The sequence below is a fragment of the Aeromonas finlandensis genome, assembly GCF_000764645.1.
Classification (GTDB): Bacteria; Pseudomonadota; Gammaproteobacteria; order Enterobacterales; family Aeromonadaceae; genus Aeromonas; species Aeromonas finlandensis.
This window is the reverse complement of sequence record NZ_JRGK01000051.1, coordinates 1-53,967: the sequence shown is the minus strand read 5'-3', so window position 1 is coordinate 53,967 and position 53,967 is coordinate 1. Positions and strand designations below refer to the sequence as shown.

The 53,967-nt window shown below is 59.0% G+C and carries 39 protein-coding genes and 2 riboswitches; of the genes, 19 read left to right on the top strand and 20 right to left on the bottom strand.

Going from position 1 to position 53,967, the window contains the following annotated elements:
• Window positions 1-773: 773 nt before the first annotated feature.
• The 5 genes from LD28_RS0106820 to LD28_RS0106800 form a co-directional block, all read right to left on the bottom strand.
• Window positions 774-2,696 (bottom strand): glycoside hydrolase family 19 protein, encoded by a 1,923-nt coding sequence (locus LD28_RS0106820; protein WP_033136235.1) that lies wholly within the window; start codon window positions 2,694-2,696, stop codon window positions 774-776.
• A gap of 80 nt (window positions 2,697-2,776) precedes the next feature.
• Window positions 2,777-5,758, bottom strand: coding sequence for a M66 family metalloprotease (locus LD28_RS0106815; protein WP_241462266.1), 2,982 nt, complete (start codon window positions 5,756-5,758; stop codon window positions 2,777-2,779).
• Window positions 5,759-5,831: 73 nt separating this feature from the next.
• Window positions 5,832-8,444: a glycosyl hydrolase family 18 protein gene (locus LD28_RS0106810; protein WP_033136234.1), complete on the bottom strand. Its 2,613-nt coding sequence runs from the start codon at window positions 8,442-8,444 to the stop codon at window positions 5,832-5,834.
• 98 nt (window positions 8,445-8,542) lie between these two features.
• A riboswitch (cyclic di-GMP riboswitch) is annotated at window positions 8,543-8,630 on the bottom strand.
• Window positions 8,631-9,147: 517 nt separating this feature from the next.
• Entirely contained in the window at window positions 9,148-11,742 is a 2,595-nt protein-coding gene (locus tag LD28_RS0106805; RefSeq protein ID WP_033136233.1) for a glycosyl hydrolase family 18 protein, read from the bottom strand.
• Window positions 11,743-11,845: 103 nt separating this feature from the next.
• A riboswitch (cyclic di-GMP riboswitch) is annotated at window positions 11,846-11,932 on the bottom strand.
• 235 nt (window positions 11,933-12,167) lie between these two features.
• Window positions 12,168-15,623 carry a hybrid sensor histidine kinase/response regulator gene (locus LD28_RS0106800; protein ID WP_033136232.1) on the bottom strand — a complete coding sequence of 1,152 codons (3,456 nt, stop codon included), beginning with the start codon at window positions 15,621-15,623 and terminating at the stop codon, window positions 12,168-12,170.
• Between the two features lie 225 nt (window positions 15,624-15,848).
• On the opposite strand from LD28_RS0106800, the gene LD28_RS0106795 reads away from it, so the two are divergent.
• From LD28_RS0106795 to LD28_RS0106785, 3 genes are read left to right on the top strand one after another with little or no spacing between them, the layout of a single operon-like run.
• Complete coding sequence (locus LD28_RS0106795; protein ID WP_033136231.1) at window positions 15,849-16,454, top strand: DUF2975 domain-containing protein; 606 nt, start codon at window positions 15,849-15,851, stop codon at window positions 16,452-16,454.
• A gap of 9 nt (window positions 16,455-16,463) precedes the next feature.
• Window positions 16,464-16,673 (top strand): helix-turn-helix domain-containing protein, encoded by a 210-nt coding sequence (locus LD28_RS0106790; protein WP_033136230.1) that lies wholly within the window; start codon window positions 16,464-16,466, stop codon window positions 16,671-16,673.
• Between the two features lie 6 nt (window positions 16,674-16,679).
• Complete coding sequence (locus LD28_RS0106785; protein ID WP_033136229.1) at window positions 16,680-17,897, top strand: hypothetical protein; 1,218 nt, start codon at window positions 16,680-16,682, stop codon at window positions 17,895-17,897.
• 77 nt (window positions 17,898-17,974) lie between these two features.
• Here the strand turns inward: LD28_RS0106785 and LD28_RS0106780 are convergent, their stop codons facing one another.
• The 7 genes from LD28_RS0106780 to LD28_RS0106755 all read right to left on the bottom strand — a co-directional run bounded on the left by LD28_RS0106780 (window position 17,975) and on the right by LD28_RS0106755 (window position 28,899).
• Window positions 17,975-19,129: a 3-phenylpropionate MFS transporter gene (locus LD28_RS0106780; protein ID WP_033136228.1), complete on the bottom strand. Its 1,155-nt coding sequence runs from the start codon at window positions 19,127-19,129 to the stop codon at window positions 17,975-17,977.
• Window positions 19,130-19,531: 402 nt separating this feature from the next.
• Window positions 19,532-20,065: a hypothetical protein gene (locus tag LD28_RS22880; RefSeq protein WP_156120127.1), complete on the bottom strand. Its 534-nt coding sequence runs from the start codon at window positions 20,063-20,065 to the stop codon at window positions 19,532-19,534.
• 1 nt (window position 20,066) lies between these two features.
• Complete coding sequence (locus LD28_RS23605) at window positions 20,067-22,574, bottom strand: pesticin C-terminus-like muramidase (protein WP_033136227.1); 2,508 nt, start codon at window positions 22,572-22,574, stop codon at window positions 20,067-20,069.
• 9 nt (window positions 22,575-22,583) lie between these two features.
• Window positions 22,584-24,665: a type VI secretion system Vgr family protein gene (locus tag LD28_RS0106770; protein WP_033136226.1), complete on the bottom strand. Its 2,082-nt coding sequence runs from the start codon at window positions 24,663-24,665 to the stop codon at window positions 22,584-22,586.
• Between the two features lie 363 nt (window positions 24,666-25,028).
• Window positions 25,029-25,547 carry a type VI secretion system effector Hcp1 gene (gene hcp1, locus LD28_RS0106765; RefSeq protein ID WP_005332563.1) on the bottom strand — a complete coding sequence of 173 codons (519 nt, stop codon included), beginning with the start codon at window positions 25,545-25,547 and terminating at the stop codon, window positions 25,029-25,031.
• A 227-nt stretch (window positions 25,548-25,774) separates the two neighbouring features.
• The gene (locus tag LD28_RS0106760) at window positions 25,775-26,575 is read right to left on the bottom strand and encodes a LuxR family transcriptional regulator (RefSeq protein ID WP_033136225.1); all 801 of its coding nucleotides are present in this window, start codon (window positions 26,573-26,575) and stop codon (window positions 25,775-25,777) included.
• Between the two features lie 218 nt (window positions 26,576-26,793).
• A complete protein-coding gene (locus LD28_RS0106755) occupies window positions 26,794-28,899 on the bottom strand; it encodes a TonB-dependent hemoglobin/transferrin/lactoferrin family receptor (RefSeq protein ID WP_033136224.1) in 2,106 nt (701 codons plus the stop codon).
• A 188-nt stretch (window positions 28,900-29,087) separates the two neighbouring features.
• Between LD28_RS0106755 and LD28_RS0106750 the strand changes: the two genes are divergently transcribed.
• From LD28_RS0106750 to LD28_RS0106740, 3 genes are read left to right on the top strand one after another with little or no spacing between them, the layout of a single operon-like run.
• Window positions 29,088-30,059 (top strand): ChaN family lipoprotein, encoded by a 972-nt coding sequence (locus LD28_RS0106750; RefSeq protein ID WP_033136223.1) that lies wholly within the window; start codon window positions 29,088-29,090, stop codon window positions 30,057-30,059.
• A 25-nt stretch (window positions 30,060-30,084) separates the two neighbouring features.
• Window positions 30,085-30,639: a cysteine hydrolase family protein gene (locus tag LD28_RS0106745; RefSeq protein WP_033136222.1), complete on the top strand. Its 555-nt coding sequence runs from the start codon at window positions 30,085-30,087 to the stop codon at window positions 30,637-30,639.
• A gap of 37 nt (window positions 30,640-30,676) precedes the next feature.
• Window positions 30,677-31,060 carry a hypothetical protein gene (locus LD28_RS0106740; RefSeq protein WP_033136221.1) on the top strand — a complete coding sequence of 128 codons (384 nt, stop codon included), beginning with the start codon at window positions 30,677-30,679 and terminating at the stop codon, window positions 31,058-31,060.
• Between the two features lie 87 nt (window positions 31,061-31,147).
• Here the strand turns inward: LD28_RS0106740 and hutZ are convergent, their stop codons facing one another.
• Together hutZ and hutX are read right to left on the bottom strand one after the other, a co-directional pair.
• Window positions 31,148-31,705, bottom strand: a complete 558-nt coding sequence (hutZ, locus tag LD28_RS0106735) for a heme utilization protein HutZ (RefSeq protein WP_005335257.1) — start codon at window positions 31,703-31,705, stop codon at window positions 31,148-31,150.
• Window positions 31,702-32,214, bottom strand: coding sequence for a heme utilization cystosolic carrier protein HutX (gene hutX, locus LD28_RS0106730; RefSeq protein WP_005362516.1), 513 nt, complete (start codon window positions 32,212-32,214; stop codon window positions 31,702-31,704). The genes hutZ and hutX overlap by 4 nt, the downstream gene beginning before the upstream one ends.
• 170 nt (window positions 32,215-32,384) lie before the next feature.
• Between hutX and LD28_RS0106725 the strand changes: the two genes are divergently transcribed.
• The 8 genes from LD28_RS0106725 (at window position 32,385) to pepE (ending at window position 42,373) form a co-directional block, all read left to right on the top strand.
• Entirely contained in the window at window positions 32,385-33,236 is an 852-nt protein-coding gene (locus tag LD28_RS0106725) for a heme/hemin ABC transporter substrate-binding protein (RefSeq protein ID WP_033136220.1), read from the top strand.
• A complete protein-coding gene (locus LD28_RS0106720; RefSeq protein WP_033136219.1) occupies window positions 33,233-34,276 on the top strand; it encodes a FecCD family ABC transporter permease in 1,044 nt (347 codons plus the stop codon). The genes LD28_RS0106725 and LD28_RS0106720 overlap by 4 nt, the downstream gene beginning before the upstream one ends.
• A gap of 11 nt (window positions 34,277-34,287) precedes the next feature.
• Window positions 34,288-35,100, top strand: a complete 813-nt coding sequence (locus LD28_RS0106715; RefSeq protein WP_033136218.1) for a heme ABC transporter ATP-binding protein — start codon at window positions 34,288-34,290, stop codon at window positions 35,098-35,100.
• Between the two features lie 225 nt (window positions 35,101-35,325).
• Window positions 35,326-36,690: an endonuclease/exonuclease/phosphatase family protein gene (locus LD28_RS0106710; protein WP_033136217.1), complete on the top strand. Its 1,365-nt coding sequence runs from the start codon at window positions 35,326-35,328 to the stop codon at window positions 36,688-36,690.
• A gap of 257 nt (window positions 36,691-36,947) precedes the next feature.
• Window positions 36,948-38,642 (top strand): sensor histidine kinase, encoded by a 1,695-nt coding sequence (locus LD28_RS0106705; protein WP_033136216.1) that lies wholly within the window; start codon window positions 36,948-36,950, stop codon window positions 38,640-38,642.
• Window positions 38,636-39,373 carry a two-component system response regulator BtsR gene (gene btsR, locus LD28_RS0106700; RefSeq protein WP_033136215.1) on the top strand — a complete coding sequence of 246 codons (738 nt, stop codon included), beginning with the start codon at window positions 38,636-38,638 and terminating at the stop codon, window positions 39,371-39,373. The genes LD28_RS0106705 and btsR overlap by 7 nt, the downstream gene beginning before the upstream one ends.
• A gap of 215 nt (window positions 39,374-39,588) precedes the next feature.
• Entirely contained in the window at window positions 39,589-41,397 is a 1,809-nt protein-coding gene (locus LD28_RS0106695) for a carbon starvation CstA family protein (protein ID WP_033114626.1), read from the top strand.
• Between the two features lie 250 nt (window positions 41,398-41,647).
• Entirely contained in the window at window positions 41,648-42,373 is a 726-nt protein-coding gene (pepE, locus tag LD28_RS0106690; RefSeq protein ID WP_033136214.1) for a dipeptidase PepE, read from the top strand.
• 37 nt (window positions 42,374-42,410) lie between these two features.
• Here pepE and LD28_RS0106685 read toward each other — a convergent pair whose 3' ends face one another.
• The 3 genes from LD28_RS0106685 to dnaB all read right to left on the bottom strand — a co-directional run bounded on the left by LD28_RS0106685 (window position 42,411) and on the right by dnaB (window position 45,578).
• On the bottom strand, window positions 42,411-42,914 hold the full coding sequence (locus LD28_RS0106685) for a secondary thiamine-phosphate synthase enzyme YjbQ (protein ID WP_241462265.1): 504 nt from the start codon (window positions 42,912-42,914) through the stop codon (window positions 42,411-42,413).
• Entirely contained in the window at window positions 42,914-43,987 is a 1,074-nt protein-coding gene (gene alr, locus LD28_RS0106680) for an alanine racemase (protein WP_033136213.1), read from the bottom strand. Before alr ends, LD28_RS0106685 begins: the two co-directional genes overlap by 1 nt.
• A gap of 196 nt (window positions 43,988-44,183) precedes the next feature.
• Window positions 44,184-45,578: a replicative DNA helicase gene (dnaB, locus tag LD28_RS0106675; RefSeq protein ID WP_033136212.1), complete on the bottom strand. Its 1,395-nt coding sequence runs from the start codon at window positions 45,576-45,578 to the stop codon at window positions 44,184-44,186.
• A 364-nt stretch (window positions 45,579-45,942) separates the two neighbouring features.
• Between dnaB and LD28_RS0106670 the strand changes: the two genes are divergently transcribed.
• Window positions 45,943-46,803, top strand: coding sequence for a Tim44 domain-containing protein (locus tag LD28_RS0106670; RefSeq protein ID WP_033136211.1), 861 nt, complete (start codon window positions 45,943-45,945; stop codon window positions 46,801-46,803).
• Window positions 46,804-46,937: 134 nt separating this feature from the next.
• On the opposite strand, the gene ushA is transcribed toward LD28_RS0106670, so the two are convergent.
• Window positions 46,938-48,710, bottom strand: coding sequence for a bifunctional UDP-sugar hydrolase/5'-nucleotidase UshA (gene ushA / locus LD28_RS0106665; RefSeq protein ID WP_081959444.1), 1,773 nt, complete (start codon window positions 48,708-48,710; stop codon window positions 46,938-46,940).
• Window positions 48,711-49,125: 415 nt separating this feature from the next.
• Here ushA and LD28_RS0106660 point away from each other — a divergent pair, with 415 nt between their 5' ends.
• The 3 genes from LD28_RS0106660 (at window position 49,126) to LD28_RS0106650 (ending at window position 50,911) form a co-directional block, all read left to right on the top strand.
• A complete protein-coding gene (locus tag LD28_RS0106660; RefSeq protein WP_033136210.1) occupies window positions 49,126-49,470 on the top strand; it encodes a DUF2956 domain-containing protein in 345 nt (114 codons plus the stop codon).
• A 144-nt stretch (window positions 49,471-49,614) separates the two neighbouring features.
• Window positions 49,615-49,950, top strand: a complete 336-nt coding sequence (locus LD28_RS0106655) for a hypothetical protein (RefSeq protein WP_033136209.1) — start codon at window positions 49,615-49,617, stop codon at window positions 49,948-49,950.
• Window positions 49,951-50,044: 94 nt separating this feature from the next.
• Window positions 50,045-50,911 (top strand): tetratricopeptide repeat protein, encoded by an 867-nt coding sequence (locus LD28_RS0106650; RefSeq protein ID WP_033136208.1) that lies wholly within the window; start codon window positions 50,045-50,047, stop codon window positions 50,909-50,911.
• A 57-nt stretch (window positions 50,912-50,968) separates the two neighbouring features.
• Here the strand turns inward: LD28_RS0106650 and LD28_RS0106645 are convergent, their stop codons facing one another.
• Window positions 50,969-52,375, bottom strand: a complete 1,407-nt coding sequence (locus LD28_RS0106645) for a sigma-54-dependent transcriptional regulator (protein WP_033136207.1) — start codon at window positions 52,373-52,375, stop codon at window positions 50,969-50,971.
• 152 nt (window positions 52,376-52,527) lie between these two features.
• Entirely contained in the window at window positions 52,528-53,331 is an 804-nt protein-coding gene (fkpA, locus tag LD28_RS0106640; protein WP_033136206.1) for an FKBP-type peptidyl-prolyl cis-trans isomerase, read from the bottom strand.
• A gap of 118 nt (window positions 53,332-53,449) precedes the next feature.
• On the opposite strand from fkpA, the gene LD28_RS0106635 reads away from it, so the two are divergent.
• A partial coding sequence (locus LD28_RS0106635) for a vegetatible incompatibility protein HET-E-1 (protein WP_033136236.1) occupies window positions 53,450-53,967 on the top strand: 518 nt, incomplete at its 3' end.

The window sequence follows — 53,967 nt, the reverse complement described above, 5'->3', positions numbered from 1 at the left end:
AGCTGAGCTATAACCCCAACTCACCTCGGCGCTGACGAAGTTATCTCCGGCAACGGAGGCGCATGATAGGCATCACCCGCTTTGCTGTCAACCCTAAAATAACCGCGATTGATTCGTTTAGTCAAAATTGCAGCAGTTCGCTGTTTTTACCAGCAAGGAGCATGCTATCTCTCTGTTTTATGTCACAAATCGGCCCAGGCTCCGATATTCAAGCCCCGATAAATGAGAGGCCGTGAAGCAAGCCCCTTCCCTATGTAATGCTCCCGCTCACGGGCCTCTTTGCTGGCTGATCATCAGCGTCTTCCCCGTCACCTCGGGAAAGCCTTTCCATAAAGAGCATTGCATTTGAAAACCCTTTCCATGATTTTCGTAAATTTACAACACAAAAAGTTGATCTGGCTCACAGATGACCATAGGATAAAACCGTGACCCAGGTCACACACCATAACCATAAATGACAGAGCGATGAGGTAAACCATGTTTGAGAATCTGGCAGTCCTGTTCCGCCTCAAGGGCGCAACCACCAAGAGCGGCATTGTAGAGAAAGATGCCTATGCACCGTCCACCCGTGAATACTACTTCCGCTACGGCAAGTGAGCCGTGAAAGTATTTCACCAATTATAGTAATAAAATTACATCACACACATCCTATCGCAGCGCCATCAGGTGCTGTCCTGTCCCGGCCAGAGCGATACCTCGGCCAAACCTGAACTCCACCAAACAAGAATGGGGCCCGCAGGCCCCATCTTTTATTGCATCGGCTTATAGCCGGGTCACAGCTTGATCCAGGCATCGCTCCATGCGGTCCCCTTGCCGGGCTCATAGGCCCAGGCAGCACCGGCACACCAGCCGGTGTAGGGATGCGGTTTGCACTCGTAGCTGGCACCGCCATTGCTGACCCGCTCGCCCGCTTTGTAGGGAGTACCCGCCTTGTAGGCCGGGTAGTCGCCATCCGGCGGTGTCACGCCCCCCTCTTCCCCTTTCACCAGCAGCACGTGGCTGGTGCTGCGGCTCAGGTTCCCTTCATCGGTCACCGTCAGCTTGATATCCAGCTTGGTATCTCTGGCCGGCTTGGGCAGGGTCAGCTCCAGCGTGACCTGATCCAGTGCCGGGGCAGAGGCACCTGCCGGAATAGTCCAGCCATACGCCAGCGGCTTGCCTTCCGGATCGCTGGAGTGCTGGGCCGAGAGGGTCACTTTGCTGCCGCCTTCTGCCTGCGCCGGGCCGGTGATCGTGGCCACTGGCGGCAGGTTGGTACCGCCGCCGTTATCCTCGATCACCACCTCGGGATAGAAGTGCTGGACACAGCGGCTGTAATCCCCCTCCTTGAAGGCGCTGAAGCGGGTCTGGTAACCCACCAGCTTGCACTCATAGCTCTTGCCGCCATTGGGATTGCCAGCCACATAGCTCCAGTCCTGCTCCCAGTAGATGGGCAGGGCACCGGCGCCTTTCTCGTCAAAGTACTTCATCCCTTTGCAACCGAGCACTTCGTCAGCGGGTACCCGCACGCCGAGGTAGTTGGCAAACTCGCGGTAGTAGTTGATGCGGTTCTGGGACTGGGCATGCTCGGCGCTGCCGCCACACTCCACCCCACCGTTGATGATCTGGGTAGTGACCCCGAAACCGGGGATCAGACCATTCTGCTTGTCATGGTCGTTCGGCTGCCAGGTGCCGTCGATGACATGGAGCATGGAGGGCTTGGGCGGCTGCGGGTAGGTGTAGAAGAACACCGCGCTGGCGAGGTTGAGCCAGCTGTCGGCCACCAGCTCCGGCTTGTCGAGCAGGGTGCGCACCGTGCCGAACATCGCCTCGGAGAAGGGGCCGTAGTTGTAGTTATAAGAGAGCTGCTTGGCGCCGCGGCCGAAGTAGCTCTTGAACTCGCCATTGTCGAAGGTGCCGCATGGCCACTGCTGACCCTGCCACACATCGGGACGACACTCGGCGTTGTAGCCGCCGCGCATCGCTTCGGTCCAGCCCATCTCGCGCACATAGACCAGCGCCTGACGCCACTCGGCCTCTGGCCGCCAACTCTCGTGGCCGCCGGTCTCCTGAGCGAAGTGGGCAAACATGGTCGCCAGCGTCTTGCGGCAGATGGCGTCGGCATCGCGGCCATCGCTGTAGTCGCTGCACAGGGCCGGGAACTTGGCCGCTGCCTGCAGCAGACCGCGATAGGTGTACTCGGGGGCGCGCAGCGGGAACAAGTAGTTGAACTGGCTCTCGCTCAGCAACCCTTCGACCCGTTTAACGTTGTCCGGATTGTCGACTCGGCCCGGTTGCACCGCCTCGACCACCAGATTGTCACGGGTGGCAATGGAGGCCTTGACCGCTGCCATCGCCGGGAAGTCGGTCAGCGCCTGCTCTTTGGCATCCAGCTCGGCCTGGCTCATGTAAACAGGGGTAGTACTGCCATCCGGCGGGGTGGGCGTCGGCGGGTTTGGCTTGTCATCGCCGCCGGTGTCCGGCGGGGTCACTTCCCCTTCGCCGATCAGCTTCCACGGGGTATCCCACTCGTTGGCGGCCGCCATGCCGGGCGTCTGCCCCGGATTGACCCACCACTTGGCCTCGAAAACCTGGCCGTTGTAATTGACCTGGCTGCCGCCCGGATAGGATTTGTTGATGTCGTATGCCTCGGCCGCCCACAGGTGGCCGCTCAGCATCAAGCCGGCAAGCAGAAGGGTGATGCGATTTTTTTTCATTATTGTTGCTCTCTATGGTTTTGTAGCAAAAAAGCGGAGCCCGCCTGAACAGGCTCCACCATCTTCATCATGGACTCAATCTAGGGGCAGCTTGCCGCCCCGACATCCAGCCAGACATCGTGCTTGCCCGGCTCATTGCCTTGAGTCCACCACTTGGCCTTCCACTGACGGCCGTTGTGGTTGGTGAGATCCCCGCCGTTGTAGGCAACAGCGGGACTCCACCCCAGATCAACCTGACTCACCAGCGCCCACTGATCGGCGGCGCGGCTCGGCTCATTACCCTGAGTCCAGTACTTGGCACGCCATACCAGCTGGTTGTGGCTCACCTTGTCGCCGCCGTTGTAGACCTTGCTGGCCTGCCATGCGGGAACGTTGGCCGCTTCCGGGTCGGTGGTGTTGCAAGAGCCGTCGACCACGGGCGCCAGCGTCAGCACGATGCGCCCTTCGCTCTGATGTACCCCGTCCGAGACGCTCACACTCAGCTCATGCTGCTCGCTGGTAGTGACTGCCGGCGGTAGCAGACGCAGGTTGGCGCTGGTCTCGCCTTCCGCCTGCCAGCCCGCTGGAAAGTGCCAGCGGTAGCTCAGCGCATCGCCCTCGGGATCCCTCGCCTCGGCGGTGACGGTCAGCCACTCACCGCCGATGCCGCCGAGCTGTGCCGGTACGGTCACCACCGGAGGCTGGTTCTCAACCACGCCCTGCTCTAACGGCCGCCCGTTGACGGTAAAGGAGAGTGACTGCTGTGGTGGCAACAAGCTCTGCTGCACCAGGCTCTGGCCACGGCACTGGATGGTGGCGCGGCCGGGCTCGCTGGCGGTGGGCAGGTTGATGTGGAACTTGTTCATGACGCTGCTAGCCGCTCTGTGATTGGCCAGCCTGAAGCGCTGCAGACCATCGCGGGTCTCCACCTGCAACTGGCAGTCACTGCCGGACAGGGTGTTGCTGTCATCCGGGTAGGTGAAGCCGTAGGCGCCGTGCAGCGCCGGATAGATGTAACTGGGCAAGCTCCCCTGCGGGTCGTAATAGCCCACCAGGGTGGTCACCGGCACTCCGAATTGCTCGGGCTTGCGTGCAACCTTGGTATCGATGGGGGAGACCTCCACCCAGCTCTGGCCATCCGAGGTGAAGCTCTTCTTGAAGCCCCGGTTCACCACAATCTCCTTGCCGTTGATAAAGAGGCGACTGTTGTAACCGGCCCCGTGATCGATGGTCAGACTGCGCCCCCGGTTGTCCGCAGAGGCAACCGGCACCCGGATATCACGAGTCCAGCGTCCATCCCACATGGCAACCCTGACCAAGCCGTAATCCGCCAGCAGGGCACTCAGTCCGGCCTCGCTCAGGGCATCCATGGGTGCATCGACCTTCTCGATCCCCTCGATTGTGTGCTGATAGGGCTCCATCCTGGCCGTCGCACTGTTCCACTTGCTAAAGCCGGTGGCCGAGTTGGCATCGAACACCGCCTTGCTCTCCAGGAAGCGCTGGATGATGGCGGCCGAATTGGGGGTATAGAGGGTGAAACGGTTGGCGCCAGAGAGGGGGCTGCCGCCCGCCATCGCATCGTAGCCAAACTTGCGGCCATCGAACGGAGGCTGGCACTGGCCATCCAGACAGGCATCCTCATTGGTGCGGGTCGGCGAGAAGTTGGGGATGAAACGGTGTTTGTCACTGTCCCAGCCCCAGCTGGAGTTGAGCTGATCGGCACGGCGATGAACCGAGCCACGGAAACCATCCACATAGTGGCCAAGGCCGAAGTTGTGGCCCACTTCGTGGCTGAACTCGTTGCCCAGCGAATCATCCAGCGTGACGATGCCACCGCCACCTGACCCACCGTGCACCTGAACCCCATTGGCATACTTGCCGCGACTGTTGTGCGCCGTCAGCTGTGCCGCCACAAAGGGATGGCTTCCCTCCCCTTCACCGGCACTGCTGTTGATGCCGTAGTTGGCATTGTCGATGCCGTGGGAGATAAGCTCCTTGCCGATGCGCTGACGCATGGTGCCGCCATGCCAGCCCCCTTCGCTCGGGTCAAAATCGGTCAGCAGGGTGCCGTTGGGCAGCATCACCTCAGGCAGGGAGAGCGGCGCATACTGACTGACAATCAACCGACTGGCAGGAATGGTCTGGAAGTATTCGCGATGGGCCTCCTTGTCATTGGCAAAGGCAAAGCGATCCCGTGGCGTGGTGAGCATGCCGATGTCGATGGTGTGCAGCAACAGCTCGCCGGGGGCGCCGACTTTGATATCACGCAATTCACCACTGAGATTGCCCTGACGAACGGAGAGGTTCAGTCCGGGCTGGATCCACTCGGCAGGCAGCTCGCCGCTCCAGGTATCCGCTGCATAGGTGATGCGGTTGTTCTCCAGCGCCCCCTCGCGGAACCACTGCCCCTTGGCAAACTTGAACTGCAGGGTCTGGCCACGGGAGACGGTCACCTGTCGCTCGCCATAGAAGGCCGTCGAGTTATAACCGGCGCTGGAGCGGATCCGCACCATCTGGCCCTCCAGCTCCGGGCTCACGGGCAGGTAGATATCCCGAACCCAGCGGCCGTCAGCGGTCTGGATCTCCACCAGCGCTCGACCAGTCAGCCGCTCCTTGAGGAAGGCGCCGCTCTTGTCGTTCAGTTTGGCCAAATCAGCACTGCTGCTGATGACGGCAGTGGTGCCGCTCTCCGGGATGAAACTTACTCCGCCTTCGGGAACCCCCGCGAGGTGGTAGACCGTCTCGGGCAGCGCTGATGGCGGCGACAAGGTCAGGGTGCCAAGCAGCTTGCCGCTGCCGTCACGAGCCTCCACCGTCATGGGGGTCACCCCGTCGGCCTGGAGCGGTTGCACCAGCAGCAGGCTCTTGCGCAGGCTGGTCAGGATAGGTTGGCGATCCCCCTCCTTGGGATGGGACGGCAGGATCTGGCTCTGGGCAAACTGCACGCTGGCGGCCAAACTGCCCGCCAGATCGCTTTGCGGTGTCGTGTCATTGAATATCAGGGGCGAGGTGGCGGCAGACAGGGGGCCTACCGCCAGGGTTGCCATGATGAGGGCAGCGATTCGGGTCACATGTGTAGTCATTGTCGGGTTCTCGTTCATATTGCTACCGGGAATGAGGGGCATGTCGCCATGCCCCGTCATCGGTGAGGAGGCCTCAGTTACAGCTTGCTGCCCCGATATCCAGCCAGACATCGTGCTTGCCCGGCTCATTGCCCCGAGTCCACCACTTGGCCTGCCACTGACGGCCGTTGTGGTTGGTGAGATCCCCGCCGTTGTAGGCAACGGCCGCGTTCCAACCCAGATCAACCTGACTCACCAGCGCCCACTGATCGGCACTGCGGCTCGGTTCATTGCCCTGAGTCCAGTACTTGGCACGCCATACCAGCTGGTTGTGGCTCACCTTGTCACCGCCGTTGTAGACCTTGTTGGCCTGCCATGCCGGGACGTTGGCCGCTTCCGGGTCGGTGGTGTTGCAAGAGCCCCCTTCACCGCCTTCGTTGATTGGCGTGACGGTGAGACGAGTTGCCGCGTTGGCGTCGAGCGCGCCATCGGAGACGGTCACAGAGAGGTCATAACCGGTTTCGACATCCACCGCCGGGCCAGTGATCACCAGAATGGCGCTGTTCTGACCGGTCGCAGTGATACCGGCAGGCACTTGCCACTGGTAGATCAGCTCATCGCCATTGGGGTCGGATGCCTTGGCGGTGATGCTCACCTGCTTGCCCTCCTCTACCTTGACGCTGGCAGGCAAAGTCACCACCGGAGGCAAGTTGGGTTGCGGCGCCTTGTTGGTCACCACCACCTGATCCTTGGCACTCAATTGATGGTCATCGGTTACCGTCAGCTCGAATACCAGCGCGGTATCGGCACTGACGGCATTCAGATCGACTCGCACCTTGGCCTGCGTGGTATCACCCAGCACAGCTTGCGGACCGGAGAGCTGCTTCCAGCTGTAGGTCAGGGAGCCTTTTTCCGGATCGTGGGAGGCTGAGCCATCCAGCAGCAGGGTAGCCGGGCCGGTCACCGCAACATCGCTGCCCGCATTGGCGACCGGCGGCTTGTTGGCTGGCGGAGTGACCCCTTCACCGTGGCCGAGACCTTCGTGCATGGCGTTGAGGATGTCGCCGTTGTCGGCATCGATCTCCCAGGAGAAGAGACCGCCCAGCTTGTTGGCCAGCACATATTGGCCTTTCGCCTTGACCGAGCGCTCGTCGTCATAGGTGATCAGCTCGCCGGTGGAGGGCTTGAACAGGGTGGCCGCTTCGGCAGTCTCGTCGTAGTTGTACTCCCAGCCAGCGCCCATATGGCTGTTGACGATGTGGCGATAATCCAGCACCCCATCTTCCCAGGTGCCCTTGATCTTGCCGGTGGCGGTGCCGGTGAAGGGGTCGTTGCCCTGATAACCGCTCACCCCTTTCCAGCCACGACCGTAGGCGGCGGCACCGATCACCAGCTTCTCGGAGTCGACCCCCTGCGCCAGCAGCTGCTGCACCGCCGCATCGGTGTTGTAGCGCTTGTTGGCCGAGCCGTTGGTGGCCTGATAGAGGTTGGCCTGATGACCCAGCTGGGTATTGCTCCAGCCACCGTTGTAGTCGTAACTCATCACGAAGAGGTGGTCCATGTACTGCTGGGCAGCCTTGTAATCCACATCCTCAATCTTGTCGTAACCGGCACCGATGGCGGAGGTGAGCTGATAGGTACGACCGGTCTCGGCCTCCAGCTCGTCGAGCATGGCGCGCAGATCCTTCATGATCAGCACATAGGTTTCACCATCTTTGCTCTTGTCTCCCAGATTGGGGTTGGCGCCGTCCCCGCCCGGGAACTCATAGTCGATATCGACACCGTCGAAGAACTTCCAGGTCTGCAGGAACTCTTTGACCGAGGCGACGAACACGTCACGCTTGGCTTTGTCATGCATGAAGAAGAAGGGATCGGAGAGGGTCCAGCCACCGACGGAGGGGAGGATCTTCAGGTCCGGATAGGCCTGTTTGAGGGCCATCAGGTTGCCGAAGTTGCCCTTGTAGGGCTCATCCCAGGCGACCAGTGACCCCTGCCCTTTTTGCAGCGCCGCCCAGGGATCGTGAATGGCGACCTGGAAATCCTTGCGCCCGGCGCAGGCACGTTGCAACGCCTGGAAGCTGCCAGAAATCTCTTTGAGGCTGTCGTTGAGGCCATCACCGCCACAGATCGGGGTGAAGCCATAGAGGATATGGGTCAAGTTCTGGGCCGGCAGCTTGTCCACGGTGAAGTTGCGATCGTAGACCCCCCACTCCACATAGTAGGTGCCGACCACCTTGCCGGATTTGTTGACGTAAGGCTTGTTGTGCTCCTGCAGGGCTGGCTTGAGCGGTGCGAGGTGGCTGCCATCGGTATCGGCAACCACGATCTCTTTGGCATCAGACAGGGTGCAGCCATCGCCGTTGCACAGCGCGACCTGCATCTGATAGCGGCCCCCCTTGTGCACCTTGAAGGTGGCGGTACCAGCGGCGGAAGAGGGACCGGACCAGACTTCCTTGCCATCCAGCAGCACCTTGGCACTCTGGCCTATATCGCCGTTCCAGAGATTCCAGGTGACGGTCACATCGGCACCATCCTTCACCTTGACCAGCTCGTTATAAGCGGTCGCGGACTGGCTGACTTCGACGATGGCAAACTTGGTGGGGCCCCAACCGATGGCGGGTTTGCCCGGAGCAGCCGCATAAGCGGCGGAGGTGGCGAGCAGGGTACCGACCATCATGGCCAGCAGTGCGGGTTTTGGACTTAGCATATTGCTTTCCTTTTCGTTATGGAAAAACGAAAGGGCTACGCAACACGACAGGTAACACAAAAACGGCCACCCCTTGGCAAAGGCAGCCTGCATACCACTGTGGTGGCCCCGCTATCCTAGGTCGTCTTGACCCTTAGACCGGAAGCTTTGCGTCCCGACTTTTCAATCGGTTTGCCCTTTCACAACTTTATTCTTGGTGATAAATAATCACCGATTAACTGTAGGGTAATTCAGATCACTAAACAAATCCGACCATTGCCGGCCGCCCGTCCAAGAATCGCCACTCTCGTTTTACTTTTGTTGAAAAACGGATTAAAAACATACACATACAGAAGATGGCTTGTTTACAACAACTGACATCATGGCGATGACCGACGGCAAGAAATAAAATAAATCGATAAAAATCAATAATTAACAAAACAAGGCACATTGTGGAGTACGGCCATGAAAATGAATTGATAGTCATTTTCTCCCCGAACCCTTGTCATAAACGCAATATGGGCCCCTTCTCGACTAACCATCCGGATACGACAAAATTGTTCGTCTGACTCGCCATCCCGAGTGAAAGCCCTGCAGGCCAACCTCCGACGCAGCAACACCAGCCGTTGCCGCTTGGCTCACCTTGCTTGAAAGAGGCTTACCAGCTAGCTGCAAAACCGACAACAGCGGGGCATGAGTGGCATGCCCCGCGTCCACTCAAGCGTTATTTACAGCTTGCCGCCCCGACATCCAGCCAGACATCGTGCTTGCCCGGCTCGTTGCCCTGAGTCCACCACTTGGCCTTCCACTGACGGCCGTTGTGGGTGGTGAGCTCGCCACCGTTGTAGGCCACATTGGCATCCCAACCCAGTTGCACCTTGCTCACCAGCAGCCACTGATCCGCGGTGCGGCTCGGCTCGTTGCCCTGGGTCCAGTACTTGGCCTGCCACACCAGCTGGTTATGGCTCACCTTGTCGCCACCGTTGTAGACCTTGCTCGCCTGCCAGGCAGGCCAGTTGGCCGCATCCGGATCGGTCGCTGTGCAACCACCGCCGCTGCTGGCCGGTTTGACCGTCAGACGGGTTGCCGCGCTGGCATCCAGCCCGCCGTCAGAGACGGTGATGCTCAAGTCATAGCCAGTGTCGCTGGTGACGCTCGGGCCGGTGACTACCAGAGTGGCGCTGTTCTGGCCCGTTGCGGTGATGCCTGCCGGCACGCTCCACTGATAGGTCAACGGATCACCGTTCGGATCAGAGGCGGTCGCCTTGATGGTCACCTGCTTGCCCGCCTCCACAGAGGCCGTGGCAGGTACACTCACCACCGGCGCCAGGTTGGCCTGCGGCGCCTTGTTGGTCACCACCACCTGATCGCGGGCGGTGAGGTTGTGGTCATCAGTCACGGCCAGCTCGAACACCAGATTGATGTCGGCGGACACGGCGTCCAGCACTACACGGGCCTTGGCCTGAGTGGCATCGAGCAGGCCAGCCTGCGGCCCGGAGATCTGCTTCCAGCTGTAGCTGAGAGCGCTGTTCTCCGGATCGTGGGAGGCCGAGCCATCCAGCGTCACCTCGGTCGGGCCGGTGACCTTGAGGTCACTGCCCGCATTGGCCAATGGCGGCTTGTTGACTGGCGGCGTGATGCCACTGCCGTGGCCCAGCCCTTCGTGCATGGCGTTGAGGATGTCGCCGTTGTCAGCGTCGATCTCCCAGGAGAAGAGGCCACCGAGCTTGTTGGCCAGCACATACTGCCCCTTGGCCTTGACCGAACGCTCGTTGTCATAGGTGATAAGATCGCCGGTCGCCGCCTTGAACAGATAGGGGGCCTCGGCCGCCTCGTCATAGCTCTGCTCCCAGCCAGCCCCCATCCGGTTGTTGACGATGTCGCGGTAATCGACCACGCCATCCTCCCAGGTGCCTTTCACCTTGCCGGTCGCCTTGCCAGTGAAGGGGTTATTGCCCTGATAACCGCTCACCCCGGTCCAGCCACGGCCATACATGGCGGCCCCGACCACCAGCTTGCCCGGTTCAACCCCCTGCGCCAGCAGCTGATTCACCGCCTTGTCGGTGGTGTACTTGGTATCGGGATCCCAGCTCGCCGCATAGAGGTTGGTCTGGTGGCCCAGCTCGGTGTTGCTCCATGCGCCGTTGTAGTCGTAGGTCATCATGAAGATGTGGTCCATGTAGGGCTGGGCCGCCTTGTAGTCTACATCCTGGATCTTGTCCCCCCCCGCCCCGATGGCCGAGGTGAGCTCATACTGGCGACCGGTCTCGGCCTCCAGCTCGTCGAGCATGGCCCGCAGCTCCTTCATCAGGGCCACATAAGTGGCACCATCACTCGGGCTGCCCAGTTTCGGGTTGGCGCCCTGACCCCCCGGATACTCCCAGTCAATATCCACGCCATCGAAGAACTTCCAGGTCTGCAGGAACTCTTTCACCGAGCCGACGAACACATCGCGCTTGGTTTTATCACCGAGGAAGTAGAAGGGGTCGGAGAGGGTCCAGCCGCCGACCGAGGGGAGGATCTTGAGATTCGGATAGGCCTGCTTGAGCGCCATCAGGGCGCCAAAGTTGCCCTTGTAGGGCTCGTCATGAGCAGTGAGGTTGCCTTGCGGCATCTGGATGGCGGCCCAGGGATCGTGCATCGCCACCTTGAAGTCGGCCCGGCCGGCGCACGCCCGTTGCAGCGCCTGGAAGCTCCCTTCGATCTCCTTGAGGCTGTCGTTGAGGCCATCCCCGCCGCAGATGGGGGTGAAACCATAGAGGATATGGGTCAGGTTCTGGGCCGGGATCTTGTCAACCGTAAACTTGCGGCCATAGACCCCCCACTCCACGTAGTAAGTACCGACCACCTTGCCGGACTTGTTGGCGTAGGGCTTGTTGTTCTCCTGCAGCGGCGCCTTGAGCGGTGCCAGATGGCTACCATCGGTATCGGCGACCACGATCTCCTTGGCATCAGAGAGGGTGCAGCCATCGGCGTTGCACAGCGCCACCTGCATCTGATAGCGCCCCCCTTTCTTCACCTTGAATTTGGCGCTGCCCGCAGCGGCGGAGGGACCGGACCACACCTCCTGACCATTGAGCAGCACCTTGGCACTCTGGCCCAGATCACCGCTCCAGAGGTTCCAGTTCACCTCCACATCGGCGGCATCCTTCACCTTGACCAGATTGTTGTAGGCAGTGGCCGCCTGATCGACTTCGACGATGGAAAACTTGGTGGGGCCCCATCCGATGGTCGGCTTGCCGGGCGCCGCAGCATAAGCGGACGAGGCGCAGCACAGACCGACCGCGAGGGCCAGCATGGTAGGCTTTGGACTTAGCATTTTTTATATTTCCCTATTTCGTTATGTTGGCAACGAAAAGGGCTACGCCCTGACAGGTAACGCAGACAGCAGTGCGGCCTCTTGGCAAAGGTGCACAACAACCTGTGGTGGCCCCGCTATCTCAGTACGGCTCATCCCTGGACCGGAAGCTTTGCGTCCCGACCTCGCGATCGGTTTGCCCTTCAGCTACTTCATTCGCGATAAAAACAATCGCATCCCGACTATAGAGTGAGCAGATCAGGCGCGCTACTGCCGACTTTACAGAGCCAGTGGCTTACCAGAATGGCCATCGGTCGTTATCACACGGAATAGTGAAGGGATCATCGCCAATCCGAAGCCATGTATGGCGTCTCATCAAGGCGATGGCCGCCCCGATATTTGCGCGGTTTTGTGAGCCGGTTCACGGCTTGCCGCCCTGGGCGCCGCTACCGCAGCAGCAGGCTGTTCATCAGGGCCCGCAGTTTGAGCGGTTTGACCGGCTTGCTGATGTAGCCATACCCCCCCTCACGGATCTGCACCTGCAACTCACTCTTGCGATCGGCGCTGATGATGATGCCCCCCAGCTCGTCACCACACACCTGCTGCAGCGCAGCGAGCGCCTCCAGCCCGGTCTTGCCGTCATCGAGGTGGTAGTCGGAGAGCACCAGTCTCGGCACAAACCCCTCCGCCACCAGCGCCTCGGCTTCGGCCAGATCGACGGCACAGCGTACCTCGCAGCCCCAACGGCTGAGCAGGGTGCTCATGGCGGTCAGAATGTCCCGCTCGTTGTCGATGCAGAGCACGGCTACCCCCTCCAGCTGGCTGTCGCGCACCACCGGCGCCGCCAGCTGATGAGCCGTGACCGGCCGGGTCGCCAGATTGAGGGTCACCGCAAAGACCGACCCCTTGCCCGGCCAGCTCTGCAAGGTGAGCTGATGACCGAGCACCTGCGAGATGCCGCGGGCGATGGCGAGCCCCAGACCCAGCCCCTGCTCCTTGGCGGTGCGGGAGTGATCGAGGCGGGAGAACTCGTCGAAGATCGCCTCCTGCTTGTCCTGCGGGATGCCGGGGCCGTTATCCCACACTTCGATGCGGATCTTATCTCCCATCCGGCGACAACCGAGCAGCACCCGGCCACCGGGGTTGTAGCGAAACGCATTGGTGAGGAAGTTCTGCAGCACCCGGCGCAGCAGCCGCACATCGCTGTGCACCGCATGCTTGCTCTCCACCACCGAGAAGTGGATCCCTCCCGCCTGCGCCAGCACGCCAAACTCCGCCTTGAGGTTGTCGAGCAGATCGCGCAGGGCAAAATCGAGCTTCTTGGCCTTGAACTTGCCTGCTTCAAGCCGCGAGATATCGAGCAGATCAGTGATGAGATCCTCGGTCGCTCCCAGCGCATCGTCGATATGGCGGGCGATGCGGGCCTGTTCGCCAGCATCGGGCAGCATCTCCAGCAGGGAGGAGGTAAACAGCTTGGCCGCATTGAGGGGCTGGGTCAGATCGTGGCTGACCGCCGCCAGAAAACGGCTCTTGGAGTGGTTGGCCCGCTCCACCTGCTGGTTCACCAGCAGCAGCTGGCGGTTGAGTTCGGAGAGCTCGTGGGTGCGCTCGGCCACCCGCGCCTCCAGATGTTCGTTCGCTTCGCGCAGCACCCGCTCGGCATCGCGAAACGGGGTGATGTCGGTAAAGGTCATGACGAAACCACCGGCGGGCATGGGATTGCCCTGCATCTCGATCACCCGCCCGTCCGGGCGCTCCCGCGCCGAGATATGGGCGCTGCCCCGCTTCATAAAGGCGACCCGCCGTGCCACGTGATCCTCGATATCACCGGTGCCACAGAGCCCCTGCTGGGCGTTGTAGCGGATGATCTCTTCAATAGGACGCCCCGCCTGAATAAGCCCCGGCGGGTAGTGGAACAGCTCGATGTAACGGCGGTTCCACGCCACCAACCGGAGCTCCCGATCCACTACCGAGATCCCCTGCCCGATATGCTCGATCGCCCCCTGCAACAGGCCGCGGTTGAAGCGAAACACGTCGGAGGCCTCATCGACGATGGTGGCGATCTCCTCGAGCTGCATGTTGCGCCCCTGCAGGGCAGAGGCGAGCACCAGCCGTGCCGACGAGGTGCCAAATACCCCCGCCAGCAGCCGCTCGGTGTGGGCGATCAATTCGGCCGAGGCCTGCATCTGCGGCGCCAGGGTGCCGCCCCGCTCACCGGCGAAACGACCAAAGGCGCGCTTGACCCGGCTCGAACCGACGAAGCGGGCCGCCAGCATCTCCAGCTCCTTGACCGAGACCCGCGCCTGATAGAGGGCGGCGGTATCGCGGCTCGTCTTGCCGACGAAGTTGGCCGCCTGCAACCGCTCGCTCACCGCCGGGCGGGAGAGCAGGGAACCCGCCACATAGCCGAGCAGGTTGAAGAGCAGACTCAGGAAGATGCACCAGGCCCCGAGACTCAGCTCGCGAAAGGCAGGCCAGTCCGGCGGCGCCAGCAGCTCGGCCAGCGGTGAACCGGCCAGCAGCCCGCTCTCCACCAGCAGGGTCACGAACCAGAGACTCACCCCGAGGAAGAGACCAAGATAGACCCCCTTGCGATTGCCGTGGCGCCAGTAGAGGCCGAGCAGCAGGGCCGGTGCAAACTGGGCCACCGCGCCAAAGGAGAGATAGCCGATGCGCGACAGACTGGTGAGATCGCCAAGCCAGAGGTAGAGCCCCCAGGCCGCCAGCAAGATCAGCAGGATGGCGCCGCGACGCACCTGCAACAGCAGCCGCACCAGCCGCTCGTCGCGCCCCTGCCGCCAGAAGCGGCGCAGCAGCACCGGCAGCACCAGATCGTTGCTCACCATGATCGCCAGCGCGATGGTGCAGACGATCACCATGCCGGTGGCCGCCGAGGTACCGCCGAGGAACGCCAGCATCGCCATGCCATCGAACCCGAGAGCCATCGGCAGGCTGATCACATAGGTGTCGGAGGCCATGTCGGCCCCTACCCACTGCTTGCCCGCCAGCGCCAGTGGCCAGATAAAGAGCCCCATCACGAACAGGTAGAGCGGGAAGATCCAGCGTGCCCAGTGGAGATCCTGCCCCTGATTGTTCTCCACCACTGTCACATGAAACTGGCGCGGCAGACAGATAACGGCGCACATCGCCAGCACCGTATAGATGGCAAGCTCCAGCAGATTGCCGGGGCTCACCGCCACCACCTGCGCAAAGAAGTCGCGGGTCACCTGCTCGTGGGCTTCGCCGGGTTTGCTCAGGATCAGCCAGAGGGCGAAGCCCCCCACCGCGATAAAGGCCAACAGCTTCACCAACGACTCGAAGGCGATAGCCACCACCATCCCTCTGTGGTGCTCGGTGGCATCGAGGTGGCGGGTGCCGAACAATATGCTGAACAGCGCCAGCAGCAGGGTGACCCCGAGCGCCAGCTCGCTGGTGTTGCTGGTCGGGCTGATGCCACCGCTATTGGCCATCAGCAGATCCAGCCCGGTGACGATGGCTTTGAGCTGCAATACCAGATAGGGGAGGATCCCCATGATGGCGATGAGGGAGATCACCATGGCGAGCCGCTGGGATTTGCCGTAACGGGCGGCGATAAAGTCGGCGATGGAGGTGATGTGCTCGCGCTTGGCCACCAGAATGAGGCGGGCCAGCAGCCGCCAGCCAAACAGAAAGACCAGCATGGGGCCAAGGTAGATGGGCACCGGCGACCAGGGGGATTCACTCGCCTGCCCCACGGTGCCAAAGAAGGTCCAGGAGGTGCAATAGACCGCCAGCGACAGACTGTAGAGCAGCGGCTGCCCCTTGAGACGTTGCCGTTTGTACTTGTCTGCCACGAAGGCGATCAGAAACAGCAGCCCCAGATAGGTGAGCGACAATCCGATCAGCAGCCATCCCTGGTGCATCGATAACTCCTTGTCCATGTTGAGTTTTTGTATACAACCTCGCCAGTCTAGAGAGGCAGCAGCCAAAAGTCATCCCCCAACAAGCACATTAAAATTATCGTTTTTCGATAAGTTTCGTCTTGACTGAATATCGTAAAACGATAAACATTCGCCTATCTACATATTGATAAACAATAAACTTCAAGCCATTTCGCCAGCGGAATGGCACCCACCATGAGGTTCATGATGAGAACAACCAAACTCGAACGCCTGAGCGTTCTGATCGAGTGGCTGCTGCTGTTTGCCCTGCTCGCCACCCCCACCATTACCCTGATGGAGACCTGGTCCCACCTGTTGGGTGGCAATGATCTGCTGCAAGATGAGCTCAACCAGATCATCCACAGCAGCGGCTCTCACATTCTCAACGGCGTGCCGCTGGCCAATGGTGATGCGTCCCCCCCCTTGCCACCAGCTGTCGACTATCCACTACACAACGCCAACCGGCTGCTCGGCACCTTGGTGCAGTTGATGCCGGATCTGGTCTTCATGCTGATGCTGTGGCAACTGCGCCAGCTGTTTCGCGGCTACCGCCACGGCCTGCTGTTCACCTTCGAGCAGATCCGCCGCTACCGACAGATCGGAGTGCTGCTCTGCGTCTCCTTCCTGGTCGAGCTGATCCAGACCCCCTTGCTGGATACCGTCCTCACCATGAGTGGCCCCGAGATACATGGCTCAGTCTCCATCAGCTCATCCGATTTCCGGCTGCTGCTGGCGGGCCTCATCGTGCTGGCGCTGGCACTGGTGATGCGCGAGGCCAAAGTGCTGGCCGACGAACAGCAGCTGACGGTGTAAGGGGAGCCTATGTCCATCATCATCCGGCTCGATGCCCTGCTGGCCGAACGCAAGATGACCGCCCGCGAGCTGGCACAGCGCATCGACATCACCGAGGCCAACCTCTCGATCCTCAAAAATGGCCACGCCAAGGCGGTGCGCTTCTCCACCCTGGAGGCCATCTGCCGTGAACTCAAATGCCAGCCCGGCGATCTGCTGGGCTACGAGCAGGAGCGCTAACTCCTTATGAGTCGTCATCTCACCCTGTTTGCCCTGTGGCTGCTGCCGCTGTGGGCCTTCGCCACCGATAACGCGAGCGGCCCCCGCTACCTTATCGAGCAGGGCGCCAGCGCCAATCTGTTGCAAATTCACCTCACCATGCAGGGTGATCCCCCCTTTACCCTGCTCCCCGCCCGCCAGTTGCCGGGCAGTGCCGCGCCGGTTTCCCCCGCGCTGGTCTGCCTTGAAGACAGCCAGCCGGTTGCCCTCAACCAGCCCTTCTCCTGCAAAGAGATCGGCTGGCAGATCACTCTCACACCGGCGCCAGCGCTGGGGGCGGATGCCTCTGCCCAACAGTCACTGCTGTTTGCCCCGAGCCAATGGCTACTGACCGAGTGGGGCAATCTGGTGCGCCAACAGGGGAGCCGCCGAGGGGAGATCTGTCTGCCGGATGGCAGTTGCCAACCGCTGCCGGATGTCAACCAGCCGCCGCTGATCCTGCCATTTGGTCTGGACACTGTGCCCGTCACCCAGCCGGACCCAAGGCTGGTGCTGAGCCATGACGAGACCGCCAATCAGCTCGATCTGCCCGCTCTGCAACAGCAACTGGGCGACATCATCGACTATCTGGCCTTCCAGCTCGATGTGGCCCCGCCGACCCGCCTGTGGCAACTGGTGTGGCTGGGGCGGGATGTGGCGACTCGCTCCCTTGGCGGCGCAGCCGGAGATCAGGTGTTTATCGCCAACTACCCCACCGAGGCTGGCAAACCGACGCCACAGGCCCCCTTGCGCCTGCTGCGCACCTCGGCCCACGAGGCGGTGCACATCCTCAGCGATCGCCGCACCGCCCCCCAGCCTACCTGGGTCAACGAGAGCCTCGCCGAGTACCTCGCCATCAAGGCGCTGCGCCGCTTTCGGCTGCATCAGGTCACGGCGGTCAACGAGCTGGCCGAGCGGGGCAAACTGCTACCCCATAGCGAGAGCGGCCTCTATCGGGCCGCTCGCGAGGTGCTGGCGGGCGATCGATCCTACTACCCGCTCTTTTACGTCAAGGGGAGCGCCTTTTGGGAAGCGCTGGAGCGAGAGCTGCAACACAATGACGCCACCCTGGCCCGATTGCTACCCCAGCTGGGCTGGCTGCCGGATGGCCGCTTTGATGAGGCATCCTGCGAGCTGTTGGCGGGCGCCATCGGCTCGGACACCTGGCGCCGCCTCAGCCGCCACTATCTTGGCGAGCAGCAGTAACGCCGCAAACCGCAGCAACGAAAAAGGGAGAGCCATGGCTCTCCCTGTTACTAGGTGATGATTCAGATAGACCGGTATCAGGCCGGAGCACTCTCCTGCGCAGACGGCCCAAAGGAGCGCAGCCGCAGGAAGAACACCGGCAAGACCACCAGCACCATCAGGAAGAAGATACCGCCACCAAGGGGCTCGAACAGCACACCGCAGACAGCCATCAGGGCGGCCACCGTCATGCCGAGGCCAAGGGCCGCATAGAGCGCCTGGGTCGGGATCAACTGCTCGGCGGGCAGCTGGCGAGTCATGAAACGCACCGCCCCGAGATGACTCATGCCGAACGTGACCGAGTGGAGCAGTTGCCCCAACACCAGCACCCACAGCTCGGTCGAGGCCCCCAGCAATACCCAGCGCACCACACAACCTATGGCACCGGCGATAAAGAGGCTCTGGGCGCCAAAGCGCTGCAAGAAGCGCTTGTCGGCAGCAAACATGCAGATCTCCGCCACCACCCCGAGCGCCCACAAATAGCCGATGATGGTGCCGCTATACCCTTGCGCCTTCCAGTAGATGGCACTGAAACCGTAATAGGCGGCATGGCTCCCCTGCAACAAGGCCGTCAGCAGCAGGAAGCGGCGCACCGGCGCGCTGCGCAGGGTCGCCAGCAAAGAGGCCTTGGCCCGCTCGCCCTGACTATCCTGTGGCGCCGGATAGAGCGGCAGCCAGCTGAGCAGCAGCATCAGCACCAGCCCCGCCACCATGGTGTGCAAAATCCACTCGCTGCCGAAGTTGCCCACCAGCGCCCCCACCAGCGTCGAGGCGACGATAAAGGCGAACGAGCCGCACAGGCGCACCTTGCCGTAATCGAGGTGCGCCTGCACCACCATGCGGGTCGCCAGCGCCTCACCCACCGGCATCAGGGTCGGATAGATAAAGTTCGCCAGTAGGGTCAAGCCCACCAGCCACCAGAGGTTATGACTGAGGTAGAAACAGAGAAACGCCAGCAGACTGAGCAGGGAGAGTAATCGGGTAACCGGCAGCAGATGGCCCGCCCCCTTGATCTGCCCCATCACCATCAGGTTGCCGGCAAAGCGGATCGCCATCCCCGCCCCCAGCAGCAGACCTATCATCTCGGCGCTGACGCCCACCCCCTCCAGCCAGAGCGACCAGAACGGCAGATAGGCGCCGTAGACGAAATAGAAGGCGCCGAAAAAGAGCGCTAACCAGGAGAACGCGGGCATATGATCCTCTGCAACCGGATGACGGGAGCAGAATGATAACCCATCCGCCCCCACAGATCCCGATGGGGGCCCCGCAGAAAAATCGAAAAAACCTCAATAAAATTGAACTATTAGCGAAGGAGCAGGGTCTACTTGGTAACACCTCCTCCTGGTTAGTGTTGCAATCCTTCCACCCGCCCATGGCGGGTTTCTTTTTTGTCCCCTAATCACTTTTTTCATTACCTGGATCTGCAGAACGCATTCAAACTTAAATCCATCTTCACAACGAAAAATCATCTGGATACAACAAATCTTCGAGCTATCCTGCAACTCAAGATAAAAATACACCGGCGTTAAGCCGGTGTCAGGTGATAACTAGAACGGTACAAATCGAGCTTACGAGCTCTATGAACCTTCCTTTATTTATGCACCATACTTATCAACAAGATAATTTTTAATTTTTTTGGCATTGTCTAATGCATAATTTTGCATTTTACCATTTTTTATAATCTGATAACCAGAAAGAGCATCATCAGTTTCTGAACTTAAATTTAGTTCATACTTTCCTTCTTTACCTTTTCGATATGTTTTAATTTCATAAAAATAAGGATATTCTATACCATTATTTTCATAATTTACATTCCAGCGAAGAAGTATAGCAACATTCCTCTCTTTATTTACAGGAACAAAAAAAACAGACATTAATTCCACTGGTGCATCTGAATGATAAAAAGTATCAATCAAATGATTTTGCGTTCCCTTAGGTGACTCATACCCAAGATAAAACTCTATATCTTTTTTATCTGAAGTGCTTTGAAAGCAGATATATCCTTCATTGAAGGATATATCTCTGAAAGGGCCCTGAATAATTGCATTGTTGTTATTACCACACGCATGTGCATATGTTGAAAACAAAAAAATAAAAATGAACAGCAACCTACTTAAAATACTAGTCATATCATTCTCCCCCTGCCAATTCTTCTTCAATAAATTTAGCTTCACCTTCACGGCGGTCTCTTAGGCCCCGCTGGTTAGCCCATAACCTTTTCATACTCCTTAGTCTGGCAGGTATGTTTTTAATATTCCCTTTAGAAAAATCATCGCCTATTTCTCTCATTTCACGACGACTATCTATTGGATCCCCTATTTTCGGTTTTTTTAATGATGGACCTCTGTTATAAACCAATGACAATATGGCACCAGCACTATCTGGAGGTAGGTTAATAGCTTGTGGGTAAGTGTTGACAACAACTTGACAGTATCGTTCCTTTAAACGCATTGCCATATCTAGTGCTCGTTCTTTATCAATCGAAATGTCAGATAATTCATGAACAATAGCTCTTGCATTATCCCCTTTTTTACCAATTGCGGTTAACAAACGCTCCACCTGTGGAGCCGTATAATAATCACTCAACATAGTCCGTGCTGATGAGATTTCTTGTTGTCCTAAATCGTACCCATACCCAATAGTAACGCCACTTGACTGATCTCCTTTGGGGACATATGGTTTGGGCATGTATGCTTCCCAAGACAATATAAATTCCGCAGATTTTTTAGAAATTCTATAAATCCCAAGAGTGGTATTAAAATCGATTGTATCCCCGCTTGGGTGCTGCTCTGTTATTAATGCCATTATTCCTATTGGTGAAAAATGCCAAACCTCTTTCTCCAGCTTTAACTTGGTCGCACTCTGCATCCACTCCAGCTTATCGATACGCTGCTTTTCATGATCAACCAGTAAATCAAAGTTTGGCAGGCCAATCTTGGTCATAAGCTTATCCAGCCATTGATAACTGCTGGCTGAAGACTTTTCATACCACTCGCTGAGATGTTTGACAATGAGCTTGTGCAACTGCTCACTGTTTTTCGGATTGCTCAAAGCGGCATGAATTTCGCCGCTGCTCAGCTTGCCATCCTTATTCTTATCAAAGCTTTTCACCAAATCAGTAAAAAGGGAAGGCGGCGCATCGGGATCCAGATAACCGTCGGAGCCACTACCATCAACCTTTTTAAAACCGATCTTCAACCAGTCATGCTGACTCAATAACTCAACTTGCTCATTATTGACATATTTATCTGATGAGACACAAATCCACTCCTGCTTGGCAGCATCCTTTTCCAGCTTGGGTGATTCAACCAGCGCTTCCTTGCTTTTATCCTTGGTTGCCACCCACTTGGATTTGCCTGCCTCACTCTTCTTCTCATGGAGGATCAAATCGGCAGGCACTTTGGCATAGATTGCACCACCTTGCGTTCCCGCCTTGTTGGCCAGAACATCGTCCAGACGGGGATCTTGAGTAAACACCTCAAGATGAACCTGATGCTTGCTCTGTTTGCCCCCAATCAGGGACCCCGGTGTTTCCACCAAGCCGAGATAGCCTATGGTTTCACCCGCAGCAATTACCACGGGAGATGGCAGCACATATAGCTCGTCGAGATGGGAAGGGGGAAGCCTTTTAGCTTTGATAAATTCATCTTCAACGCACACCCAGGCGAGACCACAATTCCCCTGAGCGTCACTCCCACTCGGCATGACATATTTGCATCTGGCCATCTTGCGCGCTTTATCACCAATCCAATGGAATTCGAGTTGGTGGGCATCATACTGCAACTTGGTGCCAGCTGGCAGTGAGACATTGCCACCGCCAGCCATCAAGCGACCACTTTTATCATCCAAGACAGGATCTGCACGCCCAGCCATGTCCTTCAATAGCTCTGCATCTATCTGATCGAATAGCCAGGTTGGCACATTGGGCTTGATAAAGGTCACGGCATCCGGGCTATTGGCGATCCAGACTGAACTCCCTTCACTGACCAATACACCCGCCTTTTCAGCCTCTTTTATCTGGGCATTGGACAGCTTACTCTTGATCTTTACCTTGATAAAATCATACTCCTTGCCCCCAACACTTCCCTTTTTTTGGGGAGTGCTGCTATCCATCTCCAGTTCAGTATCCTTAGGCAAAGTGAAACGGGGCAAGGCAGCATCGGCACGCTGCTGCTCTGCATCAGGATTCGCATGGGGAACAGAATTGCGAGCATTCCAACCCTTTTTCAACACCAGCTTCTCGGTACTTTGGTACTTATCCCAAGGCAACAGGTGCATATAGAGCGAATAAAAGGTGAACTCGTTTTTAGCTTTTGTTTCTGCATTGATTTCACAATATTCGTGTTGGACTAGACAGAAGCAGTTGGAATAACGCAGTGACTCCCCCTGAAATTCAGAGGTCAGATAATCCTTCATCATCCGAAAAGCCACGACTTTGCCGTCAGCAATGGCTCGGACAGGATATTTATCCTTGCACCAGGGGGCGCTCTGGTCGCTGATATGAATACCACCGTGCCATTTGTTGTGATTGCCAAGGAGATAATGACCGGATTTTTCGCCATTAATAAGTGCAGTCAGCGCTTTGACATCCTTGAATTCTTCACCTTTGGCAGTGAGGATGGGAAATGCAAACTTCATGCTTTCTCCTTATTCAGAAAAGAGATAGAACGCAGCGGGCTTCTCTTCTTTCAAGAGCGCCTCCATCGCCTTCTCGGTAGGAATGGCCTGGACCAGTTCAACCAGTTCCGGGGCTTTGACCACCTCAACCCCTTTGGGAGTAACGGGAGCCTGACCAGCCCAGCCAGAGCCTGCTCCCGGGCTGCCGCCGGCATTGAGTTTGATGGCGGGGCCGACCAGCTTGATGCCACTCGGGTCAACTTTCACAAAACTACCGCCGCCCTTGAGAGTGATCTCGGAGCCCGCCTCCAGCACCAGCTTGTCACCCACCTTGATATGCACCTCTTCACCCGCTTCCACCAAGAGAGATTGGCCTAGCTTCTGATGCAGGGAGGCATCCACCGTCAGCGAATAGTCCGCCTTGATGTGGTCGCGTTTTTCACCTTCAACTGTCAGGTGGTCATTGCCGAGGCTGGGCGGAGCGCCATCCTTGCCCGGCACCTTTCTGATGCGGGTGACCCGATCAAAGTCGATATCCCGATGCTCGTCATGCTTGATGTGCCAAGCGGCGTCGTTCTCTATCAGCACATTCAGGTCTTTCTGACCGTGGATATAAATCTCTTCCTGCCCCGCCTGGTCTTCAAAACGCAGCTCGTTGAAACCCTCGCCCTTGTGAGTTTCGGTGCGTAGCACGGTGCGAGTCTTGTTGGCCGGTAAGTCGTAAGGTGGCCGGTTGGTGGCATGGAAGGTGCGACCGGTCACGATGGGCTGGTCGGGGTCACCTTCGAGGAAAGAGACGATAACCTCATGACCGATGCGCGGAATCGCCATCATGCCATATTGGCCACCGGCCCAGCCCTGGCTTACTCGCACCCAGCAGGAGCTCTGGTCGTTACTTGAGCCGTAGCGGTCCCACGGGAATTGCAGCTTCACCCGGCCATGCTCGTCGCAGTAAATCTCCTCCCCCTCGGGGCCGACCACTATCGCGATTTGCGGGCCATCCACCATCGGCTTGTAGGGCGCCTCGGGGCTGCCAATGCGGGCGCGCCAGGTGGTGCTCGCTTTCACTACGCCAAATTCGTTGTAATAGACTGTCGGGCCGCTGCCGCCCTCCTCTTCCAGGGCCTGGGGTTGTTCGCCGGTATGGCGGATATGAACGATTTGCCAATCGGTGTTGAGACTGCCGTTGGGGTGTTCGGTCAATGAAAAGTGCTGACCCGGTAGCAGAGCTGCGCTGTTGGACTTGCCGCTGCCCGCCACCGCGTCGTTGCGCAGGGCATCGAGCCGATGCTGGGCAAACGCCTTGCCGCTCGGGTCCACTTTGTAGCGACCCGGGTAGTCGAAGTGCTGGTAGGTGTCGCGCTGATGCTCAAGCTCTGCGCCCTGCTTTTTGTGGGAGAGGCCATAAGCCGGGGTCTTGAAGCTGTAGTCTTTGAGTTCTACATCCGAGGGGCGCACCGCCTCGCGGTAGTGGAACTGGCGCACGTAAGGGCCTTGTTCCAGCGAGCGGTTGCCGAGGTTGAAAAAGAGCTCGGGGCCGGCGGTCAGGGCAGCCGCATCGTCGGCAAAGACGATGCGGTGTTTGCCTGCTTCAAACTCGTGGAAGTAGAACAAGCCCTCTTCGGCGGCCAGGCGATTCACAAAATCGAGGTCGGTCTCGCGATACTGGACGCAATACTCCCGTTGGGCGTGCTCGCTTTTCAGGGCAAAGGCGTAATCGGTAATGCCGTGCTCTTGCAGCAAGATGCTGAGGATTTCGTCAGGCTTCTGGGCCTGAAAGATACGGGAGTTCTGACGCAGGCCCAGTCGCCACAGCGCTGGTTTGACTTGCAGCTGATAGCGGGTTCGGCGAAAGCCACTGTCCCCTTGGGCAAACTCGCTCACTACCCCGCAGACCCGGCGTTGCAGCTCGCCGTTGTACCACACCATCAGCTCGCATGGCTGGTCCAGCACGGCGCCAAAGTCGACATCAGGCTGACTACTTGCCAACTCCAGCTGCAGGTTGAACGGCCGGTTCAGCCCCTCATCCAGCTGGAAACTGGCCACCACGAAGGTGCTCTCGGGCAGCGCCCCCACCTTGACGGTAAATTGCAATCCGGTTTGATTAGCCATGGCTCTCCCCTCTTGTCACGGCCAAGCTGTGCCTGAGCCCTTGCCAACTCTTGCGCCCACACACACCCTCGCCGCGCAGCCACGCTACCGCCCTCTCCGGTGCCGCAAGGGCCACCAAAGATAAGGGGGTTATCAGGTTACGAGCGGTTCGGGTCTGCATCACAGGACACCCTTTAGTGCTTTGCCATCCCTCCGCGCTCACCGGCTGGGCATCAAACCCCGGCAGGGGGATGGCAAAACAGAAAAGCTCCAGCCAACCCGTTGGCCAGGCTGGAGAAAATGCACAGTACAAGAAGCCGGTTGAACAACCGGCTCAAAGACACATAACTACTTACAAGGAATACCAAAGTACCGAAGCAAGGCTTACGCCTCGATGGGGGCGCGCCAGTCGTCCGCACCGGAAGTACCGGCAACGGTGTGCTCCCAGTCAATCTTGCGGTAAGCCATGGAGACCTGGATAAGTTGAGTGAAGTCAGACTTCGCCGGGTCCTGGCAGTGGGGCATCTGGCAGTCGATGTCAACGATGGTGGCATCGGTCAGCACGGTAGAGAAGAAGTGCTCCTGCTTGCCCTCAACAGAGGTGCGGTACCACTTCAAGGTCACTTTCGGCAGCATCTCGCCGGAGGCCAGGGAGTTGTACATCAGCGGTACGGCTTTGTTCAGCGCAACAGTGAACTTGAACGGCTTGTGGACACGCTGACCGGCAGGCTGGCCGGATTGCGGGTCGGTCGGGACAGTGACAACGTGTTGGAACTCTTGCACCAGCATCTCGTCTTCGTGACCTTGTACGAAGATGTTGCCGACGGAATCGGAGGTGAAGGCACCGGCGGTGATATTGCCCTGGGTTTTACCTTCGATGCTGATATAACATGGAGTTGGCATGGGTATGCTCCTAAATAGATTGGTTAAACGAGATAGCACTCGACCAAACCTTTAGCAGCGACCATGCCACTTTTTTACTCCTTATTTATCAGTGAATTACACTCAACCAGTTCTCGCTCGGCGCACATAAATGCAATAAGTTGCGCAATGTCATCACACTCACTGGCAAAACTGACCTTTTCAGTAATTTCATCTGCGTAATGAGCAAGCTTTTGCGTTAGGCAGCATCATGCACTGTCATCATCCACATTTTCGATCTGGGCCGTGTCAATGTTCAGTCTGACAACCCCCTGCATCAGCGCCCAGGATATCGCCTGATTTTTGCTGCTTGCCCCCAGCTTCTCCGCGATCCGCTCAAGATGGAAAGTGACGGTTCTGGGCTTGATCCCCAGGATCTGGGCAATATCGCTCACTTGCTTGCCTTCGGCGGCCCACTGGCACACCTCCTGCTCCCGTAACGTCAGCTCTTCCTGAGGCTGCTTCACACAAAGACATATACGGGCCACCGCCTCAAAGACATGCACAGCCAGCCAGCTTAAAAAAGGAGTGGCAGTCAGCCACTGATGTTCGGTTCGGGGCGTGCGAGTGATCAATGACAACAAGCCAACATGGCCATTTGCCCCGCGCCAGGGAATCGTGATCCCGTCGCGCAGCCCCATCTCTTGTGCCTGCAGCATCACCTCCAGCCCCGCAATATCCTGCTGCTCGCAACACTCGGTGATGAGGTTGGCCCAAAGGATTGGGGTGCTCTGGTTCATTCCTTTGCGCACAACAGGATCTACCGTAAAGAAACGCTGTTTGTCATAGGTCTGCACCCACTCGGTAGGGCAGCCGTTGAAAATCCTCACGTCAGGACGCTGAATCGAACTGGGAAAGATGAATCCCAGCCGGAAGTGGTCAAATCCCATCTGCTGGCTCAGGGTGCGCAGCAGAGTCACTATGGTCTGCTCGTCAGAGGCCTCATTGAAGCGGGCTATCAGCTCAAGGGCGTCGGCAATGTCGAGAAAATAGTTCGATGTCGAAGTCAAAAGCGAGGCACACCCATTGTAAAGAATTACTAAATGTCATTAACAATGAATCAAATAGCATAATATCTCGCCAACACAAAGAAAAAGGCGAAGCCAATGAATAACATAGCGTGGCTGGGTCACATCACGCCTGGCTACATGTATAAAAAATCCCCGCCTGTCAGGGCGGGGATCCGGTGCGGGCAACAGCCCTCGATCACTGCGTGTATTGTCTCTCTTTAGAATACGTATTTGACCCGTGCACTCAGGTTGCGGCCCGCTTCGGTCATCAGGCTGTTATCGGAGCCCTCGGCACGGCCGGCGATGCGCTCGTAGCTGGTGTACTCCTTGTCAAACAGGTTGAAGACCCCGACGTTGAGTTGCAGATCGGTCATCGGGTTGAACTGGGCATACATATCCACCACGCCCCAACCGGCCGCCTTCTCATACTCCTTGCCATTCGCATCCTTGCGCACCTTGTCCATGTCATCGGCAAAGCGCAGCGCTGTGTTGAAGTTCCACTGGGCCTGCTCCAGACGCACACCGACCGAGCCGTTGAGCGGGCTCAGGCTGTTGATGTAGTTGCCATCGCCATCCTTGCCGTCGATGTAGGCGAGGTTGCCCCAGACATTGACGATATCATTGAGCCAGTAATCCGCCTTGGCTTCGACCCCTTTGGTGGTCGCCTTGCTCAGGTTCTGATACTGGTAGACGGCGGTGCGCCCCTCTTTGCCCACTTCGACCATCTCGATGAAATCATCGAACTTGTTGTAGAAGCTGGCCACTTCGTAGCTGAAGCCGTTGTGGCTGCCACGCACACCGAGATCGATCCCGTCACTGCTCTCCGGGTTGAGATTCGGGTTGGGCTCGATGCGATAGCCGTAGGCCTGATGGTTCAGGGTGGAGAAGGCGCTGTCATACATGGGCGCCTTGAAGCCGTGGCTGTACTGGGCGAACAGGTTGGCCGCCTCGTGTGCCTTGAATACCAGCCCCAGCTTGGGCGAAAGCTCCCCTTCCGAGAATTTGTGCAGTTGATCGCCGGTGTAGGCGGGATCGTTGTCCGGCGTCATCCGGTAGTAGTCATAGCGGGCGCCCGGGGTCAGCACCCAGCGCTCGCCAAACTTCATCTCGTCGAAGACCCACAATGCACCACGCTCGCTGGTGGTGGCCGGGAAGCTCAGCTCGCTGTAGCCGACAAAATCGTTCGGTTTGGTCGGCCCTTTGTAACGGGTACGTTCATTGTCGGTGTGCTCGTACTCGGCCCCCCAGGCCAGACGATGGTTAGCCACCGCCTTGTGGAACTGCAACTGGGCCCCGAGGTTCTTCTGATCAAACACGTTGTGATCCAGCGAGTTCTTGGTCACATAGGGGTTGCCTGGCATCACCGGGTATTTGGACGAGGCGTACTGATCCATCGTCTGCTTGGTGCGTCCGAAGTAGAGCTTGGTATCCATCCGGTCGGCCCAACCCTGATTCAGTGCGATGCCGTGATCCAGCACCAGCGAGAGGTTGTCGGTCTGCTTGTCGGTGATGGGCTGATCGAAAACCTGCGCCATCCTGCTACCGACCTTGTTCAACTTGATCGCATCCGGCTCCTCGCCATCGGTCAGGTAGTCGACAGTCAGCTTGAGGAACTGCTCATCGGAGAGATTCCACTTGCTCTTGAGCAGCAGGGCGTGGGTACCAATATCGAAGTCGTTCTTGGTGGAGTCGTAATTCTGGGTCACCCCGCCATCGCGCCAGGTGTAGCGAAGCAGGTTCTCCACCTCGCCGGTACGCAGGGCGCCGGTAAAGCCGGCCATCTTCTGGTGGCTGCTGGAGGCGTAACCGCTGGTCACATCCAGATAGCTATCCTTGCCCTTGAGGAAATCGCTGGCATCCTTGGTGGTGATGGCAATCACGCCACCCAGCGCATCGGAGCCATAGGCAGCAGAAGCAGGCCCCTTAGCCACTTCCACCTGCTTGATCATGTCGGTATCAAAGTAGTTCTGGCCGACCCCGCCCTTGCTGTAGGCATCGTTCTGGCGCACGCCGTCACGCACCACCTTGACCCGGTTTTCACCCATGCCGCGGATGACGAAGGTCTGGGCATCCCCCTGACCACCGAGCACGGTCACACCGGGCTCGTAGCGGAACAGATCGGCGACATTGGTGACGACCTGCTCTTCAATCTGCTTGGCGGTGATCACCGAGATGGGACCGGAGACATCTTCCAGTTTTTGCTCCATCCGTGAGCCGCTGACAACCACGACTTCATCCGCCTTCTGGGTGGCAGCAAAGACTTGGGAGGAGAGACCGGCCGCCACGGCGAGGGCAACCAGAGAGAGTGCGTTATGATGGGTCACAGCGAATCCTTATTGAGAACGATTATCAAACAGGCCGCATCTTACTTGCCCCTCGCCAAAGATCAATAAAAAGAATCATTATCATTTAAAAAATGAAAGGTTGGTTTTAAACTGCCTGCCATTGCGATTCCAACCCTGTTTTCTACCCAGCGATGCTGCGCATCCTGGCCTATCTGCCGTGAGATCCCATGATGAAACGACTTCCCCTGCTTGCCCTGCCGTTGTTACTGGCAGCCTGTGCCACCCCCAACCAGCCGACCGTTTCATCACAACTACAGACGCTCTATGACTACCAGCTGAGCAGTGATGGAGCCGCAGACCTGACGCTGGCGCAGGCGCTCGCTCGCATTGCCGACGCCGACATCATTCTGGTGGGCGAGTTGCACACCCATCCCGCCGTGCATCTGCTGCAATCGCGTCTGCTGAGCGGGCTCTACACCGCCGGTCAGCAACACGGGCGGCCGCTGGCCCTCTCCATGGAGCAGTTCAGCCGCGCCGATCAGAAGACGCTGGATGCCTATCTGGCGAACCAGATTGGTGAAGCGGCGTTGATCCGCGAAGGCAACGCTTGGCCCAACTATCCGAGCGACTACCGCCCGCTGGTGGAGTTTGCCAAGGCGCACCGGATGCCGGTGATCGCCGCCAACGCGCCCAAGCCGCTGGTGAGCTGTATCGGTCAGGAGGGGCCTGAATGGCTCGACAAACTGCCCACCGCACGCCGCAGCCAGCTGGCCCGCGAACTGACTCTGGGGGATGATCCCTATCGCCAGAAGTTTATGGCCTCCATGCACCACGGCGATGCCGACAGCAACGCCCGTCGCTTCGCTGCCCAGACCAGCTGGGACGACACCATGGCCGAGAGCATGGTGGATTATCTGGCCAAGCACCCGGGCCAGCAGATCATGCACATCGCCGGCAATTTCCACGTCGAGGGGGGGCTTGGGCTCGCCAGTCGCATCGCCAGTCGCAATCCGGCACTCAAGGTGGCACTGGTTGTACCCCGGATAAATGAGACCCCCGTTGCAGGTCGAGCAGCCGATGTGCTGGTAACCGTCATGCCGCTGCCGAAGCGCTGGCAAAGCAGTACCGAGATGAAGCAAGATATGGACGCGCTGCATCAATCCCGCAGCCGTGACTGCAGCCAGTGGCTGCAACCCTAATCTTCAAGGAAACGGCGGGTCGAATATGGATGTATTACTGATCATCGATGTGCAGCAAGGGGTCATGAAAGCGACCCACTACCAGCAACAACAAGTGCTGGCCAATATCAACCGGGCTGCGGCCCACATCCGGCAGCACCATGGCCGGGTCATCTATATCCAGCATGACGATCTGCCGGGTGGCGAGCTGGAACCCGGCACCTCGGGCTGGCTGCTCCACAGTGCGCTACAACCCGCCAAGGGGGATAGCCGGGTACGCAAGGAGGCATGTGACAGCTTCCTCGACACCGAGCTCGCCTTCCTGCTGGCCGAGCAGCCCGTCGATCGGCTGATCCTCTGTGGTAGTAATACCGATTTTTGCGTCGACACCACAGTGCGCAGTGCCACCGCCCATGGCTTCGAGGTGCTGGTGCTGAGCGATGGCCACACCACGGCCGATCGGCCCCATCTGAACGCTGCGCAAATTATCGAGCACCATAACTGGATGTGGCAGCACCTCACTTTGCCGCAGGGACGCTCGGTCACCTTGCTCACCACTGACGAGCTGCTGGCAGTAACACCTGCCCTGCAGCCATGTTAATCTGCGAGCCCCGCTTCGTTTCTCACTGGAGTCTGTCGTGCGACTGTTGTCTGCCACCCTGTTGTTGATTGTTCCCCTGCTGTCGGCCTGCTCCAGCTTGCCCGGCCAGAAGTATGATGGGCCGGAACCCCTGTTTCTGACCCACATCAACGGGGAGGGGAGCAAGCGGTTTACCTTTGAAGCCGCGCCCAACGACACCTTGCCGCGCGGCCTCTCGGCAGCTCAGAGCCAGCGGCTGCTGGAGCAGCGGGAGGCGTTGCAGGAGAACCTGCTGACCGAGACGTTGGCGACGAAAAAGTACTGCCGGGAAGGGTACATCGTGCTGAGCCAGACCTCCTGGAAGGTGCGGGGAGAGTGCAACGAGACGGCCACCGACGCCGATCGCCGCGCCTTTCCCAACAAGGCCTCCTGGCAGGATTGAACAAGCCGGATGAGATAACGCAATAAAAACGGGCAGCCCAGTGGCTGCCCGTTTTGTTATGACTGCTGTCGTGACCGACAGGGATCGTCAGACCGGCGCATCGGCCGGGCTGGTGAGCTCGGCACCGTTGTCGATACGCTTGTGCCCTTCCACCAGATGGACGAAATCCACCAGCTCGTCACCGGAGACGGCGAACGCCTGGCCGAAGCCCTTGACGAACAGCCCCTGCTCCGGCTTGAGGCGGAACAGTTTGAAATCCTTGAGGTTGGAGAGACCCTTGATGATCTCGCCAAAACGCCCTTCCAGTGCCGCCACCGCCTTGCTCCAGCGGGCGTCGTCACGGGCGACCACTTCGGCTACCGCATCGAAGGTCAAGCGCTTGCGGGCAAACAGCTCGCGGGCACCGCTCTCATCCTCGATCAGCATCAGGGATACCCGGGGCACCTGTTGCAGGTTGCGGGCGTGGCGGGCGATCTCGGAGATCAGCACATAGTAGCCATCCTCCTGTAGCACGAACGGGGCATAGCTGGCGTTGGGATTGCCTTCGCCATCGACGGTGGCGAGCTGCAGGGTACGGCAACTGTCGCGAAACTCGCGGATTTCCGGTTGCAGGCGGTTCTGCAGACGCTCCTGACGTTCACTCATGCTTTGACTTCCTCTTGAGAGTTGTGGCGCAGCGCCATAAAACGGGTGACCTGATCGGCCAGCAGCTGACGTTTCTCGTCGCGACCCAGATAGACCTTGAAGATGCAGCGGCCGGAGTGACCGAAGAACTGGAAGGAGTGCCCCTCCTTGCCCATGAACAGCTTGCTGACCAGCGCAATCCCCGCCACGTTGTCGAGTTTGAGGTGACCATGCAGCTCACCGTCGCGGCCCATCAGGTTGTAGTAACCACGCGCATCTTTACCCTTCGGGAAAGGCGCCTTCACTTCGAAAATGGAACCTTCGGATTCAACGATGGTGGTCACCGGGCCCCAGTCGGCCAGATCTTCCAGCAGACCTTGTGCGCGATCGGCAGGCAACAGGGTCACCAGCTCGGCGGGCAGATGGCGAACCACCTCCCATTCGCTGATGGCAAGCTGGGCCGCCAGGGTGGACGGATGAGCGCCGGGATCCTGCTCCAGCAGCGCGTGAATGCGTTGTGCAATGCTCATGTTTTCTCCCTCTGCGAGACCATGTCGTCCCGCTGTTTATCATGGCGGCTACTCTAATAAAGCACCGGGACCAATGCAATTGATAATTGCTATCATTATCAGTGCAATTTATTCAAAGCCTTGATATTCTCCGCGGCACACCCGTTTCATCCACCCCTTTGGAGGTTAGCATGGGCCGTCGTCTTGCCCTCGCCATCACCCTGCTCTGCAGTTCACTGCCCCCCTTCTCTGCCGTTGCCACCGACGGACAGCAAGAGCGTATCGTCAGTATCGGTCCGGCCACCACAGAACTCATTCTGGCACTTGGCGGTGAATCGAGCCTGATCGCCACCGATGTCAGCAGTCCCTTGCCAAAAGGGTTGCCCAAGGTGGGCTATCACCGGGCGCTGGCCGCCGAAGGTATCCTGAGCCTCTCCCCCACCCGACTGGTGGGCAGCGACGAGATGGGCCCGGCCCCAACCCTGGATCAGCTGCGCCGTGCCGGGGTCAAGGTGGAGGTGCTGGATACCGCGCCGACTCTCGCCAACCTCAACCAGCGCATCGACACCCTCTCCAGCCTGCTGGGCGATAAAGCAGCTGGCGATCGCCTGAAGGCAGAGATCCAGGCTCAGACCGATCAGCTGGCGGCGCAAGCCAAACAGAACAAACCGCTCAAGGTCGCCTTCCTGCTGCTGCACAAGGGGCAACCCACCAGCATCGCCGGGGGTGACACCACCGCCAGCGCGCTGATCTCGCTGGCAGGCGGCATCAATCCGGTCGCCGAGTTGCGCAACTACAAGCCGGTATCCGCCGAATCCCTCATCGAGATGCAGCCCGATCTGGTGCTGGTCAGCGGTCGTGACTGGCAGCAATATGCCGATCCGGCCAAGGTGCTGGCAGAAGTGCCGGCACTGGCCGCTACCCCGGCTGGCAAGCGCAACGCCATTCACGCCATCGACGGCCACGCCCTGCAAGGGGGGCTGAGCCTCAACTCCCTGCAACAGGCGAACCAGATCGCCCAGTGGATCAAGCAGGGGTCATGATGCGGTTGTCCCTCTCCTGGCTGCTGCTCTTCACCACGGCCGCACTGGCGCTGCTGCTGCTCGGTTCGCTGGCAACCGGCCCCATGACCCTCACCTTGGGCGAGAGTCTGCGGGCGCTGTTTGCCGGGCAGGAGAGCGGAATTGAAACGCACAAGCTGTTGATCGTACAAGGGATCCGCCTGCCGCGTACCCTGCTCTGCATCGCGGTTGGCGGGATCCTCGGACTCTGTGGCGCCGTGATGCAGGGGCTGTTTCGCAACCCCCTGGCTGACCCCGGCATCATCGGGGTCTCCGGCGGTGCAGCGCTCGGTGCTGCGCTCGCCATCGTGCTGCTGGCCCCTCTTGCACCACAATATGGCCAGCAGTTGCAAGCCACCATCGGGGTTGGCCTGCTGCCGCTGCTCGCCTTTCTCGGCGGTGCGCTCACCACCACCTTGGTCTATCTGCTCGGCACCCGTGAAGGGGGCACCTCGGTCACTGTCATGCTGTTGGCCGGGGTAGCCATCACAGCGCTCTCCGGCGCGGTGATCGGCCTGCTCACCTATCTGGCGGACGATCAGATGCTGCGCAACCTGAGCCTGTGGCAAATGGGAACGCTGGCGGCAGGCAAACCGGCCGATGTGACGCTGGCCCTGCTCACACTGGCGGCGCTGCTGTGGCTCTTTATGCGCGATGCCAATCCCCTTAACGCCTTGCTGCTGGGTGAAGGAGAGGCCCGTCATCTGGGGGTCAATGTGCAGTCCCTCAAGCGCCGCCTTATTCTGCTTACCGCGGCGGGTGTCGGGGTGGCGGTGGCGGTATCGGGGATGATCGGCTTCGTCGGGCTGGTGGTGCCCCATCTGGTGCGCCTGCTGGCAGGCCCCAATCATGTCAGGTTGCTGCCACTCTCGGCCCTGCTGGGCGCCGCCCTGCTGCTTGCTGCCGATATGCTGGCCCGCACCCTGCTGGCCCCGGCCGAACTGCCGGTGGGCATCATCACCGCCCTGCTCGGCGCCCCCTTCTTCATCTGGCTGCTGGTAACAGGCCGCCGCGCCCTTTGATACGGACTGTTATGCAACCACTCTCATCCTCACTCTCCTCCCCCCTGTTGACCTGCTCCCGGCTCAGCCTGCGCCGTGGCCAGCGCCAGATCCTGGATGGGCTCGATCTCAACCTCGAGAACGGCACCCTCACCGCCCTGCTCGGCCCCAACGGGGCGGGCAAGAGTTCGCTGCTCAAGTGCCTGACCGGCGAGCTGGAATATGAGGGCGCCATCACCCTGTTTGGCGCGGATCGCCAGCAGTGGGACAGCAGCCAGCTGGCCCACCGGCTCGGGGTATTGCCGCAAAGTTCGTCCCTCAACTTCCCCTTCCTATGCGAAGAGGTTGTTGCCATGGGGCGCTTGCCCCACAGTGAACCGGCGGCGCGGCGCGACGAGATAGTGGCGGCGGCCATGACCCATGCCGGGGTCGAACATCTGGCCAAGCGGCTCTATCCGGGACTCTCCGGCGGTGAGCGGCAGCGGGTGCAGTTTGCCCGGGTGCTGGCGCAGATCTGGCAAGCCCCCTCCCCGACCGATCAGGCCGAGCAACCCCGCTTGCTGCTGCTCGACGAGCCCACCTCGGCGCTGGATCTGAAATACCAGCATCAGCTGCTCACCATGGCGCGCGCTCTGGCCAGCCGCAATACTGCAGTGCTGGTGGTACTGCACGATCTCAATCTGGCGGCACGCTATGCCGATCGACTGGTGATGCTGGAGCGGGGCAAACTGATGGCCGATGGCACGCCAGCCGAGGTGCTCACCCCTGATCTTATCGCCCGCCTCTATGACTACCCGGCACAGGTGATCCACCATCCCGAGAGCGGCCTGCCGATGGTGGTGTGACAGGGCCCCCACAAGCCCGGAGATCTGGCTGACGGGGAGAGATAAAAAACGATTTCATTTAATGCCGCCAAAGGCCGTAAACTGCATTGAAATTCATCACAGCTAAATAAGTGGTGTGAAAACCCTCACACTTTGCTCAGGTAAAATCCCCGCAGCATCTTCGTCTCCTTATAATGAGGCCGCCTCACAGAAGGCATAACTCATTGATGCTACGGAAGAATTACAATGAAAAATATCAACAAGACCCTACTGGCTGCCGCCATCTCCCTCGGGATGCTGGCTGGCTGCAACAGCGACGACGATTCAAAGGCAGCTGATCCCATGGTTCGTTTTGCCACCTTCAACCTCTCTTTTGACCGCACTGCTGCCGGTATGCTGACCGGCGAGCTGGCGCTGACCCGCACCGCGCAGGATGCCCTGCTGGCGCGTCTTGCCGAAGGTAGCCTGAAAGGTACGGAAAAAGAGAAAGCCGAACATGTACAGCAGATCCGCAATGTCGCTGAGATCATCCAGCGCAATCGCCCGGATGTGTTCCTGCTCAACGAATTCGACAACGATGGCAAGGGTGAAAACACCACCGATCTGAAAGCCTTCAACGACAACTATCTGGCCCACGCCCAGCACCCTGAAGTGACCGCTATCAGCTATCCGGTGCTGCAGAACTTCGCCACCAATACCGGCCTGCAGAGCGGCTATGACCTCAATCTGGACAACCAGATTACCGCTGATGATGGCTGGGGCTTTGGCAACTACCACGGCCAGTACGCTTTTGCCGTGATGTCCAAGTACCCGATCGATACCAAGCAGATCCGCACCTTCCAGAACTTCAAGTGGAAGGATATGCCGAACGAGAAGAACCCTGTTATCGACGACTGCAACAACGCCAAGGCACCGATCCCGGCCAGCCGTGTTTGTGGTGGTAGCTGGTATGCCAGTGAGGTTTGGGATAAATATCCCCTCTCTTCCAAAAACCACGCTGATGTGCCGGTACGGATCAAGACCGACAAGGGTGAAGAGGTCATTCACTTCCTGATCTCCCACCCGACTCCGCCGATTTTTGCCAACGCGGCTGGCCACACTATCAAGCACAACCGTGCCGAGATCGCCTTCTGGAACGACTACGTCCAGGGTCTCAACTACATGACCGATGACAAGGGCACCAAAGGTGGCCTGGCCAAAAACGCCAAGTTCGTTATCGCAGGCGATCTCAACGCCGACCCGCAAATCGGCGACGGCGATCTGAGCGCCATTCAGGATCTGCTCAACAATCCGCTGATGAATCAGGCCATTACCAACGGCACCCTGATCCCCGTCAGCGAAGGGGGACCCGAGTGTGTGGCAAGCAAAGACACGTGCACACGCTACCCTAATCGTCCCACCCCGGAGCGCATCACCAACTCCAGCGGGCTGCAGCTGGATCACGTCATCCCCTCTGCCAACCTCAATGCGGTCAAGAGCGGCGTCTTCTGGCCTGCCAGCTTCGAGGCCGGTTACCATCTGGTGTACAGCGTTATCGATGGCAAACCCAATATCGCCAAGGGTGTCAGCTCGGATCACCGTATGGTATGGGTCGATCTCAAACTCGATTGAACCACACTCTGATAGCCAATTCGGGGGCCTCTGGCCCCCTTCTTGTTGCTGCTATTGTTGCTGCAATATGGCCAGCACGACCGCTGTCTCGGCTGCCATCCTGAACAACCAGAGAGTGACGACCTGTTTGCCTGCCAACCGGCTCAACAGATCGTGCGCTACCCCACCATTCTGATAACCCTGCCTTGCAAGGGGGTATGGGGTTTGCTAATACTCCGCGTCCAGTAAATGCCCCCTTTTTATCTGGACAGTGAGCCATGGCCTTTGAACAATTCACTCTGGTGATCTCGCTGTTCCAGCAGCTCTGCGTCTATCTGGTGATCGCCTGGCTGCTCTCCAAGACGCCGCTGTTCATGCCGCTCACTCAGGTGACCCTGAGCTGGCCCCACAAGATCCTCTGCTACCTCATCTTCTCCGGCTTCTGCGTCATGGGTACCTACTTTGGTCTGAGGGTAGAGGACTCCATCGCCAATACCCGTGCCATCGGCGCCGTTCTGGGGGGCATTGTCGGCGGCCCGGTGGTGGGGCTGCTGGTGGGGCTAACCGGCGGCATCCACCGCTACTCGCTGGGGGGCTTCACCGCGCTGGCCTGCACCTTCTCCACCATCGCCGAGGGGCTGCTCGGCGGACTGGTGCACCGCCACTTCGTCGCCCGCCACCGGCTCGATCTGCTGTTCAGCCCCTGGGTGGTGGGGTCGGTGGCCCTGGTCGCCGAGCTGATGCAGATGGGGATCATCCTGCTGGTGGCCCGCCCCCTCGATGATGCCATCCACCTTATCGAGAACATCATCGCCCCCATGCTGGTGGCCAATACCCTGGGGGCCGCCATGTTCATGCGGATGATCCTCGATCACCGCGCCATGCTGGAGAAGTACTCGGTCGCCTTCTCCGCCCGCGCCCTCAAGATCGCCGAGCGGGCGATGCGGGTGCTGGACAAGGGGTTCACTCAGGAGGCGTGCCAGCAGATGGCGCGCATTCTCTACGAGGAGACAGGAGTCGGCGCCGTAGCCATCACCGATCGGGAGAAGCTGCTCGCCTTTATCGGCATCGGCGAGGATCACCACCTGCCGGGCACCGCCATCAACTCCCAGCACACCTTCAAGGCGATCCAGCACAACGAGGTGGTCTATGCCGACGGCAACCTCATCCCCTACAGCTGCACCCTCCACCCCGGCTGCAAGCTCGGCTCCTCGCTGGTCATTCCGCTGCGGGGGGAAGAGGGGTCCGTGGTGGGCACCATCAAGCTCTACGAACCCAAGCGCAAGTTCTTCTCCTCCATCAACCGCACCCTGGGAGAGGGGATTGCCCGGCTGCTCTCCGGCCAGATCCTGGCGGGCAAATACAACGAGCAGAAGCGGCTGTTGGCCCAGTCGGAGATCAAGCTGTTGCAGGCGCAGATCAACCCGCACTTTCTGTTCAACGCCCTCAATACCCTGTCGGCGGTGATCCGGCGCGATCCCGAGAGCGCCCGCACCCTGGTGCACAACCTCTCCACCTTCTTTCGCAAGAACCTCAAGCGGCAAGGGGACGAGGTGACCCTGGCCGACGAGCTGGAGCATGTGAACGCCTACCTGCACATCGAGCAGGCCCGTTTCGCCGAGCACCTGAGCGTGCAGATCGACATTCCCGAGTCGCTACTGGAGTACCGGCTGCCCACCTTCTCCCTGCAACCCATCGTCGAGAACGCGGTCAAGCACGGCATCTCCCAGATGTTCGAACCCGGCCTGCTGACCCTGACCGCCCGGGTTGAGGCCCAGCGGGTGGTGCTGGAGGTGTGCGACAACGCCGGGCTCTACCAGATGAAACAGGAGGGGAGCGGCCTTGGCATGCACATAGTGGATCGGCGCATCAAGGCCCGTTACGGCGCCGAGTACGGGGTCGCCATCGACTGCATTCCCCATCAATCAACCCGGGTGAGGATCACCCTTCCCCTGCAGGAGAGCCCATGCTGACCGCCCTGATCGTTGACGATGAACCCCTCGCCCGCGAGGAGCTGCGCCTGCTGCTGGAGCAGGCGGGCAATATCCGTCTGCTGGGAGAGTGCGCCCACGCCATGGAGGCGCTGCCCGCCATCCATCGCCTTAAACCTGACCTGCTGTTTCTCGACATCCAGATGCCGCGCATCAACGGGCTGGAGCTGGTGAGCATGCTGGATCCTGACTTGCGCCCCCACATCGTTTTCATCACTGCCTACGACGAGTTTGCCCTGCGCGCCTTCGAGGAGAACGCCCTCGACTACCTGCTCAAACCGGTCACCAGTGAGCGGATGAACCGGGCGCTGGAGCGCATCAAGCGGCTGCTCTCGCCAAAAGGTGAGCTGGCAGGTCAGCCGCTGCCGGATCCGTCCCGCATCGCCCAGCCCCTGCGCAGCATCCCCTGCACCGGCCACAACCGCATTCTGCTGCTGCCCCTTGGCGAGGTGGAGTTCATCCACAGCGATCTCACCGGCAACCGGGTGATCAGCGGCCAGCAGCAGGGCACCACCGAACTGACCCTGCGCACGCTGGAGGAGAAGACCGGCTTCGTGCGCTGTCACCGCCAGTACCTGCTCAACCCCGGCCAGATCCGCGAGATCCTGCTGCTCGACGGCGGGCTGGCAGAGGTGGTGACCCAGGGCGGGCACAAGGTGCCGGTGAGTCGTCGCTACCTCAAGCCCCTCAAGGAGCTGCTCGATATTCCCTGAGGGGCGGGCCACTCACCCCGCTCCTGCCCTGCCAGCGACCACTCACCCGCTGACCACGGCCGTCGGCACACCCGCCAAACCACTCGGGGTCGCTTTTCTGCCACTCGCGGGCAGAACCCGGCCACTGACCTTTTCTTCGCTCCCCTTTCCCCACCGCATGAGTAGAGTGCAGCCTGAGCCCGGCCAGACTGGCCACAGGAAAAGGAAACTCCCCCATGCAACACGCAATCACTTTTGTCATTGCGGCCCTCTGCATCCTCGCCATCGCATATCGCCTCTACGGCGTGTTCTTTGTGCGCAAGGTGCTGCAGGCTGACGACAAGCTAGTCACCCCCTCCCACCAGCTGGAAGATGGCAAGAACTATGTGCCGACCAACAAGTGGGTCAACTTCGGTCAGCACTTTGCCGCCATCGCTGCTGCCGGTCCGCTGGTGGGCCCGGTGCTGGCCGCCCAGTACGGCTACCTGCCAAGCTTTCTCTGGCTGCTGATCGGCTGCGTTATCGGCGGCGCGGTGCACGACACCGTGGTGCTGTTTGCCTCCATGAAGCATCAGGGCAAGTCTCTCTCCGAGGTGGCCAAGGCCGAACTCGGCCCCATCGCTGGCTGGTGTACGGGTCTGGCGATGCTGTTCATCATCACCATCACCATGGCGGGTCTCTCCATGGTGGTGGTACACGCGCTGGAGCGTAACGCCTGGGGCGTGTTCGCGGTGTTTATGACCATCCCCATCTCCATGGTGGTGGGTATTTGGCACAAGCTGACCGGCAACCTGCAAGCCGCCTCCTGGGTCGGATTTGCCGCCGTGCTGGCCTGCGTCTTCTTCGGCCCCTACGTGCAGGAGAGCGCCTTCGGTGCCTGGCTGACCCTGCGGGCCGAGACCATCAGTCTGGCGCTGCCTATCTACGCCTTCTTCGCCACCGCGCTGCCGGTCTGGCTGCTGCTCACCCCGCGCGGCTACATCTCCAGCTTTATGAAGATCGGTGTATTCGGCGCTTTGGTGATCGGCGTTATCTGCATCAACCCGGAGATCCAGTTCCCCGCCATGACCCAGTTCGTCCACGGCGGTGGCCCGGTACTGGGTGGCCCGGTCTGGCCCTTTATCTCCATCACCATCGCCTGTGGCGCCATCTCCGGCTTCCACGCCTTTATCGGCTCAGGCACCACCCCGAAACTGGTGGACAAGTGGAACGACATCCTGCCGGTCGCCTTCGGTGCCATGCTGGCCGAGTGCGTGGTGGGCGTGATGGCGCTGATCGCCGCCACTGCCCTGCACCCGGCTGACTACTTCGCCATCAACGCCACCCCGGAGGCCTTCGCCAAACTGGGGATGCAGGTGGTGGATCTGCCGTTCCTCTCCCAAGAGATCGGCATGGATCTGAACGGCCGCACCGGCGGCGCCGTCACCCTGGCGGTGGGCATGTCCTACATCTTCACCAAGGTGCCCTGGTTCAGTAACCTCGCCTCCTACTTCTTCCAGTTCGTGGTGATGTTTGAAGCGGTCTTTATCCTGACGGCTGTCGACTCCGGCACCCGGGTCTCACGCTACCTCATTCAGGACTTCTTCGGCGAGTTCTACCCGCCCCTCAAGCGCATCGACTGGATGCCGGGCGCCATCGGGGCCAGCGTGCTCGCCTGCGTGATGTGGGGATATCTGCTGATGTCCGGCGATATCGGATCTGTGTGGGCGCTGTTCGGGGTATCAAACCAGCTGATGGCCTCGGTGGGCCTTATCATCGGTGCCACCATCATCTTGCGACTGGCCAGCAAGCGCCGCTACATGCTGACCTGCCTCATCCCGCTGGCCTACCTGTTCGTCACCGTCAACTACGCCGGTTACTGGATGATGAGCAACGTCTACTTCAACGCCGCGGCCAAGGGCTACAACCCGATGAACGGCATCATCTCACTCATCATGCTGGTGCTCGGAATGCTGATCCTGCTCTCCGCCCTGCGCAAATGGAGCGAGCTGTGGAAGCTGCGTCAGCAGCCCTCCTACAAGGTGGTTGAAGCGACCGCCTCCTGATGGGCGAGTGGCTTTCCCCCTGACATGACCCCGCTGCGGCGGGGTCTTTTATTGGCGAGGGGTGGCGCATTGACCACCGCTCATTAATCCACCGCTTGGCATAGCATCACCCATCCATAGCGGTTGAATGGACCCCCCGATCACAGAACCGCCGCGCCAATGGTGGTAGCATGCCCGCTCTTGCCATCCGGCCGCACGGCGGATCTGGTGGCCCTCCCTCCTCCGCTTTCACTTTTTGAGGAACGATTTGATGGAACTGCTTCTGCTAAGCAATGGTAAAGCCAACGAATTTCCGGGTCTGCTCGGCTGGGCCCGCGACCGGGTTCAGAGCCTGCTGGCCCGCAAACCGGTCAAACGCATTCTGCTCATCCCCTACGCGGTGATCCGCAGCGACTGGGATGCCCGCGCCAATGATCTCACCGAGAGCCTCGGGATCGAGACCATCAGCATTCACCACTTCGATGATCCGGTCGATGCCGTCAATCAGGCCGACGCCATCTTTATCAGCGGCGGCAACACCTGGCGCCTCAACCAGCTGCTGCATGAAAATGGCCTGATCGTGCCGATCCAGCGTGCCGTGCGCGAACGTGGCGTCCCCTATGTGGGCTGGAGCGCCGGTTGCAACGTGGCGACCCCGAGCATCCGCACCACCAACGACATGCCGGTCTGCAACGCCGCCGTGCTGCCAGCGCTGGGCCTGTTTCCGCTGCAGATCAACCCCCACTATCTGGACGCCAGCATCAGCGGCCACATGGGCGAGACCCGCGACGAGCGTCTGGCGGAATTCTGCGCCATCAACCAGAGCGAATATGTGGTGGCCCTGCGCGAAGCGAGCCTGCTGCAGATCAGTGGTGACACCATCGAGTACTGGAGCGCCCGCGATCAGGACTTCAAGATCTTCAAACACGGCCAGGAGCCACAAGCCTTTATGGACGCGAGCCCCTTGGCCGAGCTGACCCCCTTCAAGGTCAGCTGAGCCACGCAGAGCGCCGTGCCACTGGCAAGCGGATAGCTCACCAAACCGTAAAAACAAAAGAGGGATGGCTCGGCGCCATCCCTCTTTTTATCTTGTTCTTTTGACTCAATACCGACCTGACTACTCCCCCCTGCAGAGTCACCAGCACCTTGCGGGCACCGCCATCGACACGATGCTCGCCAAGCCAGATCCCCTGCCAGGTGCCGAGCGCCAGCTGACCATCGCGGATCGGCAGCAGCAGGCTCACCCCGAGCAGGGAGGATTTGATATGGGCGGGCATGTCATCCGGCCCCTCATAGGTGTGGCGATAGTAGGGGGCATCTTCCGGCGCCAGCCGATGCAGATGGGCCTCCATATCGCTGCGCACGCTGGGATCGCAATTCTCGTTGAGGGTGAGCGAGGCGGAGGTGTGTTGCAGCAGCAGGTGCGCCATGCCGATCCGGTAATCCGCCAGCATCGGCAGCTTGGCCACCAGCTCGTCCGTCACCAGATGAAAGCCCCGCGAACGGGGCTTCAGGGTCAACAGGCACTGCTGCCACATCAGACGTATTCCATAAAGACGCGGGAGGTGAGCTTGGTGATGAGCTCGTAGGGGATGGTGCCAATCTCGTCGGCCACCCGCTCCACCGGCAGCCCCTCGCCCCACAACACCGCCTCGTCACCCGCTTTGTCGGTAGCGCAGGGCCCAAGATCGACTGTGCTCATATCCATGGAGACACGTCCGACTAACGGCACGATGCGGCCGTTGATCAGCACAGAAGTGCCGTTGGGCGCCATGCGCGGATAACCGTCGCCGTAGCCGATGGCGATCACCCCGAGCCGGGTATCACGATCCGACACCCAGTTGGCGCCGTAGCCCACCGGCTCGCCCGCCTTGTGATCCCTCACTGCAATCAGTTGTGTCTTGAGGGTCATCACCGGCTGCAGGTCGTAATCGGCCGCCACCGTGTTGGGGAAGGGTGACACGCCGTAGAGGATGACGCCGGGGCGAACCCAATCACAGTGGGAGTCCGGCCAGGCCAGAATGCCCGCCGAGTTGGCCATGGCCCGCTCGCCCGTCAGCGGTGCGGTCAACTTGCTGAACAGATCAATCTGCTCGCGGGTGGTGGGCTGCTCCAGCTCATCGGAGCGGCTGAAGTGGGTCATGATGTTGAACGGCTGCACCACGTTCTTGCACTTGCCGAGTCGTTCGATAAAGGCGGGCATCTCGTCGGCGCGCACCCCGAGGCGGTGCATACCGGTGTCGAGCTTGAGCCAGGCCACTACGGGGGCTGGCAACTCGACCTGCTCCAGCGCTTCGAGCTGCTCCCAGGTGTGAACCGCCGTCTGCAGGTTGTTGGCCGCCAACACCGGCAGATCGTCGGCGGAGAAGAAGCCCTCCAGCAGCACGATGGGCTTGACCACGGCGCAGGAGCGCAGCATCAGCGCCTCTTCGATCCGGGCCACTGCGTAGGCATCCGCATCCACCAGGGTGCGGGCGACCGGCAGCAGTCCGTGGCCATAGGCGTTGGCCTTGACCACAGCGATGATCTTGCAAGCGGGAGCGTGGCGCTTGACCACGGCGAGGTTGTGGCGCAAGGCCGCAGTGTTGATTTGGGCAGTAGCCGCTTTCATGGTTTTCCCTTACGAGGGCACAAATGGTCTCCCCCTCATCGGGCCGAAGACCGCCACTCACTTATCGTCGTCGAAGGCCGGACCGGCATAATTGTCGAACCGGGAAAACAGGCCCTGACGGTCGGCCACTATCTGCTAGGGCTATCGGTCAGGGCAGTTGCAGTGATGGCTAAGCCGCCATCACCTTGGGTTTACATCAATAGTCGTCATCAAACGCCGGGCCGGCATAGTTGTCGAACCGGGAGAACTGCCCCTGGAATGTAAGCCGAACTCTTCCTATCGGGCCGTTACGCTGCTTGCCGATGATGATCTCGGCAATCCCTTTGTCCGGGCTGTCATCGTGATAAACCTCATCACGATAGATAAACATGATCAAATCCGCGTCCTGCTCAATGGAGCCCGATTCACGAAGATCCGAGTTGACCGGACGCTTGTCGGCCCGCTGTTCCAGACTTCGGTTGAGCTGGGAGAGCGCCACTACCGGGCACTGCAGCTCTTTCGCCAAGGCCTTGAGGGAGCGGGAGATCTCGCCGATCTCCAGGGTACGGTTGTCAGAGAGCGCTGGCACCCGCATCAGCTGCAGGTAGTCGATCATGATCATGGATAAGCCACCGTGCTCACGGGCGATGCGGCGGGCGCGAGAACGCACGTCGGTCGGGGTGAGGCCGGAGGCGTCATCGATATACATCTTGCCCTTCTCGAGCAGCAATCCCATGGTGGAGGAGAGTCGCGCCCAATCCTCGTCGTCGAGCTGACCGGTACGCACCTTGGTCTGGTCGATACGACCGACCGAGGCGAGCATACGCATGATGATCTGCTCGGAGGGCATCTCCAGCGAGAAGATGAGCACCGGCTTGTCGGCGGTGAGGGCCGCGTGCTCGCAGAGGTTCATGGCAAAGGTGGTCTTGCCCATGGAGGGACGGGCCGCCACGATGATCAAGTCCGAACGCTGCAAACCGGCGGTCATCTTGTCGAGATCGCCATAACCGCTCGACACCCCGGTCACGCCGTTATGCGGGGTTTTGAACAGCTCTTCAATCTTGTCGACGGTCTGCTCGAGGATCAGCTTGAGGGGCTGGGGCCCCTCATTGGCGCTGCTGCGCTGCTCGGCAATCTTGAATACCTTGCTCTCGGCCAGGTCGAGCAGATCGCCGGAGGTACGCCCCTGTGGCTCGTAGCCTGCTTCGACTATCTCGTTGGCGACCGAGATCATCTCCCGCACCACCGCCCGCTCCCGCACGATTTCGGCGTAAGCGTTGATATTGGCGGCGCTCGGGGTGTTCTTGGCGATCTCCACCAGATAGGCGAAGCCACCGGACTCCTCCAGCTGCTCGGAGCGCTCCAGCTCCTCCTGCAGGGTGATGAGGTCGATGGGGTTGCCCGCGTTGGAGAGGCGGGTCATGGCCTGGAAGATCAACCGGTGCGGACGGCTGTAGAAATCCTGATCGATGACCCGTTCGGCAACCCGATCCCAGGCATCGTTATCCAGCATCAGGCCGCCCAGTACGGACTGTTCGGCCTCAAAAGAGTGGGGAGGAACTTTCAGCTGTTGTGTCTTGGCGTCTTTTTTCGCCGTCACTTGCTCTGCCATACACATAAAAACCGCAGCGGGAAGGGGACGTGAATTTTACAAAAGAAAGCCTGACACGGCGAGCCCTATCTGGCGGCTCACACCATCATAAAGGGCCAGACCAGGGTCTGTTCGCTCTTGCTGCTTCTGGTTTTGCTGCGCATTTTGCGCTCTTTGCGGCTCAATCGTCTGCTTTTCATACGGCTTGCTCCTTGCGTTGACACCCACTCGAAGTGGTAATTCGTTCATGAATAATTCATGCCAATCATGGTACTTATCGGCACAAGCTGCGACACATTTAGGGACAGGCAGCCTGCCATGCGCCTTGCTGAGCTTGCCAAAGCGGAGCATGCCCCACCCACAGACAAGAGTGAAAAGAGTCAAAATGAAAAAGATGCTGACCCTGTTTGCCGTGATCCTGGCCATTGGCCTGGGGGCACCTCACGCCGAAGCCAAGAAATTTGGCGGCGGCAAATCCTTTGGTAAAAGTTACAAAACTGCGCCGGCCCAGCCTGCGGCCAAACCGGTCGACACCAAGAACCCTGCACTGGGTGCCCAGACTCCGCCGAAAAAGAGCGGCATGATGGGCGGTCTGCTGGGTGGCCTGCTGGCCGGTGGCCTGTTTGCCTACCTGCTGGGCAGCGGTGCCTTTGAAGGTCTGCAGGGTATGGATATGCTGCTGATCGCCGCACTGGCACTGGGTGCCGTCTTCCTGTTCCGCGCCATGCGCCGGGGCAAGGTCGCGACGCCACAGCCACAACAGGCCGCCTATGCGGGCTATCAGCCACCGCAATCCGCGGCCCCGCAGCAGTTCGAGCAGAACAACAGCGCCCCGCAAGCCACCGGCTTTGCCGACAGCGACGTGCCGTTCCGCCTGCCGCCAGGCTTTGACATGAACAGCTTCCTGGCCGGTGCCCGCGATCACTATCGCACCCTGCAAGAGGCCTGGAACAAGAACGATCTGGAAAAAGTGCGTGAATACGTCAGCCCGGAGCTATTTGAACAGCTCAAAGCCGAACGTGCCGAACTGACTGGCGACCAGCACACCGAAGTGATGTATGTGGATACCCAGCTGGTACGCGCCGACTACGGCAGCGACTGGGCTCAGGTGAGCGTACGCTTCAGCGGCCGCTACATGGACCGTCAGGAGCAGGTCGAAGAAGATATCAAAGAGGTGTGGCACCTCGAGCGCAATCTGGCGAAAGACAATGCCCCCTGGCATATCGTCGGTATCGAGCAGCTGTGATCATTGGTTGGTAATAAAAAATAAGCCAATAAAAAGGGAGGCATTGCGCCTCCCTTTTTATTGCTGTGTTTGTCAACCGCACACTTTATTCATGCATTACCGGTGACATGAACCAATACACTGCAATGCTCGGTTTATTTGGCCGGGCATGACGGCACTGATCGACCCGCAGCAAAGAACTGCACCTGATCTTTTGCATTAGGATCATACGCGACAGCAGAAAGCGGTGAGTTCTGTGCAATATACTCTTTCAGCACCACCGCATCGACCAGACCGACGTTGGTTGTCTTCGCGCTGATGTTGGGATAACCATCACCGCCTGCCGCACTGAAGTCAGGAATGGCAAAGCTGTACTGCTTGGATGGGTCAAAATCCTGACCATCGATCTTGCTGATGTCGACCTTTTTGGCATCGCAATCAACACGCATCTCAAGGCCGCTGAACTGGGGATATCCACCACCGGTTTTGGTCGCCAACGCAGCCAGATAATCCGGCAATTCTGAGCCATTCATGTGTACCCAGCTCACAATATTGCCAAACGGTTGAACCTGCAGCACGCTGCGATAGGTAATATTGCCAGCCTGAATATTGTCACGTACCCCACCCGAGTTAACGATGGCAAAATCAGCCTTCAAGCGAGTCTGAGTGGCAGTCGTGATCAGGCGACCAAGATTGGTTTGCTGGGTACGAACCACATCCCGCTCGCCCATAAAGAGGCCATCGGTATCACCTACCGGCACCAACAACTGCTTCTCACCCTCATCCTGATAACGCTGCAGGGTTTCAAACAGTTTTGGATCCTTGATGATCTCGGGCTTATAGAAATCAGGAGAGCCATCTGCCAGCTTCAACGCATTCCGTTTTGCATCGCGTTTAACCAGGTTGATCGGCACCAATTCATACTTGTCCAGTGTCAGCTTGCCATTAACATAACTGAACTCGGCATGACCGACATATTTACCCCACTCGTAAGCCTGCATGATATAAGTACCATTCTGTTCATCCGGCACACATTTTTCACCCGGACCAAACTTGGTATCATATTTGAGAAATGAACGTTCCATGCACACCGGATTCTGGGAGTGGCCACCGATAATAGCATCCAGCATGCCCGGTTTCAGCGTTCTCGCCAAAGTGACATCACCCGGAGCATTACTACCATGAAGCGCATTGGCATAATGACCCATATGGGTAATAGCAAGGACCATGTTGGCCTCGTTATTGGCTCGGATATCTTTGATAACCTTGTCAGCTTCCTGTATCGGATTACGGAAGTCGACATCCTTCACGTTCTCTTGCTTTGAAATAATTGCGGTATCTTCGGTGGTCAAGCCAACAACGGCAATTTTCAAGCCATTTTCAAACTTGAATACTTTATAGGGACTAAAGATCCGCTTACCCGTTTTTTTATCGTAAATATTCGCCGCCAGCATCGGAAACTTTGCCCAACCCTCCTGTTTTTTCAAGATAGACATAGGGTTATCAAATTCGTGGTTGCCGACAGCCATGGCGTCATAACCAATCTCATTCATTGCAATAAAATCAGGCTCAGCTTTCAGCAGGTCTGACTCCGGTACCCCGGTATTCACATCACCACCGGATAATACCAGCACATCACTGCCCGCAGCCTTGGCCTCAGCCTTCAAACGATCGACCAGGGTTTTTTGGGCGGCCATGCCATATTCGCCATCGATGTTATGCCAAAAACGCCCATGTGTATCATTAGTGTGCAGAATGGTCAATTTGCAGGGATGGTTAACATCAGTACAAGGCTTGGTTTGATCTACACCTATTTGATTTGATTGTTCGGCAAGACTCGAGCTAGTGTTGTCATTACTTGAGCTATTACAACCGCCCAATGCCATGAGTACAGCAAATGCCACACTTCCTATCACCAGTTGTTTCATTTCCGTTGCACCTTTTTAATTATCATTTTAGGTCGTACAGATGCGACCGCGCACAAATCTAGCATAATCAGAAAGTAGAGTTGGCCAACGAAGAATAAGCAATGATCATAATTGTGACCGAGTGCTCATAAACATCCATGAGGCTGAATTGACTATTTTGTAATTAAAAACATGAGGTACTTCAATATTTCATTAAATGATTGACGATACTGACAAACCAATTGTTAGTGTATATCTATAACTCATTTATCCCCCCCGTTATGCTCTTTGGCCAAGCATGAGTCACCCTCTGAAACCTTGAATTGCTATTTGTCTGCCCTCACTTGCTACGTGATGCAATACACCGATTTACCGCCGCCAAGAGACGGATCTTTATGGCATACTCCCCAGCCAGTCATGCCCGAGGAGAGAATTAATGGCCAAGTACGACAAGATTTCCCCCGAGACCCAGCAGGAGGCAATGAAAATTGCCCGTGCCAACCAGAAGCCTGGGCAGAGCAAAGAGCAGACCCAGCTGATCGCGCAAGGGATCCAGAAAGGCATCGATGAATACAAAAAACAGATGAAGGCGCGGGCCCGCGAGGCGAATCGCCAGAAAAAATTGCAGGCCAAAGCCAAACAACCGCAGGGCGAGCAGCAAACCGAAGAGCAAGACGAGCAGCTCGAGTTGGTTGAAGTAAGCCATCAGCATCCCCTGCCCTGGATCTTGCTGGTGCTGAGCTGGCTGGGTTTTGCCGCAGCCTGGCTCTGGTTGCGCTAAAGCCCCTTGTGGCAAACCTTTGCCTGGGATCCTCTTCACATCGCGGGCCCTGGCAGCTGGTCATCATGAGCGAGGAGTGATTAAATCCCGCACTTCTCGCGACAGACTCCCTGTTTTCCGCCGCCTTGTTTTCAGGAAATAGTTATGAATCCTGCTCCGTTCTATCTGCTGGCACCTTTTGTGCTGTTCCTTGTGACCATGCTGCTCTGTCGCATCTCGCCGCTGCGTGCTGTGGCCTCAAGCGGTGTGCGCTGGTTGGTCCTGCCCGCTTTCACCCTGTTTATTCTGTTGATCGTCATCAATGGCGTGGCCGATCCCGCCATGCGCAACCCTGCGTTCCACTGGCTGATGCCGGGGCTCGGCTTTGCCTTGAGCCTGTTTCCGGCGCTACCCAAGGCGCTGGTACCGCGCCTCGCCATCAAGGAGGGGGTCTTTGCCGCGCTCGGTCTGATGCTGATGAGTCTGGCCATGGTCTACTGATGTCATGTCCGAGGGGAGCTCTGTGACGAACCCCCCTTGAACAAACAATGACCTGCAGGCATCTTGGTGAAAGGATCGCCAGCCAGGAGGCCAGATGGACAATCCGCCCGATTTCATGGCGCAGTGGGATTATCAGGATCCCGCCGCCACCGCCCTGCGTTTTCACGCACTCCTTCCCGAAGCTCGCGCCGCCGACCTGCAACTCGAACTGGAGTTGCTGACCCAGATCGCCCGCACCCATTCGCTGCAACGCCAGTTTGCCGAAGCGCACCAGCTGCTCGACGAGATAGAGCCTCGCCTCACCGAGGCCACCCCCAGAGCCCGGATAAGGGCCTTGCTGGAGCGGGGTCGCACCTTTAACTCGGCGGGCGACAAGACGAATGCCAGAACCCTGTTTGAACAAGCCTGGCAGTGGGGACTCAAGGAGAAGGAGACCTATCTCGCCATCGACGCCGCCCACATGATCGCCATCGCTGCGCCGCTGGAAGAGCAGAGCCGCTGGCATCAACTGGCGATGGAGCTGGCGGAGCGCAGCAGTGACGAGAAGGTGCGCAGCTGGCTGGCCGCACTATATAACAATCAGGGGTGGACCCTGTTTGAGCTGGGCCGCTTTGATGAGGCCAAAACCCAGCAGCAGAAGTGCCTGGCCTGGCATCTGCAGCATAACAATCCAGCCAAGGCGTTTATCGCCCGCTGGAGTCTGGCGCGCCTGACCCGGGCGCAGGGTCAGCACCAAGTGGCGCTGGCAGAGTTGCACCAACTCAAGGCCGATATGGCCGAGGCGGGTGAGCCGGAGGATGGCTATCTGTTTGAGGAGCTGGGAGAAAATGCATTGGCACTGGACGATCCGCTGGCCGCGGAATACTTCGCCCGCGCCTGGTTTCTGCTCTCGCGCGATAACTGGCTCAAGGCCAACGAGGCAGAGCGACTAGCCAGACTCAAGCGCCTCGCCAAACTCTAATATCCCCCCAAATAACAAGGGCGGCACTCTGGCCGCCCTTTACGTTGGCAAGATGGTTTAGGCCAGATTGGCCTCCTCCCACCCCTGCTTCTTGCGATAGATGGTCGAGGGGCTGATCTCGAGCAGCGCCGCCGCCTTGGGAATATTGCCATCACAGCTGGCGATGGCCTGCTCGATCACCTCTTTTTCCACCAGCCAGAGCGGTCGGATCGGCCCGTTTGCCGCACCAGTAACAAGCGGAGCCGACGATGCCACTGCGGCGGCTTCTGCCGGTAACCGGGGGGCCCCCCCCTTGAGCGGGGGTGGCAGAATATCCGGGCTCACCAGCTCTTTGTCATTGAGCACCACGATATTGCGTACCACGTTTTGCAGCTCGCGTACGTTGCCGGGCCAGGGGTAGTCGAGCAGTACCCGCGCGGCTTCAATATCGAAGTCGCGAAAACGCTTGTTCTCCTCCTTCGCATAGCTCTGCAGCAAGGTGCGCGCCAACAGCAGGATATCCTCACCCCGCTCCCGCAGCGGCGGCAGGGTGAGTGGAATGACATGCAAGCGATAGTAAAGATCCTCACGGAAACGGCCCGCTTTCACCTCCAGCAAGGGATCCCGGTTGGTTGCGCAGATAAAGCGCACATCCACCGTCTCCAGCTTGCCGCTACCGACCCGCTGCAAGGTGCCAGTCTGGATAAAGCGCAGCAGCTTGCTTTGCAAGTCGAGATCCATCTCGCAGATCTCGTCGAGAAACAGGGTGCCACCATCGGCCAGACTGGCCGCCCCCTTACGATCCCCCTGGGCACCGGTAAAGGAGCCCTTCACATGACCGAAGATCTCGCTCTCCATCAAATCGTGGGGAATGGCGGCGCAGTTGAGGGCGATAAAGGGCTGATCGCGGCGCGGGCTGGACTGATGGATCGCCTCGGCGCACACCTCTTTGCCGGTGCCGCTCTCGCCGGTGATAAAGACGGTCGCCTTGCTGGGCGCTGCACTCTCGATGATGCGATAGACCGCCTGCATCGGCATGGAGGCACCGATAAAACCGAAAAAGGAGCTGCGCTCGAAGTTCTCCCGATAGTGGGCAACCAGCGAGCTCAACTGCTGGTGTTTCAAGGCATTGCGAACGGTGGCGCAGAGCCGCTTGCTGTCAAACGGCTTGGTCAGAAAATCGAAGGCACCGAGGCGCATCGCCTCCACCGCCACATCCACCGAACCGTGGGCGGTGATCACCACCACCGAGCAAGGGAGCTGCTGTTCGGTGATCATCTGCAGAATATCCATGCCGGACATATCCGGCAGCTCCAGATCCAGCAGTACCACGGGGGGGGGACTCGCCAGCAATTGTGCCAGCGCCTGCTGACCGCAGTCAGCCAGCACAACCTCGTAGCCATCCAGCCGCAGGTACTGTTCATAGACTACTGCCAGACTCCGGGTATCTTCCACCAGCAGGACACGAGGTGCGTTTTCAGCCACAGAATTGCTCCTTGTTTATTGATTTTGCTCTCTATTTTTAGCGCAAGACCGGACAATGGAAAGCATAGTGCTCTCAGTTTATCCCGCGAACCGACGAGATGCGCAAGTAAAAACGGCTCCCTAAGGAGCCGTTTTTCATTACATCGGATGAATTACTTCTTGGCGTCTTCGGCAGCCGGCTTCTCGATAGCCAGCAGCTCAACGTCAAATACCAGCACGGCATTCGCCGGGATGGAGCCAGCACCGTGCTCGCCATAGGCCAGCTTGGACGGCAGGAAGAACTTGAACTTGGAGCCAACCGGCATCAGCTGCACGCCTTCGGTCCAACCCGGGATAACCTGGTTGAGCGGGAAGGTGGCCGGCTCGCCACGATCGACGGAGCTGTCGAACTTGGTGCCATCAGTCAGGGTACCGGTGTAGTGAACCTTGACGATGTCGGTAGATTTCGGCTTGGCGCCAGTACCCAGCTTCTCGACCTGGTATTGCAGGCCGGATGCGGTGCTCTTCACACCCTCTTTCTTGGCATTGGCAGCCAGGTACTCTTCGCCTTTCTTCAGATTATCAACGGCATCTTTCTCGGCCTTGGCCTTGGTCAGCTCGTTGATCTTGGCGTCGTACTGCTGCAATACCTTCTGGATCTCTTCGTCAGTCATCTTGGTTTCTTTGCCAAGACCGTCGGTCACCCCTTTCAGGATCACGGCGTTGTCCAGCTTGATGCCCAGTTCCTGCTGACGCTCGAGGGTGTTAGCGATGTAACGACCCATGGAGAGGCCAATTGCGTAGCCGGATTGCTCTTCAAAGCTCTTGGCTTCGGCCTTGGTCGCCTCTGCCGGCTTGCTGGCTTCTGCCTTCACTTCGGCGGTATTGGCCGCAGCAGGCTTCTCGTCTTTTTGGCAAGCAGTCAGACCGACGGCAACCGCCGCCGCCAACAGGGACACCTTCAGAAATTTGTTCATCAGTTTCTCCAAACTCCAAATACCGCTCTCGGTTCCATCGTGAAATGAGAGGTTTATCGTGATAAGCGCCTTATACTAACGCCGTGATCGCAGGTAACAAAAGCGTGAGACCGCAAAAATGATAAAAAGTGCCATTTATCTGATGAGCCTCTGTTTTATGCTCACCGGTTGCGAGCAGAGCTCCCCGCCAAACCAGCAACTTTCCCTCGCCAGCACCGGATTACTGACCGCAGATCTGGCCAGCGATGGCAAACAGGCCATCGTCTCCAGCATCAGCCAGGGCATTGTCGTCTGGGATCTGGAGCAGAACCGTCAGCGCTGGCGCTGGAAGCAGTCCGACTCGCCGGACGATCTCGTTTTCATTACCCGTTTTTCCGAAGGCAACAGCCATGCCGTCACCGCCACAACCGACACCTTTGCCACCTGGCGGTTGCAGGATGGGCAGTCACAAGGCTACTACTCACTTCCTGAATCCAAGCTGAGGGACATAGCGCTCTCTGCTGACGGGCGCTATGTGCTGATCGGCCGGGAAGATGGCAAGGCAGAGTGGCTCGATACCCAAAGCGGCCGTCGCCTGCAGTTTCTGGGGCACACCGAGCAGGTCAATACAGTGGATCTCTCCGCCAACGGTCGCTA

Bases quoted from the DNA above. Each gene is read 5' to 3' on its own strand.
- LD28_RS0106820 (WP_033136235.1), bottom strand. From the start codon at position 2,696: ATGAAAAAAAATCGCATCACCCTTCTGCTTGCCGGCTTGATGCTGAGC.
- LD28_RS0106815 (WP_241462266.1), bottom strand. From the start codon at position 5,758: ATGACTACACATGTGACCCGAATCGCTGCCCTCATCATGGCAACCCTG.
- LD28_RS0106810 (WP_033136234.1), bottom strand. From the start codon at position 8,444: ATGCTAAGTCCAAAACCCGCACTGCTGGCCATGATGGTCGGTACCCTG.
- LD28_RS0106805 (WP_033136233.1), bottom strand. From the start codon at position 11,742: ATGCTAAGTCCAAAGCCTACCATGCTGGCCCTCGCGGTCGGTCTGTGC.
- LD28_RS0106800 (WP_033136232.1), bottom strand. From the start codon at position 15,623: ATGCACCAGGGATGGCTGCTGATCGGATTGTCGCTCACCTATCTGGGG.
- LD28_RS0106795 (WP_033136231.1), top strand. From the start codon at position 15,849: ATGAGAACAACCAAACTCGAACGCCTGAGCGTTCTGATCGAGTGGCTG.
- LD28_RS0106790 (WP_033136230.1), top strand. From the start codon at position 16,464: ATGTCCATCATCATCCGGCTCGATGCCCTGCTGGCCGAACGCAAGATG.
- LD28_RS0106785 (WP_033136229.1), top strand. From the start codon at position 16,680: ATGAGTCGTCATCTCACCCTGTTTGCCCTGTGGCTGCTGCCGCTGTGG.
- LD28_RS0106780 (WP_033136228.1), bottom strand. From the start codon at position 19,129: ATGCCCGCGTTCTCCTGGTTAGCGCTCTTTTTCGGCGCCTTCTATTTC.
- LD28_RS22880 (WP_156120127.1), bottom strand. From the start codon at position 20,065: ATGACTAGTATTTTAAGTAGGTTGCTGTTCATTTTTATTTTTTTGTTT.
- LD28_RS23605 (WP_033136227.1), bottom strand. From the start codon at position 22,574: ATGAAGTTTGCATTTCCCATCCTCACTGCCAAAGGTGAAGAATTCAAG.
- LD28_RS0106770 (WP_033136226.1), bottom strand. From the start codon at position 24,665: ATGGCTAATCAAACCGGATTGCAATTTACCGTCAAGGTGGGGGCGCTG.
- hcp1 (WP_005332563.1), bottom strand. From the start codon at position 25,547: ATGCCAACTCCATGTTATATCAGCATCGAAGGTAAAACCCAGGGCAAT.
- LD28_RS0106750 (WP_033136223.1), top strand. From the start codon at position 29,088: ATGATGAAACGACTTCCCCTGCTTGCCCTGCCGTTGTTACTGGCAGCC.
- LD28_RS0106745 (WP_033136222.1), top strand. From the start codon at position 30,085: ATGGATGTATTACTGATCATCGATGTGCAGCAAGGGGTCATGAAAGCG.
- hutZ (WP_005335257.1), bottom strand. From the start codon at position 31,705: ATGAGTGAACGTCAGGAGCGTCTGCAGAACCGCCTGCAACCGGAAATC.
- hutX (WP_005362516.1), bottom strand. From the start codon at position 32,214: ATGAGCATTGCACAACGCATTCACGCGCTGCTGGAGCAGGATCCCGGC.
- LD28_RS0106725 (WP_033136220.1), top strand. From the start codon at position 32,385: ATGGGCCGTCGTCTTGCCCTCGCCATCACCCTGCTCTGCAGTTCACTG.
- LD28_RS0106720 (WP_033136219.1), top strand. From the start codon at position 33,233: ATGATGCGGTTGTCCCTCTCCTGGCTGCTGCTCTTCACCACGGCCGCA.
- LD28_RS0106715 (WP_033136218.1), top strand. From the start codon at position 34,288: ATGCAACCACTCTCATCCTCACTCTCCTCCCCCCTGTTGACCTGCTCC.
- LD28_RS0106710 (WP_033136217.1), top strand. From the start codon at position 35,326: ATGAAAAATATCAACAAGACCCTACTGGCTGCCGCCATCTCCCTCGGG.
- LD28_RS0106705 (WP_033136216.1), top strand. From the start codon at position 36,948: ATGGCCTTTGAACAATTCACTCTGGTGATCTCGCTGTTCCAGCAGCTC.
- btsR (WP_033136215.1), top strand. From the start codon at position 38,636: ATGCTGACCGCCCTGATCGTTGACGATGAACCCCTCGCCCGCGAGGAG.
- LD28_RS0106695 (WP_033114626.1), top strand. From the start codon at position 39,589: ATGCAACACGCAATCACTTTTGTCATTGCGGCCCTCTGCATCCTCGCC.
- pepE (WP_033136214.1), top strand. From the start codon at position 41,648: ATGGAACTGCTTCTGCTAAGCAATGGTAAAGCCAACGAATTTCCGGGT.
- LD28_RS0106685 (WP_241462265.1), bottom strand. From the start codon at position 42,914: ATGTGGCAGCAGTGCCTGTTGACCCTGAAGCCCCGTTCGCGGGGCTTT.
- alr (WP_033136213.1), bottom strand. From the start codon at position 43,987: ATGAAAGCGGCTACTGCCCAAATCAACACTGCGGCCTTGCGCCACAAC.
- dnaB (WP_033136212.1), bottom strand. From the start codon at position 45,578: ATGGCAGAGCAAGTGACGGCGAAAAAAGACGCCAAGACACAACAGCTG.
- LD28_RS0106670 (WP_033136211.1), top strand. From the start codon at position 45,943: ATGAAAAAGATGCTGACCCTGTTTGCCGTGATCCTGGCCATTGGCCTG.
- ushA (WP_081959444.1), bottom strand. From the start codon at position 48,710: ATGAAACAACTGGTGATAGGAAGTGTGGCATTTGCTGTACTCATGGCA.
- LD28_RS0106660 (WP_033136210.1), top strand. From the start codon at position 49,126: ATGGCCAAGTACGACAAGATTTCCCCCGAGACCCAGCAGGAGGCAATG.
- LD28_RS0106655 (WP_033136209.1), top strand. From the start codon at position 49,615: ATGAATCCTGCTCCGTTCTATCTGCTGGCACCTTTTGTGCTGTTCCTT.
- LD28_RS0106650 (WP_033136208.1), top strand. From the start codon at position 50,045: ATGGACAATCCGCCCGATTTCATGGCGCAGTGGGATTATCAGGATCCC.
- fkpA (WP_033136206.1), bottom strand. From the start codon at position 53,331: ATGAACAAATTTCTGAAGGTGTCCCTGTTGGCGGCGGCGGTTGCCGTC.